Source organism: Streptomyces sp. NPDC054047 (genome assembly GCF_055585065.1).
The window spans coordinates 54,193-109,540 of the sequence record NZ_JBVJKV010000013.1; the positions used below are offsets into that span (position 1 = coordinate 54,193).

Here is a 55,348-nt window from a genome sequence, read left to right on the forward strand (position 1 = left end):
GGGTCGAGGCCGATGTGCGGGCGGGATCGAGCACGGCGCTGCGCCAGATCTGCTCGGGCGTCGCGGCGGCGAGCAGACCCTCGAAGTCGAGGGGCTCATCGCCAGGGGGGCCAGGGCTGCCCGAGCCGCCCGCCCCGCCGGCCCCATCAGCGCCGTACGCCCCGCCGGCAGCCCCCGAAGCCCCCGGACTCGCCCCCGCCCCGCCGAGATCCGCCGCCAGCGACGTGAACAGGTCCTCGCAGCAGCCGATCAACCGCGTGTGGGAGAGGCCGAGTTCGGTCAGCAGCCCGTCCACTGTCGCCCCTCCCAGTCGGTGGTAAAGGACGTCGGTGGCCGCGTTGTCGCTCATCGTCAGCATGAACAGCGCCGCGTCCCGCCATGTCATCTCCACGTCGTCGGCGCAGCCCGCCGTGCCGATCCCGCCGACCCGGAAGCGTGCGGGGATCCTCGTCCGTTCCTGTTCGTCCAGGCGGCCCGCGGCCACTTCACGGGCGTACGCGACCGCGACGGGGATCTTGAAGACCGACGCGAGGACCACCGGCTCGTCCGCGCCGACCGCCACCTCGGGGCCGTCCGCGCGGCCCACCTCGTGTGCGTGCAGGAAGCCGCGCGTGCCCGACTCCGCGAAGACCCCTTCGATCTGCTCGGCCACCTCGCTCATGGCCCCACCCTGCGGTCGGCGCGCCCCGTGTGCAGGAACTGCGCGTGGCCCTCGCCGTCGTCGCCGACGAACGCGTGCAGCCGGTGCATGCCGTTCTCGGGGGCCACGGAGATCAGCGTGTCCTCCCACGCGGACGCCACCAGCTCGATCCGCTCCTGGCCGCCGCCGATCTCGGCGAAGATCCCCTTCGGGGTCCGTTCGGCCCACACCCGGCCCTCGTCGTCCTGGCTGACCACCGTGTCGGCGGCCGACGACGCGTACGTGCCCACGTACCGCGACGCGTCGACGCGCGGCGTCTGGGGGTCCGGCACCGGCAGGGCGGGAAGTTCGATGCCGGCGAGGTCGTGCAGGACGCGGCCGACGATCTCCGCGTAAAGGGCGAGCGGGTCGCCGCCGTTGGTCAGGACCGCCACCGCGATGTCGTGGCCCGGCACGACACGCAGGAACGCGGACTGGCCGATCGTGCCCCCGTCGTGGCCGACGACCGTGCCGCCGGGGAAGTCGAAGATCTCCCAGCCGAGGCCCCAGGAGTCACCCATGAGCCCCAAGGGCGGTACGTCCGCCTGTCGTCGGCGCATGGCGTGTGCGCTGTCGGCGCCGAGCACGCGCCCGCCGTCCGGGCCCAGGCCGTCGGCCAGATGCATACGGGCGAACGTCAGCAGGTCGCGGGGCCGCATGGCCAGCATCGCGCCCGCCGCGGCGTTCGAGCGGGCGAGCGCCCACACCTGGGCCGGCCGCGGCTCGGCGTCCGGGGTGGCCCGGATGTGGCCGACCGCGGCCCGGTGCAGGATCGCCTCGTAGGGTCCTGTGGCCGCGTGGGTGAGGCCCAGCGGGGCGAAGAGGTGCTCGCGCAGACACGCGTCGTACGGCTTCTCGCGCAGCACCTCGACGATCCGGCCGAGCACGCAGTAGGCGGCGTTGTTGTACGAGAACCGCTCGCCCGGCGTGAACAGCTGAGGGGTGTCGCCGAGCGTGGCGACGAACTTCTCCAGGCAGTCGTCGCCCCGGCCGGTGTCGGTGAAGAAGTCGCCCTCGAACCCGGCGACATGGCACATCAGCTGCCGCACGGTGATGCGGGCGGCGGCCTCGTCGTCGGCGAGCTTGAAGTCCGGCAGATGGTCGCGCACGGGCGCGTCGAGGTCCAGCTTCCCCTCGTCGACGAGCTGCATCGCCAGGGTCGTCGTCCAGACCTTGGTGATCGAGCCGATCTGGAAGAGGGAGTCCGGTGTCGCCTCGACGCCGGTGTCCTTGCTGAGGACGCCGGCGGCGGCGTCGATCACCGCGTCGCCGACGCTCACGGCGACGGCCGCACCCGGCACCTGGTTCTCGGCGAGCAGATCGGCGAGGCGTCCGTTCAACCAGCCTTGGAGCGCGTCCAGTCGTCCTCGCGTCCTCGCTCCCGACGCTGTCCGCGCCTTCGACGGTGTCCTCGACATGCGTCTCCCTCGTCTCCCTCGTCCATCGGGTGGTTCGGTCGAGCTGGCAGCGAGGCTAGGCCGCGGTCCGGGGGCGGCGATTCGTCCGCGCGCACCATGCGGGAGGGCCCGTTCCATCGTCCGGCACCAAACCGGTGGGGTGAACTGCTAGGACCGTCGCGCGTGCGGCCACAGCCGCAGTTGCAGCATCGCGGCGAACCGCGCGTCGCTGTCCGTCAGGTCGAGGCCGCCCACCTCCGCGAGCCGCCGCAGCCGGTAGCGGAAGGTGTTCGGGTGCACATGGACGGCGGCGGACGCCGCTGCCACGTCGCCGAACGCGTCGAGCCACGCCCGCAGCGTCTCGACCAGACAGGTGTGGTGCGCCGCGTCGTACGCGCCGAGCCGGGCCACGGGGCCGGACGGCGGGTCGCCGCGTTCGGCGATCACGTCGGTGAGCTCCAGGAGCAGCGACTCGACGAGTACGTCGGTGATGCGGGCCACCGAGCGCTTCCCCTCGCCCGCGCGCAGCACCCGCAGCGCCCGGTCGGCGCCTGCGCGGGAGGCGGGCAGGGCGGTGCTCTCCCGCGCGAGCGGGCCGACCCCGACGAGCAACTCCTGCCGCTCGCCCACCCGTTCCAGGAACTCGTCGGCGACCCGGGCGGCCCGCTCCTCGGGGTCGGGACGCCCCGCCGGTGCCGGGACGATCCCGTAGACGACGTCACCGACGAGCGCGGCGGCCGAGCGGGGGTGGACGGCGGTCAGGTGCATCGCGAACGCGTCGGCGAGGCGCTGCCGTTCGGCCACGTACCGGGCGTGCCGCGCGACGGAGCGCTCGCCGTCCGCGCGGTCCGCGACGGCGAGGGCGAGCACCACGCCCGGCTGTTCGGCGAGCCCGAGGCGGGCGACGGCCTCGGCCGTGCCCGGCCCGCCCTCCAGGGCCGTGCCCACGAGGTCGGCGCGCAGCCGCCGTTCGACGTCGGCGCCCGCGCGCAGTCGCAGCAGATGCAGCGCGACCAGCTTGGCCGCGTCGCGCAGGGCCTGGTCGCGCTCGGCGCTGAGCGGTCCGTGGACCGCGGCCCAGATGGAGCCGAGTATCTCGTCACCGGCGCGCACGGCCAGGGCCACCCGCGGCAGGCTGAGATCGCCGCCCTCCACCTCCACGAGGGGCTCCACATAGACGGGGCGGTCGCTGCGGTACATGGCCTGGAAGACCCCGCGCTCCTCCAGGACGCGGGTGAAGCGTTCGGGCACCTGGCGGCCGAGGATGGTCTCGACGCGCGAGGGGTCGGCCTCGTCCTGCCGGCCGGAGAAGGCGAGCACCCGCCAGCTGCGGTCCTCGATGGTCACGGGTGCGTCCAGGAGCGCGCCCACCGCGTTGGCCAGCGCGAACAGATCCCCGGACGACACCCCGCCCAGCGTCTCGTGGCCCCTCTCGCCGACGTCGCCCTCGGCGATGAGCGCGCGCAGCATCGCGGCGAGCTGTGCCCACGACGCACCGCGCGTCAGGCCGAGCAGCGCGACCCCGGAGCGCCGCACCGCCTCCGTGATCTTCTCGTCGACGGCGACGGGCGCGCGGACGACGAGCCCCGCGGCACCCTGCGTGCCGAGGGCGTCGAGCAGCAGGACGATCTGCACCGGGTCGTGCACGGCGACACCGAGCACGAGCGCCTGCGGGGGCGGCACCGGTTCGTCGTGCGGGTCGTGGATGACGACGCCGCCGATGTCATCGGCGCCGTCGGGGTCGCCGCACACGAGGTCCAGGAGGGTGGGACCCAGGTCCTCGAGCACGCGCCGCAGGCTGGCTCGCGGATGGGTGGTCACCGGTATGAGCACGCTTCCTCCCGTGGGGCGAGAGACGGCTTTCTGGGCGTCACACGTCCTATACGTCGTATAGGCCGGATGGGTGGCGATCTTACGGGGAGTTCCTCGCGTACGACAGGGGTGTGCGCGGCGTCGGCATCAGGCGGGCAGCCACTCCGTGGACACCGTCACCGCGTCGAGGGCGTCCGCGAGCGGCTCCACGCCGATGCCGGGCCCGGCCGGCACGGGCAGGTGGCCGTCGTCGAGGGTGAACGGCTCGGTGATGTCGGTGCGGTAGTAGCGGTCGGAGGCGGAGGTGTCCCCGGGCACCGTGAAGCCGGGCAGCGCCGCCAGGGCGACGTTCGCGGCCCTGCCGAGCCCGGTCTCCAGCATCCCGCCGCACCACACGGGCACTCCGTGGGCCGCGCACACGTCGTGGATGCGGCGGGCCTCCAGATAGCCGCCGACCCGGCCCGGCTTGATGTTCACGATGCTCGTGGCGCCCAGGGCGATCGCGTCGGCGGCGGCGCGGGCCGAGGTGATGGACTCGTCCAGGCAGATCGGCGTACGCACCTGACGGGCCAGCTCCGCGTGGCCGATCAAGTCGTCCTCGGGCAGCGGCTGTTCGATGAGGAGCAGGTCGAACGGGTCGAGCCGGGCCAGGTGGCGCGCGTCGGCGCGGGTGTAGGCGGTGTTCGCGTCGACCTGGAGCAGCACGTCGTCGCCGAACCGCTCACGCACGGCGCGCACCGGGGCGACGTCCCAACCGGGCGCGATCTTCAGCTTGATGCGTACGTAGCCGTCGTCGAGGTACCCCGCGACGGCCTCCAGGAGCTCCGGCACCGAATCCATGATCCCGACCGAAACCCCGCAGGGCACCCGATCGCGCACGGCACCCAGCTCCCGCGACAGCGGTACGCCGCGCTCGCGCAACTCGGCGTCCAGGACCGCCATTTCGAGGGCCGCCTTCGCCATCAGATGCCCCTTGAAGGGGCTGAGCACGGGAGCGACCGTGGACGCGTCGAGCCGGGTCCTGCCGCCGGTGAGGGCGGGGACGAGGAAGCGGCGCAGCACGTCCGCGCAGGCGTCGACGTACTCGGACGAGTACAGCGGATCGCTCATCGCGACGCACTCGCCCCAGCCCTCGGCGTCGGGCGTGACGGCGCGCAGCAGCAGGGCCTCGCGGACGGTCTGCGTGCCGAACGAGGTCCTGAACGGCGCCACCAGCGGCATCCGGACGCGGCGGATCTCGACTCCGGTGAGCTTCATGCCGTGTTCCTTCATGCCGGGTTCCTTCATGACGTGTTCTTCCTTTCGACGATGTACCGGCCCGCCCGGTCGAAGCCGGTGATCCGTGCCCCGTCCGCGAGCAGTCCGCCCAGGACGTCGCGCAGGGCGGAGCGCCAGACGGCGGCCAGGGCGGGGTCGGTGGCGCGCAGCTTCTCGATGTCGCCGGGTACGGCGACCAGGACGGCCGGGCCTTCGAGGGTGCCGAGGACCGGGCGGTCCTCCGGCGAGACGCCGAGGCCGGTGACGGCGCCCGCCGTGCGCGGCGCGGGGCGCTGCCCCGCGCAGGCCAGGACGGCCTCGGGGGCGGCGAGACGCCAGGTGACCAGGAGGCGGTCGGTGTCGTCGGAGCCGTTGATGCCGTCGTTCATCGGGCCGTAGAAGTTGGGCAGGTACTCGGTGGGCGCGGCGGCCAGTTTGCCGAGGTTGAAGTAGGCGTTGCGGCGCACCAGCGGGTCGAACGTCCAGGAGATCTCGGCCACTTGGTGCCGCAGGGCCCAGGCACGCTGGTGCAGCTTCAGGGCGTAGCCGACGTTGCGGCCGCGCATCCCCGCGGCCACGCCGGCGATGTGGCTGTGCAGGGCCGCTTCGGCGGGCGGCGAGAAGAACCCGATGCAGGCGCCGACGAGTTCGCCGCCGTCGAAGGCGCCGCCCACGTAGCTGCCCGCCTTGGTGAGCGCGCGCAGCAGCTCGGTCGTCACGGGCGGGGCCTTCCCGTCCGGCCGCCAGATCCCCTCGTAGAGGCTCTCTACGGCCTCCAGGTGGGCCAGGTCGGCGAGTTGCCGTACGGAAACGCGGGCCGAGCGGGCCGCGGACTCCGCCGCGGCGACCGCCTCACCGGCCACGGCTCCCGCGCCGGCGGGGCGGCCCCTGTCGCTGGACAGATCGCTGGACAGATCAATCACTGGTGTCATCTTCTTTGCCGTGGGGGCGCTGGGCGTGATCAAGGAGTTCCCGCAGCAGTGCCGTGAGCAGGGCGGTCCGTCGGGGCAGGTGGGCCACCTCGACGTGTTCGTGGTCGGCGTGGGCGCCGCCGCCGACGGCACCGAGGCCGTCCAGGGTGGGGGTGCCGACGCCCGCGGTGAAGTTGCCGTCCGACGCGCCGCCGACGGCGACCGCGCGGAGCGGTCCGACGCCCAGGTCGTCGGCGATCCGGGCGGCGCGGGCGAACAGGTCCCGTGACGCGTCGCCGGACATGGGCGGCCGGTTGGGGCCTCCGACGACCTCCACGCGGGCGCCGTCGAGCACCGGGCGCAGCGCCCGCATCGCGGTGTCCACCCGGTCCTGCTCGGCGGTGTCGCGCACCCGCACGTCGACGGCGAACTCTCCTTGTGCGGCCACGGTGTTCGTGGTGGTGCCCGCGGTGAGCACGGTCGGCGTGACGGTGGTCCCGGCGGCGGCGTCGCCGAGCGCCGCGACGGCGAGGATCTGGTGGGCCGCCTCGACGCTCGCGTTCACGCCGAGATGGGGTTCGAGCCCCGCGTGGGCGGCGCGGCCCCGCAGCAGCACGTCGTACAGGGACACGCCCTTGCGTTCCGTCTTCAGGGCGCCGCCGTCCGCCGACGCCTCCAGGACCAGGGCCGCGTCGCAGCCGCGCGCCTCGGCCTCGATGAGCGCGCGGGACGACGGTGAGCCGAGCTCCTCGTCGCCGGTGATCAGCACGGTCACGCCGTCGGTGCTGTCCAGCGCGGCCAGGGCGTGGAACGCCATCACCACGCCGGTCTTCATGTCGAAGCAGCCGGGCCCGCGCAGCACGCCGTTCTCGACGCCGAACGGATGGGTGGCGAGCGACCCGAGGGGCCACACCGTGTCGTGGTGCCCGACGATCAGGACGCGGCGCGGCCCCTCGCCGAGCCGCCAGCGCAGATGGGTGCGCCCGTCGATGACGACGCGCTCGGCGGTGGCGTCCAGATGCGCGGCCCCCACCTCGGCCACCAGCTCGGCGCTGCGGGCCACGGCCGCCAGGTCGGCGGACGGCGACTCGCAGCGCACCAGGAGTTCGATGTCGGCGAGGATCTTGGGCAGCGCGGCCTCGAAGTCGCGTACGAGCGCAGCCGGTTGCGGTGCGGGGACGGTCATGTCAGCCCACCTTCGGGGTGGCGCGGGCGCCGTAGTGGAGGTACGGCTCGCCGGTCGGCAGCGTGTAGAAGGTCACCGGGACCCAGGTCTGCTTGCCGGGCTGCTGGAAGACGAACCGGGATGCGCCGACCGGGACGAGCGTGAACTCTTGGGTGGGCGTGGGGTCCAGCTCGGCCAGCGGCCCCGTCACGGTCTGCCGCAGTCTCAACTCACCGCCTGACGCGCGGACTTCGATGTGCGCGCCGGCCCGCTCGTAGACCCCGGTGTGCCGGGAGCCGTCCACGGTCGGCGGCCGGTCGGCCGGAGCCAGGGGGCGGGGCATGGTGAGCCCCGCCACGTCGGCGAAGATCTCCCGGAACAGCTCCTCGTACAGGTCGAGCGTGTTGCCGCCGTTCGTCAGGAGCGTCACCGCGAGCCCCTGGTCGGGCAGCACCCGCAGGAACGCGGACTGGCCGATGGTGTTGCCGTCGTGCCCGTACAGCCGCTGTCCGTCCCAGCCGAACCGGATCCAGCCCAGGCCCCAGGAGTCGCCCAGGGTGTGCCGGTCCGGCAGGTCGGTCTGGTGGGCGGCCATCTGTGCCGCGCTCTTCTCGCTCAGGACACGGGTGCCGTCCGGGCCCAGGCCCCCGGTCAGATGCAGCCGGGCGAAGGCGAGCACGTCCGCGGTGTCGGCGCTGATGAGACCGGCGGGGCCGACCGAGCGCGGCAGCCCCCACACCGGGGCGGGCGCGGGCTTCGCGTCGCCCTCGGCGACATGGCCGACCGCGGCGCGCAGGAGCAGCGCCTCCTCCGGGAGCGTCAGCGCGCGCTTCAGGCCCAGCGGCGTGAAGAGCCGCTCGCGCAGCGCGGCGTCCCAGGTGAGACCCGTCAGCTTCTCGATGACCCGACCGGCCAGGTTGAAGCCCGAGTTGCAGTACGAGAACGTCGCGCCCAGGGGGTGGCTCTGCGGCGTCTCGTCGAGCAGTTCGACGTAGCGCTCCAGGCAGTCGTCGCCGCGGCCGGTGTCGGTGAAGACGTCGCCGTCGATGCCGCTGGTGTGGGTGAGCAGATGCCGCATCGTCACCTGCTTGGTGACGGCCGGGTCGGCCAGGCGCAGGTCGGGCAGGACGTCGACGAGCGGGGCGTCCAGGTCCAGCTTGCCCTCGTCGACGAGCTGCAGGACGACGGTCGCCGTCCAGACCTTGGTGACGGACCCGATCTGGAAGACCGAGTCGTCGGTGACCTCCACGCCGGTGGCGGTGTTCAGGACGCCGTGATGGGCCTGGAGTACGTCGTCCTCCACACCGTCCGGACCGAGCCGCAGAATGCCGAGGGCCGCGCCGGGCACCTTGTGCGCCGTGGCCAGTTCGGCCAGGCGGCGCTGCCAGTGGGCCGTGTCGAGGGGCACCTTGCGCGGCCGTCCGGGCACCCCGGCGTACTGCTCCACCCAGTCCACGACGCGCCGGTTGAAGTCGGCCCGGTGGGAGGGCAGGCCGTCGAGCGGGAACAGATGCGCGCCGCCCGGGTACAGCACCAGTTCGGTGGGAACACCCCGCGCCCGCAGCGCGGTGAACCACTGCTCGGCCTGCCCGACGGGGCAGCGATCGTCGTCGCCGCCCTGCACGACGAGGGTCGGGGTGCGCACCTGGTCGACGTGGGTCAGCGGCGACTGGCGCGCGTAGTGCTCGCGGTCCGTCCACGGCGGGCCGCCGAGCTCGGCCACGCCGAGCAGATGCGCGGCGTCGGACGTCCCGGCGACGCTGGTCAGATCGCTGACCACGCCGCCCGCGACGGCCGCGGCGAACCGGTCGTCACGGCTGGTCAGATAGCAGGTCATGAACCCGCCGTAGCTGTATCCGGTGACGGCCAGGCGGCGCGGGTCGGCGATGCCCTCGGCGACGAGCTGGTCGAGGGGTTCGGTGAAGTCCCCGGCATCGCGCAGGCCCCAGCCGCCGAGCGCCGCCGTGAAGAACTCCTCGCCGTAGCCGTCGCTGCCGCGCGGGTTGACCAGCAGCACCGTCCAGCCGCGGGCGGCGAGCACCTGGTGGTAGAGGTGCCCGGAGTCGGCCGCGCCGTTCCACGCGTTGTGCGGGCCGCCGTGGATGTCCAGGAGCAGGGGAGCGGGGCCGTCGAGGGCCGGGTCGCGCACCAGCCAGCCGTGCACCACCGTGCCGTCGGAGACGGTGAACTCCCGCTCCTCGCGCACGAACAGCTCGGGTGCGCCGTCGTAGCCGCCGTGCCCGGTGCGGGTGTCCAGCGTGCCGGTGGCGAGGTCGACCGTGGCTATCTCCCCGTAGGAGGTCGCGGTGGACAGCACGACCGCGACGGTGCCGCCCGCGGTGGACACCCCGCTGACCTGGAGCGCGTCACCGCCGACCGCGCACCGCGGGATGCCGCTCCCGTCGGCGTCGGCGACGTACAGCCGCGTGCTGCCGCGATCCCGCAGGCAGACGAGTACGTGGTCTCCGTCGGCGGTGAGCCGGGGCGGCGCGCCGGGGTAGCCGGGCCCGCCGAGCATGACGTTGCGGTCCAGGGCGCCGGTGAGGTCGACGGGCGGTCCTGCTCCTTGCCCGGCGACCGGCACACGCAGCAGCCGGGCGTGGCCGACGGCGGTACCGGTCGAGCCGACGACCAGGAGTGCCTCGCCGTCCGCCGTCCACGTCACGGCCGCCGCCTGCCCGTCGGCCGAGCCCACCCGCACCGGCTCGGCGGAGCGCGGCCCCACGTCGATGACGTACGCCGCGCTGCGGAACGTCAGGTCCGCGTCCTCCTCGCGTGCGGCGGGGAACGCCAGGCGGGTTCCGTCGGGCGACCAGGCGGGGGCGCCTGCGTGCCAGTCGCCGCGGGTGAGCTGCCGGACCTCGCGGTCGGCGACGCGCACCACGTGCAGGTGGGTGCGGATGGTGCGCAGCAGTCCCGCGCCGTCGGCCTTGTAGCCCAGGCGCCGGGCGACGACGGGCGCCGTGGCGCGTGCGCTGTCACCCTCCGCGTGAGAAGCGCCCGGGTCGACCGGCGCGGTGAACGCGAGCGCACTGCCGTCCGGGCTCCACACCGGCGCGCCCGCGCCCAGCGGCAGCGTCGTGAGCTGCTCGGGCTCGCCGCCCGCCACGGGCAGCAGCCACACCTGCGCGGGGCCGTCGCCCGGGGTGCGCAGGAAGGCGAGGCGGGTCCCGTCGGGCGACCAGGCGGGCGCCACGTCCGCCGTGCCGCGCGTCAGTTGGCGGGGTGCGCCGCCGGTGGCGCCGACCTGCCACAGCGTGCGCACGTCCCGGTCGGCGGCACGGTCGGCGGTGCGCAGCACGTACACGATCTCGGCGCCGTCCGGCGAGACCGCGGGCTGCTCGGGCACCGCGAGGTCGTACAGGTCGTCGATGCGCAGGCGTGGGGTCACGGTGCGCCACCTCCTCAAAGGTCGGAAGTCGGGGGCGGTGGTGGTTCAGGAGGCGGGCTGGCCCAGACCCTCGCGGAAGAGACGCAGCACATTGCCGCCCAGGACCCGCGCGACGTCGCCGTGGTCCCAGCCGCGCCGCAGCAGTGCCTCGGTCACCAGCGGAAGCCCGGCGGGCCCTTCGAGGCCGGGCAGGAACTGGTCGGTGCGGACGCCTTCGATGACCGGGTGCGCGCAGCAGGGCGGAATGGTGTCGTCCATGACCTCCTGGACGAAGTCCGGTCCGAGGCCCACGTGGTCGAGGCCCGCGACGTCCGCCAGATGCTCGATGTGGTCGACGAGCCGGTCGAGGGTGTAGTCGCTCTCGTGCAGGAACGGGGCGAAGAAGTTCACGCACACCACGCCGCCGTTCGCGGCGGTCGCCTTCAGCTGGTCGTCGGTGAGGTTGCGGTGGTGGTCGCGCAGCGCACGCGCGGAGGAGTGCGTGGCGATGACCGGCCGGGACGCCAGCTCCAGCACGTGGTCGACCCCGGCGGCGCCGAGATGGCTGATGTCGAACATCATGCCGATGCGCTCCATCTCGGCGACCGCGGCGACGCCCGCCCGCGTCAGCCGGCTCCCGGCCGCGTCCTCGCCGCTGCCGTCGGCGAGCGGCGTACGCCCGAAGTGCGCGAGGGAGGCGATCCGTACGCCCAACCGGTAGAGCGTCTCCAGGAGTTCGACGTCCTCGGCGACGCCCGGCGCGCTCTCCAGGGCGAGCACGAGCGCGATCCTGCCGTCGGCCAGGGCGGCGTCCACCTCGGCGCCGTCGCCGCAGAGCCGGACCGCGTCGGCGTTGCCCTCGGCGAGGCGGTGCGCGGCCTCGATCATGCGCAGCGTCTGGCGCAGCGCTCCCTCGGGCCGGTACGTGTCGTCGATGAACACGGGCAGCACCTGTACGTTCACGCCGCCCGCGTGGAGTTGGGGCAGCCACCGCTGCCGGAAGAACTCCGCCCACCGGTCGACGGGCCGGGCCGTCACCGCGCACAGCAGGTCGTTGTGGGTGTCGGCGACGACGCTGCGCCGGTGCAGTTCGGCGGCCTCGCTCGATGCCGTGGTCATGTCCGGGCTCCCTTCGGTTCGGCGGGTTCCCCCGCGAAGTGACAGGCCGCCCGGTGCGGACGCCGCTCGGCGTCCTGCGCGGGGTCGGCGGTGCGGCACAGGTCGCGGCCGTCCCGGGCGAGGGGGCCGAGAGCGCACCGCGGGTGGTAGCGGCAGCCGGGCGGCGGGCGGTGCGGGTCGCTCGGCTCGGCGTCGGCGGTTCCGGCGACACCGAGGTCCTCGAACAACGGAGTGTTCCAGGACGGGGCGGCACTCAACAGGTCGCGCGTATAGGGGTGTTGAGGGTCGCGGAGCACCTGCTCGGCCGGGCCCGCCTCGACGATCCGCCCCAGGTACATGACGGCGATGATGTCGCTGAGGTAGCGCACGACGGCGAGATTGTGCGAGATGAACAGCATGGACAGGCCCAGACGCTGCCGTACGTCGCGTACGAGATTGAGCACGGCGCCCTGGACCGACACGTCGAGCGCGGAAGTGATCTCGTCGGCGATCACCACCCGCGGCTTCCCGGCCAGCGCGCGGGCCAGCGCGACGCGTTGAAGCTGGCCGCCGGAGAGCTGGGCGGGCAGCGCCTTGGCGCGGCCGGGGTCGAGATTGACCAGTTCGAGGAGCCGCGCGACCTCGGCCCGCTTCTCCTTGGCGCGGTCGCCGCGCGGCATCGCCTCACCGATCGAGGCGCCGACGCTCATGCGCGGGTCCAGCGAGGAGTGCGGGTCCTGGAAGACCATCTGCAACGGGCGGTGCCCCGACAGCCGCCGTACGTCGGTGCCGTCGAGCAGTACCCGTCCCGCGCTGATCGGCGCGAGGCCGACGGCGCTGCGGGCGAGCGTCGACTTCCCGGACCCCGACTCGCCCACCAGGCCGACCACTTGACCGGACGGCACGGTCAGGCTGACTCCGTCGACGGCGGTCAGGCGGCCGCGCCCGCTTCCGTACCGCACGCTCACCTGTTCAAAGACCAGCTCGCTCATACGCCACCTCCGGCGGCCTCGACGTCGACCTGCGCACCGCTTCCGGGACGGATCGCGGGCCCTGCGCCCTGCGGATGCCAGCAGGCCACGCGATGGACGCCGCTGATGGCGCCCACGTCCTCCGGTACCGGGTCCTCGGTCAGGCACCGCTCGTCGGCGAACGAGCAGCGCGCCGCGAAGGAGCAGCCCGCGCCCACCTGGCCGGGCTCCGGCGGCCGCCCGGGGATGAGCGCGAGCGGCGCGTCCCGGTCGGTGTCGAGCGCCGGTACGGAGGCGAGGAGGGCCCGGGTGTAGGGGTGGCGGGCGGCCGTGCGCAGGTCGGCGGTGGGCAGCTCCTCCACGATCCGCCCGGCGTACATCACCAGGACCCTGCGGCAGCTCTGCGCGACGACGGTGATGTCATGGCTGATCAGCAACAGCGCGGCCTGGCCGCCCTGTTGACCGTCCGCGCGTTCGTGCTCCCGCACCTGGGCGAGCAGTCGCAGCACCTGTCGCTGCACGGTGACGTCCAGCGCGGTTGTCGGCTCGTCGGCGATGACCAGGCGCGGTTCGCCCATCAGCCCCATGGCGATCATCGCCCGCTGCCGCATGCCGCCGGAGAACTCGTGCGGATACTGACGTGCCCGCCGTTCGGCCGCGGGCACCCGCACCTCGCGCAGCCGCTCGACGGCCCGCGTGAGCGCCTTTGCGCGCGAGAGCCCCTGATGCTGCTCGGAGACCTCGGCGAGCTGGCGTCCCATCCGCCGGGTCGGGTTGAAGGAGGTCATCGGATCCTGGAACACCAGCGCCAGCGACGTACCGAGAAGCCCGCGCACCTGGGCCTCGGGCACCCCCAGGAGCGGCTTCCCGAGGAACTCCAGGCGGGCCGCGGACACCACTCCGGGCGCCTCGATCAGCCGGGAGACACCGAGCGCGGTCAGGCTCTTCCCGGAGCCGGACTCACCGACCACGCCGACGGATTCCCCGGCGCCGACGGTGAAGCTGACACCCCGCACCGGCGTCACCGGCCCGGCGGCCCCGGGAAAGGCGACGCGCAGATCCTCCACGACCAGCACGGGCCCGCCGTCGGCGGGTTCCGTGGACGCGCGGGCAGCGGAGGCAGGCGTGGGAGCAGGTGCGGCAGCGGGCATCGCGAAGCGCACCGTGGAACGCGCCCCCACCACCCCCGCCACCGTCTCCCCGAACAGGTTGAACGCGAGCCCGGCGACCACCACGGCGACACCCGGCGCGAGGGCGGCCGTGGGATTGACGTAGATCTGGTTGAGCCCCTCGCCGAGCAGCCGCCCCCAGTCGTAGTCCGGGGCCTGCACCCCGATGCCGAGGAACGAGAGCCCGGCGAAGGCGAGCAGTGCCATGCCCGCGCCGATGGTGGCGTTGACCACCAGCGGCTCACCGATGTTGGGCAGCACATGCCGTACGAGAAGACGGAACCGCCCCACCCCCGCCACCCGCGCCGCGGCCACGAAGTCCCGCCCGGCGATCCCCGCGGCCAGCGTCTGCGTGAGCCGGGCGAAGGCGGGCGCCATGGCCAGTCCGATGGCGAGCACCGCCCCCTTGGCCCCGACCCCGAAGATCATGGCGAAGAACAGGGCGAGCAGCAGCCCGGGGAAGGCCACGGCGATGTTCACCACCGAGGTCACGAGCCGCCCCGCCCACCGGGGGAGCACGGAGGGCGCCGTCCCCAGGAGCGTGCCGGCCACCACCCCGATCGCCGTCGCCGTCACGGCGAGCAGGAGCGAGAGGCGCGTGGCGACGAGGACGCGGGCGAGGATGTCCCGCCCCAGGCTGTCGGTGCCGAGCAAGTGCGCGCCGGTCGGCCCCTGTTGGAGGGCGTCCACGTCCACCGCCGATGCCCGGTCGCCCCAGAGCAGGGGCGCGAACAGGGCAAGGGCGAGCAACAGTACGAGCAGCGCGGCCGAACAGGCCCCCACGGGCGTACGCACGACGGCCAGGATCTTCGTACGGGCGTTCCGCATGGCTCAGGCCTCCCGGATCGTCGAGCGTGGATCGAGCACCGCGAGCAACACGTCGACCAGCAGATTCACCGTCAGGACACCGATCCCGTAGACCAGGACGATGCCCTGCACCACGGGGTAGTCCTTCTGCTGGATCGACTGCACGATCGTCGAGCCGAGGCCCGGCCACGCGAAGACGTTCTCCACCAGGACGGTCCCGGCCACCAGGCCGGTCAGCACGAGGCCGCCCATGGTCAGCGTCGCGGTGAGCGCGTTGGGCAGCGCGTGCCGTGCGTAGATCCGCCGGGCGGGCAGCCGTTTGGCGCGTGCCGTGCGGATGAAGTCGTCGCCGAGCACGGCCAGCATCTCGACCCGCACGATCCGCGCCAGGACGGCGGCGGGGCCGACGGCCAGCGCGAGTACGGGCAGCACGTACGAGGCGGGGCCGCCGCGCCCGGCCACGGGGAACCACCCCAGATGGACCGAGAAGACGTAGACGAGCCCGACGGCCAGCAGGAATTCCGGTATGGCCGCCAGCAGCACGCTGGTGGACGTGAACGCCAGCTCCCCGCCCCTGCGCCGCCCGCCGCGGGTCAGCACGGCCATCACCGCACCGACCGGCACCGCCACCACCATGGCGACGGCGAACGCGGCGACGGCCAGCTGCGCGGTCGCGGGCAGGCGGTCGCCGATCTGCTGCGACACCGGCAGATCGCTCAGCACGGATGTGCCGAAGTCGCCGCCGAACACCGACCGCAGGTAGTGCCAGTACTGCGTGAGGAGGCCGTCGTCGAGGCCGAGGGCCTGCCGCCGCGCGTTCACCGTCTCCACCGGCGCCGTCATGCCGAGCGCCGACCGCACCGGGTCCCCGGGCATCAGATGGATCATCGCGAAGGCGGCGGTCACCACCACCCACAGCGACACCACGAACCGCCCGAGCCGCCGTCCGAAGAAGGACAGCCACGGACTTTCCAGCACTCGCGCCCGCGCACCCGGTGGTGCGGGCCTGGCAACCACAGTGGACACCGGCAACGACCTCCGTCGGACTCCGTGTCGGAACCCTGTGAGTGTCGCGTCGGTCGGGCGGCCCGCGATTCGTCCCCGCGCACAAGAAGAACGGGTCGGCTCGTGCCACAGGACAAGGCGGTCACGCGCGTCCGCGGGCCTCGTCCATGCCGCGGTGCGGCTCGATCAGGCGGCCGTGGGGCCCGTCGTCGTCCAGCCGGGGGCCTGCGGGTGCGCGGTGAGGTCGTCGTGGCGCACCTGGTCGCCGCAGGCCGCGCAGGTCACGAGCGGGACCATCTCGTGGCCGCAGACGTGCTCGATGACCATCGGGCGGTCGGCGTCCTTGCGGAGGTGGCGGTCGCCCCAGGCCATCAGGGTCATCAGGACCGGTTCCAGTTCGAGGCCGGCCTGGGTGGGCCGGTACTGGAAGCGCTGCGGGCGCTCGCTGTAGGCGATCTTCTCCAGGACGCCGGCGTCCACCAGGCGGCGCAGGCGCGTCGCGAGGATGTCGCGCGGGGCGCCGATGTTGCGCACCAGCTGGTCGAAGCGTCCGTTGCCGAGGCAGACCTCGCGCAGGACGAGCAGGGAGTACTTCTCGCCGACAAGGGCGAGGGCGTCGGCGATCGAGCAGGGGCGCGCATCCTTCATGCGGGCAGTGTAGAGGAGGGTTTGTTTTTCCAACTCACCGGGCTATGGTGAGTCCAGATTTCCTACTCACTGGTAATCGCCAGGGGGAGCGGGGGAGAGCGACCTCGTGCTGCCCGCCTGGCGCCCTAGGAGGACCGCACCATGCGTGACGCCGTCATCGTCGAAGCCGTACGCACCCCGGTCGGCAAGGGCAAGCCGAACGGCTCCCTCGCCCATGTCCACCCCGTCGAGCTGCTCGCCCACACCCTGCGCACCCTCGTGGAGCGCACGGGCATCGATCCCGCCCAGGTCGACGACGTGATCGGCGGCTGCGTCGACCAGGTCGCCGAGCAGGCCATGAACACGACCCGTTACGCCGTCCTGTCCGCGGGCTTCCCCGAGTCGGTGCCCGCGACCACCGTGGACCGCCAGTGCGGTTCGTCCCAGCAGGCCGTGCACTTCGCCGCGCAGGGCGTCATCTCCGGGGCGTACGACATGGCCGTCGCCTGCGGTGTGGAGTCGATGAGCCGCGTCCCGATGTGGTCGAACGTCCCGGCGGGCGCCGACCCCTTCGGACCGGGCGTCGCCGAGCGCTTCCCCGAAGGGCTCGTCCCGCAGGGCATCAGCGCCGAACTGATAGCCGCCAAGTGGTCCGTCGGCCGCGAGCGGATGGACGTCTTCGCCACGACCTCCCACCAGCGGGCGGCGCGAGCCTGGGACCAGGGCCTGTTCGACGCGGAGGTCGCCCCGATCGACGGCGTCACCCGCGACGAGTCCGTACGCCCCGCCACCACCCCGGAGATCCTCGCGGGCCTGAAGCCCGCCTACGAGGACCCCGCCTTCGGCGAGCGCTTCCCGCAGATCGACTGGTCCGTCACCGCGGGCAACGCGAGCCCCACCAACGACGGGGCGTCCGCGGTCCTCATCACCACCAGCGAGCACGCCGCACGCCTCGGCCTGCGTCCGCTCGCCCGGCTGCACAGCTTCGCCGTCACCGGGTCCGACCCGCTCCTGATGCTCACCGGCATCCTGCCTGCCACCGAAAAGGTGCTGCGCAAGGCTTCGTTGAGCCTCGACGACATCGACCTCTTCGAGGTCAACGAAGCCTTCGCGAGCGTCGTGCTCGCCTGGCTCCAGGAGACCGGCGCGGACCCCGAGAAGGTCAACGTGCACGGCGGGGCGATTGCGTTGGGGCATCCCCTGGGCGCGAGCGGCACGCGTCTGATGACGACACTCGTCCACGCGATGCGGGCGCGGGGCGCGCGCTATGGGTTGCAGACCATGTGCGAGGCGGGGGGCCTGGCCAACGCGACGATCCTGGAGTCCCTGTAGAAGATCCTGGAAGCCCCGGAGCAGGCGAGAGCGTTCAGCGGTCGCGCAAGTGGTGGCGCTTGCACCACGCCACCACCGCGCCCGCCAGGCCCGTCACCGCGATGAAGCCCATCGCGACGAGGAAGGCGGGGGACGTCGGCGTCGAGGCGCGGGCGCCCGCGATGACGTACGCGGCGGTGTTCGGGATCGACCCCAGGCCGGTGGCGAGCAGAAACGGCAGCCATCCCATGCGGGACACCGCCGCGCAGTAGTTGGCGGCCGCGAACGGCACCCCGGGAAACAGCCGCGCCGCCAGCATCGACCGGAAGCCGTGCCTGCTCAGCTGCCCGTCGGCCGCCTGGAGCCAGCGCCCGCGCAGCAGCGGGCGCAGCGCGTCCTGCCCCAGCATCCGGCCGAGCCCGAAGGCGATCCCGGAGCCGAGGACCGTGCCCGCGAGCGCGGCGGTGAGCCCCGCCTGCGAACCGAAGAGGGCGCCTGCCGCCAGATTGAGGATCGGACGCGGTACGAACGCCGTGGTGCACAGGCCGTACGCGAGGGCGAACACCAGCACGGCGGCGGCACCGCCGAGCTGCCGGAGCCCTCCGTCGGAGAGGACCCGCTGCGGCTCGAAGAGCAGCACGCACGTCCCGGCGGCCGCGAGCAGCACCACCAGCAGAGACAGCCGCGACCAGGGCGAGAGCAGGACCCTGGTGCAGCGCACGGCGAGGCCCTGCGGGCGGGCGGCGGCGGTGTCGAGCATCCGGGGAGACTAACCGACAAATGTGTGTGATCGCCGTATGGTGCGTCTCATGAGCGTCACAGTCCCGCGCAGTGACCTGGCGGACACCGTCATGGAGCGGCTCACCACGACGTACCCCAAGGCGGCCGATCCGAAGCGGGCCGTGCGGGCACAGGCGTACATGAAGGACATCGCCCCGTTCCTGGGCCTGCCCTCGCCCCTGCGCCGCGAACTGTCCCGCACGGTCCTCGCCGGGCTGCCGCGCCCCGACGAGGCCGACTGCACGGCGATCGCCCTGCGCTGCTGGGAGCTGCCCGAGCGCGAGTACGCGTACTTCGCCGTCGACCATCTGCGCCGCCACGTGAAGCGCCTCTCCTCGGGGTTCCTGCCGGTCGCCCGCCACCTCGTCACCACGGTCTCCTGGTGGGACACGGTCGACGCGCTCGCCGCGCACGTCGTCGGCGGCCTCGTCACCGCCGATCCGGGGCTCAAGACCGCCATGGACGCCTGGATCGATGACGAGGACCTGTGGGTGGCCCGCACCGCCCTGCTCCACCAGCTCCGCCACAAGGACGCCACCGACACCGGACGCCTCTTCGCCTACTGCCTGCGCCAGTCGGGACACCCCGACTTCTTCATCCGCAAGGCCATCGGCTGGTGCCTGCGCGAGTACGCCAAGACCGATCCGGACGCGGTGCGCGACTTCGTCGAGCGGGAGCGCGGGCGTCTGTCGCCCCTCTCGGCGCGCGAGGCCCTGAAGAACCTCTGAGCACACCGGACTTCACGGACCACGCCGGTCGTCACCCGGCGAAAACCATTCGACGTACCCCCGCCCGTCGGCAATGATCTGCCACATGTTCCGGTACGCCTTCCTCGCAGCTCCGACCGCCCTCGCGGTCGCTGCGAAGGCTGCCGTCTTCCTCTTCGCAGCATTTCCTGTCGACGGCGCCCGACGCTGACCCTCCCCGGACACTCCGGCGGACCCCATAGGGGGAGGGTCGGTCAGGCCCCGGGGGTCCCCGTCCCGAGCGCGCACGCGATGACGTGAGCCCAGGACTTCAGCTTCGAGTTCCGGAGAAGGAACCGCCATGTCCAAGACGGCATACATCCGCACCAAGCCGCACCTCAACATCGGCACGATGGGCCACGTCGACCACGGCAAGACCACCCTGACCGCCGCCATCACCAAGGTCCTCAGCGAGCGCGGCACCGGCACGTTCGTGCCCTTCGACCGCATCGACCGCGCCCCCGAGGAGGCCCAGCGCGGCATCACCATCAACATCTCGCACGTCGAGTACGAGACCGACACCCGGCACTACGCGCACGTGGACATGCCCGGTCACGCCGACTACATCAAGAACATGGTCACCGGCGCCGCGCAGCTGGACGGGGCGATCCTCGTCGTCTCCGCGCTCGACGGGATCATGCCGCAGACCGCCGAGCACGTCCTGCTCGCCCGGCAGGTGGGGGTCGACCACATCGTGGTCGCGCTCAACAAGGCCGACGCGGGCGACGAGGAGCTCACGGACCTCGTCGAGCTGGAGGTGCGCGAGCTGCTCTCCGCGCACGGGTACGGGGGCGACTCCGTCCCCGTCGTACGCGTCTCGGGGCTGAAGGCCCTTGAGGGCGACCCGCGCTGGTCCGCCGCCATCGAGGCGCTGCTCGACGCGGTGGACACCTATGTGCCCATGCCCGAGCGGTACGTCGACGCGCCCTTTCTGCTCTCGGTGGAGAACGTGCTCACCATCACCGGGCGCGGGACCGTCGTCACCGGGGCCGTCGAGCGCGGCCAGGTGCGGATCGGCGACCGGGTGGAGGTGCTCGGCGCGGAGACGGAGACCGTCGTCACCGGTCTGGAGACCTTCGGCAAGCCCATGGAGTCCGCGCAGGCCGGCGACAACGTGGCGCTGCTCCTGCGCGGGGTGCCACGCGACGCCGTACGCCGCGGGCACGTCGTCGCGGAGCCGGGCAGCGTCAGTCCGAGGAGCCGCTTCACCGCCCAGGTGTACGTCCTGTCCACCAAGGAGGGCGGACGGTCGACGCCGATCACGACCGGCTACCGGCCGCAGTTCTACCTCCGCACCGCGGACGTGGTCGGCGACGTCGACCTCGGCGACGCCGCCGTGGCCCGCCCCGGCGACACCGTCACCATGACGGTCGAGCTAGGCCGCGACATGCCCCTGGAGACGGGCCTCGGCTTCGCGATCCGCGAGGGCGGCCGCACCGTCGGCGCGGGCACGGTGACCGAGGTCGGCTGACGGCCGATGCCCGCCTGCCTCGGGGGATCCACCCCCGAGGCAGGCGGGCACAATGGAGCGGTGACCGAGGACGAACACACGGACGAGGCCAGGGCCGTCATCAAGGACGTGGACCACGGCACCGCCAAGCTGATGCCGGACGTGGACCGTCCCCGCGCCTGGCTGCTCACGGTCGACGGGGCGCCTCAGTCGTACGTCGACCTGGACGCGCCCACCCATCTGGAGTTCGAGTACGCGCAGCGGCTCGCCCATGTCCTGGACACCGCCGACGATCCCGACCGCCCGCTGGACGTGATCCACCTCGGCGGCGGCGCGCTCACCCTGCCCCGCTATGTCGCCGCCACGCGGCCCGGCTCGCGCCAGGACGTCGTCGAGGCGGACCGGGGGCTGCTCGAACTGGTCACCGAGAAGCTGCCGTTGCCCGCGGACTCCGGGATCACCGTGCACGGCGCGGACGCCCGGCAGTGGCTGGAGGAGGCGGCGCCCGACAGCACCGACGTCCTGGTCGCCGACGTCTTCGGCGGCTCGCGGGTGCCCGCCCGTTTCACGTCGATCGCCTACGCGCGCGCCGCGGAACGGGTCCTGCGCGCGGGCGGCCTCTATGCGGCGAACCTCGCCGACGGGGCGCCGTTCGGCTTCCTGCGCTCCCAGCTCGCCACCTTCGCCGAGGTCTTCGGGCAGGTCGCGCTGATCGCCGAGCCGACCGTGCTGCGCGGCCGCCGCTTCGGCAACGCGGTGCTCGTCGCCTCACACGAGGCGATCGAGATCGAGGCCCTGGCCCGGCGCACGGCGGGCGACGTCTTCCCGGCCCGCGTCGAGCACGGGGCGGCGCTTCGCCGGTTCATCGGTGACGCGAAGCCGGTGCGGGACGAGGACGCGGTCGCGTCACCCGAGCCGCCCGACGGGGCCTTCAGCATCGGCTGAGGGGTCGACGGGGAGCTCGGCCGGGAGCTCGACCGGCGGTTCGATCAAGGGCTTGACCGGGGGAGCGCCGACGGGAGCGGCCGCCTTGGCGATCTCCTTCGACGCCGTGCGCCGCGTCAGATTGCGTACGTCGGGGACGAAGAGCACCAGCGCCGTCACCACGACCACCAGCGCCGCGCACCCCCACAGCGAGGCCGAGCGCCCGAAGGCCAGCTCCGCCGGACCCGCGAGCGCCGTGGCGAGCGGGACCATCGCGACCGAGCCGAACCAGTCGTACGCCGCGACGCGCGACAGCTTCTCCTCGGGGATCTCCTGATGCATCGCCGTCATCCAGGAGACGCCGAACACCTCGATCGCCACGCCGCTGACGAACATCACCGCCGCCAGACCCCACACCGGCAGCGGCACCGCGAGCGCCGCCGACGGCGCGGCGAGCGGGAAGACGCAGAGGGTGCCCGCGAGCAGCAGGCGCCGCGGCTTCCACCGCATCATCAGGAACGCGCCGCCGACCGTGCCCGCGCCGAACGCGCCGAGCGCAAGGCCCCAGGGCCCGGCGCCGCCCAGTTCGTCCCGGGCGACCAGGGGCCCGAAGACCGCCTCGGCCGCGCCGACCACCGCCACCACCACGGAGAACTGCGCGACGATCGCCCACAGCCAGGGCCGGCCGATGAACTCCTGCCAGCCCTCGCGCAGATCGGAGAGGAGTCCGCCGCCCGGTGCGCGCACCGGGATGTGGCTCACGTCGAGGAACGACCGCAAGGATCCGGCCACCGCGAACGCCACCGCGTCCACCGCGAGCACCCAGCCGGGCCCGATCGCGGCCACCAGCAGACCGCCCAGCGCGGCGCCGCCCAGGCCCGCTCCCTGCATCGCCATGCGGTACAGGGCGAAGGCGCGGCCCGCCTGTTCGCCGCTGACGGTCGACATCAGCATGCCTTCGGCGGCCGGTCCGAAGAACGCCTGTCCGGTGCCGCCGAGCGCGGTGAGCAGCATCATCGACCACAGCGGGGGCGTGCCGGAGATGACGAGCACCGCGAAGACCGCCTGCGAAAGGCAGTTGAGCGCGTTGGCCGCGACCATCACGTGGTGGCGCGGCAGCCGGTCGGCGACGGCGCCGCCGATGAGCAGGAACAGCACGAGCGGCAGCGTGCGGGCCGCCGCCACCAGACCGACGTCCCCGCCGTCGCCGCCGGAGTCGAGCACGGCGAACGCCGCCGCGATCAGGGCTCCGTGGCTGCCCAGATTGGTCACGATCGCGGCGGCGGTCAGCAGGCTGTAGTTGCGCCCGGCCCAGGCGGGGCGGCGCTCGGCGGCGGGTGTGGTCACCAGGGGACTATCGCCGCCGGGACACCGACTTGCCAAACCGATTCTGTACGGGGCAGGACCCCGTCAGCGGCTCAGGACTCCTCGCCCGCGCCGTTCAGCCGCACGGTGGCCAGGATCTTCTTCACCGTCGCGTCGGGAACCTCGTCCTTCACGCCCTTGGCCCCGTACAGCGACCAGGCGACGTACTCGCCCTCGCTGTTCTTGAAGGCGAACGTGGTGGCCTTGCCCTCGGAGTCGCACTTGGCGGACGTGGCGGCGCCGGACGTCGTCGACGTCGCGAGGCTGCCCTTGATGCCGGACTTGGTGGTGTAGGGCTCCACCTTGCTGATCTTGATCTTCTTCTTGTCCGCCTTGGTCTGCTCCGTGTAGCCGCCGTAGACCCACCAGGCGGAGTCGTTGCGCGCGACGTCCTCGGTGTTCTTGGCGCCGTTCTGCCCCTTCGTGCCGACCGCGGCGAGGGAGGTGTCGTCCGACTGACCGTCCTTGTCGTCGTCGGACGTGCACCACTTCTCTTTGAGGACCGCGGGCGCGGACATGATGATGATGGACTTCGCGCCCTCGTCCTTGCGGTCGTCGAAGCCGATCAAGGTGTCCGGGCTCGACACCTCCCAGTCGGCGGGGACGTCAAAGGCGGTGCCCCACTTGGGGTTCACCACGACCTTCCAGCCGGGGATCGTCGGCTTGGCGCCGCCGCCCGTGCCGCGCTCGGTGCCGCCCTCTTCGGTCGGGGTCGGCTTCGGGGACGCGGACTTGACGGGCTTCTTCCCCGGCTTGTCGTTGGCCTCGTCGTCCTTGTCACCACCGAGGACGAGGAAGCCCGTGACGCCCGCGGCCACCACGACGGCGAGCGCCGCGACGATCGCGGTGATCTTCGTCTTGTTTCCGTCACCGCCCTGACCGCCGCCCGGCTGGGGCGGCATGGGCGGTGGCGTGGGCGCCGCCCACTGCGGCTGCTCCGGCTGCGAGTAGGCACCCGAGTGAGGCTGCTGCTGAAAGCCCGGCTGCTGGTACGGGTTCGGCTGCTGGTACCCCGGCTGCTGGTACGGGTTGGGATTCTGGTCCTGCGGGTTCTGCTCGCCCCCGGGCGGCTGCTGTCCTGGCCACATGGGCAGTAACCATAGAGGGGCTTGTGGCCTGATGTCATCGCTGGCCCCGCCGGGAGCTCGGCACATCGGGTCACAAGCCCCGCGGGTGCACGAAACGACTCAGGATTCCGTCGGGTCGCCGTGCAGCCGCACCGTATTGAGGATCTTCATGACCGTCGTCTCCGGGATCTCCTCCTCGACGCCCTTGGCGCCGTAGAGATTCCAGGCGACGTACTCGCCCTCGGAGTTCTTGAAGCCGAAGGTGATCGCCTTGCCGTCCGAGGCGCACTTGCCCGTCTGCGGCGTGTTCGTCGAATGGGCCCGCGCGAGGCTCCCCTTGATGCCGGTCTTCGTGGTGAACGGCTTCGCCTTCTTGTCGAAGGAGAGGCTCTTCTTGTCCGGCTGCGTGTACCCGCCGAAGACCCACCAGGGCACCTGGTTCACCGCGACCTCATCGGTGTTCTTCGCGCCGTTCGCGCCCTTGGTGCCGACGGCCCCGAGGGCGGTGTCCTCCTTCGTGCCGTCCTTGTCCTCGTCGGACGAGCACCATTTGGACTTGTAGTACGCGGGCGCCGACATGGTGATGAGCGGCTTGCTCCCGGCGTCCTCGCTCGCGTCGTCGAAGGCGATGGCCGAGTCCGGGGACTGCACCTCCCAGTCGGCGGGGACGTCGAAGGCCGTGCCCCACTTGGGGTTCACCACGACCTGCCAGCCCTTGACCACGGGCTTCGGGCCGTTGTCCGTGCCTCGCTCGTCCTCACCGCCGCCGGTGGCCGGATCGGAGCCCGGCTTCTTGGACGCGGACCCGGCGGGCTTCTTCGCCGCCTTGCCGTCGGCCTCGTCGTCCTTGTCGCCGCCGAGCACCAGGAAGCCGGTGACCCCGGCGGCCACCACGACCGCCGTCGCGGCGACGATCGCGACCAGCTTGGTCCTGCCGCCGTTGCCGCCGTTGCCGCCGCCCCCGCCGGGCTGCTGCGTCCATCCCCCCGGCGCCGTCGGCACGCTCCACTGACCCTGGGGCTGCCCCGGCTGTCCCGTTCCCTGCTGATAGGGATTGGGCTGCTGGTATCCCGGCTGCTGATAGGGGTTCGGCTGCTGGTACCCCGGCTGCTGGTACGGGTTGGGATTCTGGTCCTGCGGGTTCTGCTCGCCCCCGGGCGGCTGCTGTCCTGGCCACATGGCGGGAAACGATACGGGGTGTTGCAGCGGACACGTCACGACCGCCCCCGAGGGGCCGTTCGGGCCGTGGAGGGCTACTTGATCTCGCGCACCGTGCCGAGGATCTTCTTGACCGTCGCGTCCGGGACCTCGTCACTCACGCCCGCGGCGCCGTGGAAGGACCACGAGGCGAACGCGCCATCGGAGTCCTTGAACGCGAACACCGTGGCCTTGCCGTCCGTGTCGCACTTGCCCTCCTTCTTCGCGCCGGAGGACGAGGCGGTCACCACACTGCCCTTGAGGCCCGATGCGGTGGTGTAGGGCTCGGCGGCCCCGGTCCTGATGTTCTTCTTGTCGGGCTGGGTGAAGGCGCCGTAGATCCACAGGCGGGCGTCCTTGCTCGCCGCCTCGTCGGTGGTCCTGGCGCCCTTGTTGCCCTTGCTGCCCGCGGCGGCGAGAGGGGTGTAGTCCTTGGTGCCGTCCCGGTCCTCGTCGGCCCCGCACCACTTCTCCTTGAGGTACGCCGGTGCGGAGATGGCGACGATGGGCTTCTCGTCGAGGTCGTCGGCCTCCGAGACCCAGCTCACCCAGTCCGTGGACTTCAGGACCCACCCCGCGGGCACGTCGAAGGCGATCCCGCGTGCGGGGTTCACGACGGTCTGCCAGCCCGCGATCGTCGGCTTCGGATTGCCGCCGTTGCCACGGGCGTCGGCGTCGGCGTCGTCGGAGCCCGTCGGACTCGGGGCGGCGGACGAGGACTTCGCGGGGTCCGGGTTCGCGTCGTCGTCCTTGTCGCCGCCCAGGACCAGGAAGCCGGTGACCCCGGCGGCCACCACGACCGCGGCCGCGGCAACGACGGCGATGACCTTGGTCCTGCTGCCGCCGCCCCCGCCGTTGCCCCCCTGGCCGCCCTGCGGAACCTGGGGTGCGCCGCCCGGAACGGTGGGCGCGTTCCACGGCGCCGGCTGTTGGTACCCCGGCTGCTGGTACGGATTCGGCTGCTGGTTCGGCCCGCCCCCGGGCTGCTGCTCTCCTGGCCACATGCGCAGCAACGATAGGCGACGGCGATCTACGCCTTGCGGACTCCTGGCCAAAGAACGCTACTCGTGGGTAACATCACGGTCATGAGCGCTGACCAGATGTCGATAGGCGAGATGCTCGCCGCCACCGTGCCGATGGCCCGGACGCTGAACCTCGAGTTCCGCGAGACCACGCCCGAGAAGGCCGTGGTCGCCCTGCCCGACCAGGCCGACTACCACAACCACGTCGGCGGGCCGCACGCCGGAGCCATGTTCACGCTGGGCGAGTCGGCGAGCGGCGCGATCGTGCTCGCCGCGTTCGGGGACCAGCTCTCGCGGGCCGTGCCGCTGGCCGTCCGCGCCGACATCGCGTACAAGAAGCTGGCCATGGGGCCGGTGACCGCCACCGCGACCCTGGGCCGCCCGGTCGCCGAGGTCGTCGCCGAGCTGGACGCGGGGCAGCGGCCCGAGTTCCCGGTGGCGATCGCGATCCAGCGCGAGGACGGCGCCGTGACCGGCGAGATGACCGTCGTGTGGACGCTGCGTCCCAATAACTGAGTCGCGTGCGGGCGTTCGCTTCCGTACGTTCGTTGAACACAGCGGCGTCGCGTCGGCCGGGCCACGGGGGTCCCGACCGGTGCGGCGCCGTTTTTCCGTGACCTCGCCCGACCTCGTCCCGCCGTTTCGGGCGGTGTTCTGTTCAACTCATTGACACGAGTCAACAACGGTCATAGTTTTCCGCCGCCAGTGGGTCGACGTCATCCAGGGGAGCCGCCGCATGAGCCGCAGTTGCCGTATGAGTCGTATGAGCCGTCTAAGAGGTGCGGGGCGCACCACCTCCGCCCTCGTCGTCATGGCCGCCGCCGCGGCCCTGCTCGCCCCGCACTCCGCGCAGGCCGCCCCGGAGGATGCGCCCAGGGCGGGCGGCAAGGGCACGCTCGTCCGCACGGACGCGGGCTGGCTGCGCGGAGAATCCACCGCCGAGGGGCGCCAGTTCCTCGGCATCCCCTACGCGCGGCAGCCCGTCGGCGACCTGCGCTGGAAGGAGCCGCGGCCCGTCAAGTCCTGGCAGGGCGTGCGCGGTGCGACCGCCTTCGGCAACCGCTGCGTACAGACCGCCAGTTGGGACCCCGGATACGAGAACCCCAGCCACACCGAGGACTGCCTCGACCTCAACGTCTACGCGCCCGAGGGGCGACAGAGCAAGCAGCGGCCCGTCCTGGTCTGGTTCCACGGCGGCGGGCTCACCGCGGGCGCGGGGGAGGACGTCGTGCCCGACGTCTTCGCCCGGCGCACCGGCAGCGTGGTCGTGACCGTCAACTACCGCCTCGGCGCGATGGGTTTCCTCGCCGGGAAGGGCCTCGACGCCGAGGCGTCCGACCGGGTCTCGGGCAACTACGGCATGCTCGACCAACAGGCCGCCCTGCGCTGGGTGCGCGCCAACATCGGCTCGTTCGGCGGCGACCGGCAGCGCGTCACCATCGCGGGTGAGTCCGCGGGCGGCCGCTCCGTCTGCACCCAGCTCGCCTCGCCCACCGCCAAGGGCCTCTACCGCGCGGGCATCGTGCAGAGCGGCGCCTACGGGGACTGCGCCGCCCGCGAGCGCGAGGAGGCGCTCACGCAGGGCGCCGCGTTCGCGAAGAAGGCGGGCTGCCCCGAACCGGCGACCGCCCTCGCCTGTCTGCGCGAGAAGTCCGCAAAGGAGATCCTCGCGGCACAGGCCGGGTTCGACTGGGGCCCGGTGGCCGGCGGCGACTTCCTGCCGGTCCAGCCCGAGGAGGCGTACGAGAACGGCAGCGCCTCACGCGTGCCGGTCCTGAACGGCGCGAACAGCGACGAAGGGCGCCTCTTCGCCTACGGCCAGTTCGACGGACAGGGCAAGCCGCTCACCGAGGCGCAGTACCCGGGCGCGCTCACCCGGACGTACGGCGCCGAGCTGGGGGCCGAGCTCCTCGAGCGCTATCCGGTGTCCGAGCACGCCTCGCCCACCCACGCGTACGCGGCCACCCAGGGCGACAAGATGTTCGCCTGCACGGCGCTGCGCATGGACAGGACACTCGCGGGCCGCGGCCCCGTCTACGCCTATGAGTTCGCCGACCGTACCTCGCCGCCCTTCGCCTCGATCCGCGAGGCGGGCAGGACGTTCGACTTCGGGGCGACCCACGTCAACGAAGTGCAGTACCTCTTCAAGCACTTCGGGCTCCCGACGCCGCTCGACGCGGAACAGCGGGCACTGGCCCGGCAGATGGTCCAGTACTGGGGCTCCTTCATCCACGGCGGCGCGCCGCGCGCCGAGGGCCAGCCCACCGCCCCCGACCAGCGGACCCGGCCCGGTCAGGTGCTCTCGCTGCGCACCGCGTCCGCAGGGGGGAACGAGCTGAGCGCCACTGTGGCCCGGGAGCACCTCTGTGACCTCTGGGACCGCGCGGACTCCGCCCCGGCCGACGCCGGGTGAGCGGGTAGGCTGCCCGGCGTGCGCGATCTTGGGGGGAACGCGCACGCCGGGTACAAGCACACCAGCACAGGAGGAACCGGCCTTGCACGTCCAGGAATGGCTGGAGACCGTACCGGCCGTCAGTATCTACGCGCTGGTGGGCGTGGTCATCGGTCTGGAGAGCCTGGGCATCCCGCTGCCGGGCGAGATCGTCCTCGTCTCCGCCGCGCTGCTCTCCTCGCAGCACGGCGAGCTCGACCCCGTCGTCCTGGGGATCTGCGCCACCGCGGGCGCCATCATCGGCGACTCGATCGGGTACGCGATCGGACGCAAGGGCGGCCGGCCACTCCTGGCCTGGCTGGAACGGAAGTTCCCCAAGCACTTCAGCGCCGCGAACGTCGGCAGCGCCGAGCGGTCGTTCCAGAAGTGGGGCATGTGGGCGGTCTTCTTCGGCCGCTTCGTCGCCCTGCTGCGGATCTTCGCGGGACCCCTGGCCGGCGTGCTGCGCATGCCGTACTGGAAGTTCCTCGTCGCCAACGTCCTGGGCGGCATCGTCTGGGCGGGCGGCACGACCGCCGTCATCTACTACATCGGTGTCGTCGCCGAGGACTGGCTCAAGCGGTTCTCGTACTTCGGCCTGGCCATCGCCGTGCTGATCGGCGTCGGCTCCATGCTGTTCGTCAAGCGCCGCGCCAAGAAGTCGGCGGCTGCGCACTCCGAGGCGGAGGCCGACAGCGGTGCGCGGACGGCGGCCGAGCCGGTTCCCGTCCCGGCCGCCGACTGACGTCACTTGGCGTGGGCGTCCCGGTGGGCCTTGGCCAGCTCGACGTACATCGTGCCGTTGAGCGTGATGCCCGCGCGCTCCTCGTCGGTGAGGGGCCTGCGCACCTTGGCCGGGACGCCCGCGACGAGCGACCCGGGCGGCACGACCATCCCCTGCGGCACCAGCGCCTGCGCCGCGACCAGTGAACCGGCGCCGATCACCGCGCCGTTGAGGACCGTCGCTCCCATGCCGATCAGGCAGTCGTCCTCGACGGTGCAGCCGTGCAGGACGGCGTTGTGGCCGACCGAGACCCGCTCGCCGATGGACATCGGGAAGCCCAGGTCGACGTGGAGGCTGCAGTTGTCCTGGATGTTGCTGTCGGCGCCCACGACGATCGGCCCGCCGTCCGCGCGCAGCACCGCCCCGTACCAGGCGCTCGCGCCGGCGTGCAGCGTCACCTCGCCGATGATCACCGAGGTGGGCGCGGTGAAGGCGTCCTGATCGATCTTCGGGTCCTTGCCGCCGATCCCGGTGATGAGTGCCTCGTGGCTCATCGGATTCTCCATTCGTACGTGTCTCGCGCCTGGCGGAACCGTACGGGACGGCGGCGGGTGCGCCGCCCTGTGGGGTGAAGATCACAGGGGTCCGGGCTCACCGGGGCGCGCGGGGCTGAGTAACGTGAGCGCGTGCCGAAGAACAGGAACACGTTCTCATCCGCGGTCGCCGACTGGCGGCGCCGCGCGACCCAGCGCGCCGTCCACGCGGGCTGGGCGTGGGTGCAGCGGACGGGGGCCGTCACCGCACAGCGCCCCGGGCGGCTGCGGTTCGGCGCGCTCGGCGACAACACGAAGCTGGCTTTCCCGCAGGGGACCGTCTTCGGTGAGCCGTGGATCCGCATCGGCGATCACTGCATCATCGGCGAACAGGTCACCCTCACCGCCGGGATGATGCCCGACCTGGACCTGGGCCCCGACCCGATCCTGCGCATCGGCAACGGGGTCGTGCTCGGCCGCGGCAGCCACGTCATCGCCGACACGACGGTGACGATCGGCGACGACTGCTACTTCGGGCCCACGGTGTACGTGACGTCCACGAACCACTCGTACGACGATCCCCACACGCCCATCGGCAAGCAGTGGCCACGGATGGAGCCGGTCGAGATCGGGCCCGGCTGCTGGATCGGTACGAACGCGGTGATCCTGCCCGGCGCGAAGATCGGCCGCAATGTGGTGGTCGCGGCGGGCGCCGTCGTGCGGGGCTCCGTGCCCGACCACGCCGTGGTGGCCGGGGCGCCCGCCCGTGTCGTGCGTACCTGGGACCCCGATGCGGGGTGGCAGCCGCCGTTGCGGACGCCCGCGCCCGTGCCTATTCCTGACGGGGTCACGCCGGAACAGTTGCTTGCCCTGGGGGAGTTGGAAGGATAGTCGCGGGTCTTTTCGTCTGCGGGTGCGTGGGGGCTTGTCGCGCAGTTCCCCGCGCCCCTAAAGGGGCGTCCGTCTAGCTGGCCAGCAGGACCGTGCCCACCAAGGCCAGGCCCGCTCCCGCCGCCTGCACCCCTCGCAGCCGTTCCTTCAATACCGCCCGTGCCGCGAGTGCCGTGATCACCGGGTACGTCGAGGAGAGCACCGCGGCCAGCGTCACCGGGCCGTTCTGGGCCGCCATCGAGTACGTGCCGTTGGCCGCCACGTCCGCCAGGCCGACGAAGGCCAGTGCCGGGAGCGCCGCCCAGATCAGGCCCATGCCCGTGCCCTCGGGGAGTGCGACGCCGCCCCGCTTCACGGAGACGAACAGCGCGGCTCCGCCCGCTGCCACGTTCGTCACGCGCTGCACGAACAGGGCGAGGAACAGGCCGGTGAGGTTGCTCGACGCCTCGGAGATGAGGGCGAGCACCGCGCCGAAACCGAAGGCCGCGAGCAGGGTGAGCAGCACCGCCTGGCGCTGCACGGGGGCGCCGCGCAGCTCGGGGCCGCCCGCGAGCACGATGCCCACGATGGCGACGGTGAGCCCGGCGAACTGCGGGATTCCGGGCCGCTCGCCCAGGAAGAGGCCCACGCCCACCGGAACGACGACGCCCACGGAGGCCAGCGGCGAGACGACGCTCATCGGGCCGATGGCCAGGGCCTTGTAGAAGGCGAGCATCGCCACCGGGCCGAGGAGACCCGCGGCCACCGCGAACCACAGTTGGGGTCCCCACTCCGTCCAACCACCCGTCGCGACCACGATCGCGCCGAGGACGATGACGGCGATGGTCTGCGAGGCGACGACGACGGTGAGTGCGGGGATGCGTCGGGTCAGCAGCCCGCCGCCGAAGTCGGCCAGCCCGTACATCAGGCTGGTGGCCAAGGCGAACAGTGCTGTCATCGGAGATCCTCGCAGTACAGTGTGGTGAACCTTTAGGTGCACCACACCGTAGTTCATTATCCTTAACTATGTCATCCAAAATATTGGACGGAATGTGTCGGACCTCGACCAGCTGACTCAGTCGCTCGCGCGCAATCTCAAGCGCTGGCGCTCCGAGCGGGGCTTCACGCTCGACGCGCTCGCGGCCCGCGCGGGCGTGAGCCGCGGCATGATCATCCAGATCGAGCAGGCCAGGACCAACCCCAGCGTCGGCATCACGGTGAAGCTCGCCGACGCCCTGGGCGTCAGCATCACCACGCTCCTCGACTACGAGCAGGGCTCGCACGTCCGGCTTGTGCCGCCGGAGCAGGCGGTGCGGATGTGGTCCACGGAGGCGGGCAGCAGCACGACGCTGCTGGTCGGAACCGAGGCGCGGGGGCCCTTCGAGCTGTGGGCGTGGAAGCTGATGCCCGGCGACGGCAGCGACTCCGACGCGCACCCGCCGGGGACCATGGAGCTGCTGCATGTCGCGGCGGGCGAACTGACGCTCCTGGTCGACGGCGTGGAGCACCTCGTGCCCGCCGGGTCGGCCGCGTCGTTCGAGGCGAACGTGCCGCACGGCTATCACAACAAGGGCGACGAGCCGGTCGAGATGACCATGTCGGTGTCCGTGCCGCCGGCGCACGCCTCCTCGTACTGAGCGCTGGCGCGCCTGTTAGCGTGCGGCCATGCGTGCACCCATGGGAGATTTCGACGACGCCCGCCCCGCGCCCGAGGCCCTGGACCTCCTGGTCGCACCCGTCGCCGACGCCGTGCGCGGCTGGAGCGGGACCGTCCCCGCCGATGAGGTTCTCCACGTCGACACCGACCCCCGGTGGGCCGACACCGCCACCTTCGTGGAGCACTACGGCCAGGACATCCTGGAGCAGTCCGCGAACTGCGTCGTCGTCGCGGGCAAGCGCGGGGGCGAGGCATCGCTCGCCGCGTGCCTGGTCCTGTCCACGACCCGCGTCGACGTGAACGGCGTCGTGCGCCGCCAACTCGGCGCCCGCAAGGCCTCGTTCGCGCCGATGGACACGGCGACCGGCGAGACCGGCATGGAGTACGGCGGCATCACCCCGATCGGCCTGCCCGCCCACTGGCCGCTGCTCGTGGACGCCGCCGTCGTCGACCTGCCGTACGTCCTGATCGGCAGCGGCCGCCGCCGGGGCAAGCTCATCGTGCCGGGCAAGGCGTTCGCCGAACTGCCGAACGCGGTGGTGCTCGAAGGGCTCGGCGTCGCCTGACGCGGGGGCCTTGACCAGGCATCACACGCCGCTCACCGGCAGACGCCCTCCGCCCGCAGCCGGGCGATGTCGTCCGGGCCGCGCCCCAGCTCCCCGAGGATCCGCTCGGTGTGCTCCCCCGCGGCCGGCACCGGATCCATGCGCGGGTCCACGCCGCTCAGGTTCGCGGGCGGCACCAGCGCCTGCACCGGAGTCGAGCCGCCCGGGATCGCGACCTCCCGCCAGCGGTCGCGCTCGGTGAGCGCGGGGTGGTCCAGGAACTCGGCGACCGAATTGACGCCCGCGTTGGCGATGTTGGCGCGGTCGAGCAGCTCCATGGCCTCCTCGCTGCCGAGTTCGGCGAAGCGCGCGGAGATGATCGCGTCCAGCTCGTCGCGGTGCGCGACGCGGTCGGAACCGGTGGCGAACCGCGGGTCGGCGGTCAACTCGGGCCGCCCGATGACCTGTTCGCACAGGGCGGCCCACTCGGGCTCGTTCTGCACGGACAGCAGGACGTCCTTGCCGTCGGACGCGGTGAACGGGCCGTAGGGCGCGACCGTCGCGTGCCGGGCGCCGACGCGCGGCGGCTGTGTGCCGCCGTAGCGCGTGTAGTAGGCGGGCTGGCTCATCCACTCGGCGAGCGCGTCGAACAGGGAGACCTCGACGGCCGGTGCGCGCCCGGTGGTCGCCCGGGTGAAGAGCGAGGTGAGGATGCCGCTGTAGGCGTACATCCCGCCCGCGATGTCCGCGACGGAGATGCCGGCCCGCACCGCCTCGTCGGGCGTGCCGGTCAGCGAGAGCAGCCCGGTCTGGCACTGCACGAGCAGGTCGTACGCCTTGCGGTCCGCCCAGGAGCCGCTGGTGCCGTACCCGCTGACGGTGCAGGGGATCAACGACGGGTAGCGGGCCTGGAGTTCGTCCGCGCCGAGACCGAGGCGGTCGGCCGCGCCGGGGGCGAGGTTCTGCACGAACACGTCGGCGCCCGCGAGGAGTTCGTGCAGGATCTCCCTGCCCTCCTCGGACTTGAGGTCCAGGGTGAGGGACTCCTTGGAGCGGTTGAGCCAGACGAAGTAGCTGGCCTGGCCGTGCACCGTGGTGTCGTAGCGCCGGGCGAAGTCGCCGCCGGGGCGCTCGACCTTGATCACACGGGCGCCGAGGTCGGCCAGCTGGCGGGTGGCGAAGGGAGCGGCGACCGCCTGCTCCAGGCTGACGACGGTGATGCCCGCCAGAGGGAGCTGACCGGCCGGTTCGTGGTGCGTCGTCGCCATGACTGCCTCTCGTTCGCGGGTGCTGCTGCCTGAGTCTGTACGGTCACACGGGGCGTGGGGCGGGCGGGTCGCGGGGGGTTGCGGGCGGTTGCGGGCCGTTGCGGGTGGGGCGAGCTGGGCTGCGGCCGGAGCCCGCTCAATCGCCCTCACCCTCTCCCTCTCCCTCCCCTTCGTTCTTGTCCCCGCCCTCTCCCACCACCGACTTGGACACGAGCCGTCCGTCGGCGAAGCAGAGGCGGTAGCCGTCGGACGACATCAGCCCCGTGCTGTAGTACGCGCAGTCCTGGCCGCGCGGTGTCGCGGGCGCGCCGTCCGGCGGGCCGTCCCTGGTGAACCGCGGCAGCCGGGATTCGACCGCGCCGCGCGGCTCCCCGGCCGTCAGGCCCGCGTACACCTCCCGGTCGAGCACCGACAGGGAGGAGCTGACGAGGCTGACGGGGATCATGAGAAGGAGGATTCCGGCCAGGACCGCGAGCGGGGCCACGACCGCCTGGAGGAGCCGCCGCCTGATCCGGCGCCTGGCCAGTTCCAACTCGCGGGCGGAGGTGGTCGGCCGGGGCGGTCCGGCGGTGCGCGGGGCGGCGCCCGCCGCGGGCAGCTCGGCGGTGACCGCGAAGCCGCCGTCGTCCGTGGGCTCCGCGCGCAGCGTGCCGCCCGCGAGGCGTACCCGCTCGTCGAGGCCGACCAGGCCGCTGCCGCCCGACGCCACCCCGGGCAGGCGCCCCGCGGGGGCCGGGTCGTTCTCCACCGTCAGGCGCAGCGCGTCGCCGTCCCGCGCGATGCGCACCCGCACCGCCGCGCCGGGCGCGTGCTTGGCGGCGTTCGTCAGGGACTCCTGGAGTACGCGGTGGACGGCGAGGCCGACCATCGGCGGCGGGTCCTCCGTGGCCTCCGAGCGTTCGAGCGTGACGTCGACCCCGGAGGCCCGCGCACGCTCGACCACGGCCTCCGCGCTCTCCTCCGAGGGCGCCCGCGGCGGGACTTCGTCGTCGGCCCGCAGCACGCCGATGATCTCCCGCAGCCGCTCGGTCGCCGCCCCCGCCGCCTCGCGCAGCTCGCCGACGGCCGCCTGTTGGCGGGCGTCCAGGGTGGGATCGACCTCCAGGGCGCCCGCCTGGACCGCGATGAGCGTCAGGTCGTGGCCCAGCGAGTCGTGCATGTCGCCCGCGATCCTGGCCCGTTCGCGGATGCGGGTGCGGTCCGCGACGGCCTGCTGCTCGTGCTCCATGCGCTCGGCGAGCCGCCAGCCGGTGGCCATCAGGTCGGCGTACTGGCGGCGGTAGCGGCCGAGCAGCCAGGGCAGCACCACGGCGATCAGCAGCGTCAGAAGCATCGAGGGCCAGCCCCACAGGTCGCTCGACACGACCGCGCACAGCACCAGCCCGGCCGCGGCGACCGCCCCGCAGAACCACAGCGCGGGACGCACCGCGACCGTACGGCTGCCCGCGAGATACCCGAAGAGGGCCAGCGCCGCCCAGTACACGGGCGTCAGCATCTCCGGGTCCGTCGTCAGACTCAGCGCGACCGGCACGGCGAGCGCGGCGAGCGGCCGACGCCTGCTGAACGCCACGGCGCCCCCGAGCAGCGGGACGGCCAGGGCCGCCACGACCGCGTCACGTCCGTCGAGACGCAGGGCGGCCGAGACCGGTGGCGCGCACACCACGAGCCACAGACCGATGTCGAAGAGCCGGGGAAGCCAGCCGTTTGCGCCGCGCATCCGCCAAGCATCGCCGATCACCCCCGGCCGGCGCGCCCCCCGACGAAGGCAGGGGATCGCCACGCGGCAGCAACTGCCGGTCGCCCGCCGCTCACTCCCCGCCGACGAGCCCCGCCTCGTACGCCAGGATCGCGGCCTGCACCCGGTTCTTGAAGCCCAGGCGGGCCAGGACCTGGCTGACGTACGCCTTCACCGTGCCCTCGACGACGTGCAGCCGCCCGGCGATCTCCGCGTTCGACAGCCCGGCACCGACCAGCGCCAGCACCTCGCGCTCGCGCGCCGTCAGCTCTTCGATCCGGGCCCGCGCGGCGGCCTGCTTGCCGAACTGCCCGGCGCCGAGGTGGGAGATGACCCGCCGCGCGATCGACGGCGAGAGATACGCGCCGCCATCGGCGATGGCCCGGACACCGCTGATCAGCTCGCGCGGGTTGCCGGACTTGAGGACGAAACCGGCCGCGCCCGAGTCGAGCGCGGCGGCGATGTACTCGTCCTCGGAGAACGTGGTGAGCATCGCCACCGCCGTCCCGGGCGCGGCCTTGTGCAGCTCGGCCGCCGCCCGGAGGCCGTCGAGCCGGGGCATCCGGATGTCGAGGAGGCAGACGTCCGGGCGGTGCCTGAGCGCGAGGTCGACCGCCTCGCGCCCGTCGGCCGCCTCGGCGACGACCTCGATGTCCTCGGCGCTGCCGAGGATCGCCCGCACCCCGGCCCGGATCAACGTCTCGTCGTCGGCGAGCAGCACTCGGATCATGCGAGCACGCTACCGGGCCGCTCGGGACCTGGTGTCTGCCGTCGCAGTTCACCTGATGCTCATGAGTGTCCTGACCGTCGGCCTCGCGGCCATCGTGCGCAGTTCAGCCGGGACCATCACCGTGCTGTTCGTGCCGCTGCTCATCGTGCCGCCGATCCTCCCCTCGACTCCCCTCGACTTCCTCACGAACCTGGCGCGGTTCCCGCCCCGGGCGGCGGGCACGCAGTCCCTCACCGGCGACGCGGATCTCTACGGTCCCGCCACCGGGCTGCTGCTCCGCGTGGCCGGACAGCCGCCTCCCCGACCCTGGCCACGGTGATCCTCGGGCGCCGCGACGCCTGAGCCTTCTCCGCCGACGACCTGCCCTCCCCGAACGGAGCCCGGATCTGTCATGCCCTCGACATCCGCTGCATCGGCATCCGCCGCCTCGAAGCCCACCGCTCGCACCGCCCCCACCACGCCCGCCGCCCCCGCCGTCCCCAGCGCGTACGTCACCTCCATCGCCGACTCCGAGGAGCAGATCCGGGCCGCGCAGCGCCTGCGGTACCGCGTCTTCGGCGAGGAGATGGGCGCCACGCTCCACACCCCCCTGCCCGGCCACGACGTGGACGACTACGACGACCTCGTGGACCACCTGATCGTCACCGACACCACCACCGGCGATGTCGTGGGCACCTACCGCCTGCTGCCTCCCGGGCGGGCCGAGCGGTCCTACTCCGACAGCGAGTTCGACCTGCGCGCCCTGGAGGAGCTGCGCTCCTCCACGATCGAGGCGGGCCGCTCCTGCGTGCACCCCGACCACCGCTCCGGCGCGGTGATCAACCTGATGTGGTCGGCGCTCGCCCGCTACGTCCTGCTCTCCGGCCACCGCTACCTGGCCGGCTGCGCCTCCGTGCCGCTGTCCGACGGCGGCAAGGCCGCGTCCAGCGCCTGGCTGCTCGGCACGTCCAAGCACGCGTCGCCGCCCGAGCTGCGGGTGCAGCCCCGGCGCCCCTGGGTGCCCACCGCGCCGACCGTGGAGCGGCCGGCCTACGCCGACCTGCCGCCGCTCCTGCGGGGCTACCTGCGGCTCGGCGCGTGGATGTGCGGGGCGCCCGCGCACGACCCCGAGTTCGACGTCGCCGACTTCTTCGTCCTGCTCGACATGGACCGGCTCGGCGACCGCTACCGCCGCTACTTCCTGGGGGAGACGCCATGAGCCCCGCGGCAGCCACGGCCGCGCTCTGCACCCCGGCCTGCGTCACCCGCTCGGCGTCGCGCGTCCCGCCGCCCGAACTGGCCCGCCGGTACGCCGCGTTGTCGTACGAGATCGGCCTGGGCGTGGCCCAGGGCGCGCGGCTCGCCGAGCCCCACGCGCTGCGGGCGCGGGCCCGGGGAATCCTGGGCGCGCTGGGCGTGCGCCTCGACGCGGGGCCGGAGAGGCTGACGGTGGACGGTGCCGGTCGTTCTCCCGGGACCCTGATCGTCGCCAACCACATCTCCTGGCTCGACGTCGTCAGCCTGCTCGCCGTCGAGCCGGTGACGGTCCTCGCCAAGCGGGAGGTGGGCCAGTGGCCGGTGATCGGCGCGCTCGCCCGGCGGGCGGGGTCCCGGTTCATCGACCGTGACGGCCTGCGCCAACTGCCCCATGTGGTGGCCGACCTGGCGTCGACCCTGCGCTCGGGCCGCTCCGTCCTCGTCTTCCCGCAGGCGACGACCTGGTGTTCCGTGTCCGGCGGCCGGTTCCGCCGGGCCACCTTCCAGGCGGCGGCCGACGCGGGGGCTCCCGTGCGGCCGGTGACCATCCGCTACTACCAGCACGGCGCCCGCAGCACCACGGCCGCCTTCCTGGGCGACGAGACCTTCGGGGCCTCGCTGCACCGCGTCGCCGGTGCCCGGGGACTGGCCGTGCGGGTCACCGCGCACGCCCCGCTGCACGGCTCGGACCGCCGGGAGCTGGCCGCCGAGGCCCAGGCGGCCGTCGGCGCCGATGAGATGCCCGCCCACGGTGGGGTGTCGTAGGCCTCAGGAGCCCCCGAGCGTCCTCACCGGCGTCACCTCACGCACATGCACCATGGCGTCGAACCAGTCCGCGAGGGAGCCGCCGGACAGATGGTGGTCCGCGTCCTCGTTATGTGCGGCACGGGAACTGGAGCCCCTCCGCGGCCGACTCCTGAACAGGCGCGGACGTGACGGTTCCGCGCTGTCTCGTTCACGAGTGTCAGGAGAGCGGCGATGAGCGATCGCCCCCAACTGCCCCTGCTCTGCGGTTTCCTCGCGCTGCTCGCGGTGATCTTCGCGGTGTCGTACGCCGTGGGCACGGCCGTCGGACCGGTCGCACCCGGGATGCAGCGGACCGAGACCGAGACCGGGACGGACACGGAGAGGGGGCAGGGCGATGGCGGCGGCGGGTCGCACGGAAGCGGCGGTCACTGACGTCGTCACCGATCTGACCGTGGGCGGGATGACCTGCGGCGCCTGTGTGGGGCGCGTCGAGAAGCGGCTCGGCAGGCTGGACGGGGTGAGCGCGGTGGTGAACCTGGCCACCGGGCGGGCCCGCGTGACCCATCCGGCCGCCGTCGCCCTCGGTGAACTCGTCGCGGCGGTCGAACGGGCGGGCTGTACGGCGGAACCCGTCCGGCAGCCGGAGCCGCTCCCCGAGCGGGACAGCGGGCCGCCGTCGGACCCCGAGCCCGTGCCGGAGTCCACGAACCCCGAGTCCACGAACCCCGAGTCCGCGAACCCGGAGCCCGCGCGCGATGACCGCGTACGAGGCGACCGTGACCGCGACCGCCTCCTGATCGTCGCCCTGCTCGCGGTCCCCGTGCTCGTCCTCTCGATGGTGCCCGCCCTGCAGTTCCGCAACTGGCAGTGGCTGTGCTTCATGCTGGCCGCGCCGGTCGCCGCCTGGGGCGCCTGGCCGTTCCACGCCCGCGCGCTGCGCGGACTGCGGTACTCCGCCGCGACCATGGACACGCTCGTCTCGCTCGGCGTGGCCGCCTCGTTCGCCTGGTCCTCGTACGCCCTCTTCCTCGGCGGTGCGGGCGACCCCGGCATGCGGATGCCGTTCAGCCTGCTGCCGTCCACGGCGGACGGGGCCGCGCACATCTATCTGGAAGCGGTGGTCGGCGTACCGTTGTTCGTCCTGACGGGGCGGTACCTGGAGGCGCGGGCCCGGCACGGGACGGGGGCGGCGCTGCGTTCGCCGGCATCCCTGACCGTCAAGGACGTCGAGGTCAGGGACGGTGACACGGAACGGCGCATCCCGCTCGCGCACCTCCGCGCGGGCCAGAGCTTCGTCGTGCGGCCGGGGGAGCGCGTCGCCACCGACGGCGTGGTGCGGGAGGGCGGTTCGGCCCTGGACCTCTCGCTGATCACGGGGGAGAGCGAGCCCGTCGAGGTCGGCCCCGACGACGCGGTGACCGGTGGCGCCGTCAACGTCGGCGGGCTGCTCCTGGTGCGGGCCACGGCAGTCGGCGCCGACACCCGGCTCGCCCGCATCACCCGACTGGTCACCGAGGCCCAGGCCGGCAAGGCGCGCGCCCAGCGGCTCGCGGACACGGTGGCGGGCGGATTCGTGCCGGTGGTGCTCGCGCTGGCCGTCACGGTGCTCGGCTTCTGGCTCGGCGCGGGAGCCGCCCCGCAGTCCGCCGTGACGGCGTGCGTGGCGATCCTGGTCGTGGCCTGCCCCTGCGCGCTCGGCCTCGCGACCCCCACCGCCCTGCTCGCCGCCACGGGCCGGGGCGCCCGGCTAGGCGTCCTGGTCGGCGGACCGCGGGCTCTGGAGACCCTGCGGCACATCGACGCCGTCGTGCTCGACAAGACCGGCACGCTCACCTCGGGGCGGATGAGCGTCGTCCGGGTCACCGTGACGGCGGGCGGCATCGCACGGGAGGAGGTGCTGCGGCTCGCCGGTGCGGTGGAGCGGGGCGCGGAACATCCGCTGGGCCGGGCGGTCGTCGCCTACGCGGAACGCCCGCTGCCGCAGGTGACCGAGTTCCGTGCCACGCCGGGCAGCGGGGTGAGCGGCCGCATCGAGGGTCGTTCCGTCGAAGTCGGCGCCCCCGAGGGCGAGTTGCCCGACGCCCTGGCCTCTGCGCTGGCCGCCGCCGAAGCCGCCGCGCACACCCCGGTCGTGGTCCGCGTGGACGGGGTGGCCCAGGCCCTGATCGCGATCGGCGACGTCGTACGCCCCGGAAGCTACCGAGCCGTCGACCGGCTGCGCCGCCTCGGCGTGCGCCCGGTGCTCGCCACGGGAGACCGCGAGCCGACGGCCCGCGCGGTCGCCGCGGAGCTGGGCATCACCGAGGTCCACGCGCGCTGTACGCCCGAGGGAAAGGCGGGCCTGGTGAGGGAGTTGAGGGGCCAGGGCCACCGTGTCGCGGTCATCGGGGACGGCGTGAACGACGCGGCGGCCCTCGCGGGCGCGGACCTCGGCATCGCCATGGGCGACGGAACCGACGCGGCCATCGGGGCCGCCGACGTCACGCTCGTACGCGGCGACATCGAGACCGTCGCGGATGCGGTCCTGCTGGCCCGCCGTACCCTGCGCACGATCCGGACGAACCTCGTCTGGGCCTTCGGCTACAACGCGGTCACCGTGCCCCTGGCGGCCGTCGGCCTGCTCAACCCCATGGTGGCGGCCGCCGCGATGTCGGTCAGCTCGCTCCTGGTGGTGGGCAACAGCCTGCGGCTGCGCACCTGGCGGCCGGGTCCGGTGCGCGGCAGGACGGCCGGTGTGCGATGAGCAAGGACTTCCGGTCGGCGGCACGCGGCCTCCGCGGCCCGCTGCTCGCCGCGCTCGCGCCCGTCACGGCGTGTGCCGTCGCGCTCGGCGGCCTGACCGCGTGGGTGGGCGCGGGCGGTGCGGGCAGGCCCGCGCGGATCGAGGTGGCGGCGGGGCGGGTCTTCCTGCCGTACGGGGACACGCAGGACACCTCGGCCTACTTCCGCATCACCAATAGGGGCGGCTCGGCGGACCGGTTGACCGGCGTCACCTCGGACTCCCCGGCCGCCGACCAGGCCATGCTGGGCCGCCACCGGACCACGGGCGGCCGGGCGGCGTACATGAGCGGCACGGGATCGGCCGAGGTCCCGGCGCACGGCACCCTGGCGATGTCGCCGCTCGGCGTGGACGTGATGCTGCGGGCCCGCGGCCGGTGGCAGGTGGGCGACACGGTGCCGTTCACGCTGCACTTCCGGGACGGCGGCAGCGTCCGGGCCGAGGCGGTCGTGGTCCGGCCGGGCACGGAATCCGTCCGGGGCGGGAACCGGACGGGCCCGCCGTCCGACTCCTGAGACGTGTCGCTGTCATGACCAACAGACTTGCTGCGAAAGGGAGTTGAGAAGAGATGGGCGCTGATGGACTCGGGGTGGGCGCGGGCCGTCGTCAGGTGCTGCGGGGCGCGGTGGCCGGGACGCTGGGCGCGGCCGGACTCGCCGCCGCGTCGGGCCTTCCGGCGCACGCGGCAGAGCGTCGGGCACCCGGCGAAGAGGCCGCGAAGTCGCTGGACGTCGCCGTGCTGCTGTACGACGGATTCACCGCCCTGGACGCCGTCGGCCCGTACGAAGTGCTGTGCCGGGTACCCGGCGTGCGCGTGACGACGGTGGCCAGGAAGGCGGGCCCGGTCCGCACCGACACCGGTGAACTGACGCTGGTGGCCGAGCGGGCCATGAGCGACGTCGGCAGGGCCGACGTACTGCTGGTGCCCGGCGGCGGCGATCGCGGGACGGTCGCCATGATGGAGGACGCCGACGCCCACCGGTGGATCCGCCGCATCCACCGCCACTCCACGTGGACCACATCGGTCTGCACGGGCTCCCTCATCCTCGGCTCGGCGGGCCTGCTGCGCGGACTCCCGGCCACCACCTACTGGGCGTCGCGCCCGTACTTGAAGGAGGTCGGCGCCGTCTACACCCCCGGCCGCTTCGTCGAGACCGGGAAGATCATTACGGCGGCGGGCGTCTCCGCGGGCATCGACATGGGTCTGCACCTCGCGTCCCGGCTCTCCGACGAGAAGGTCGGCCGGGCGATGCAGCTGGCCGTCGAGTACGACCCGGACCCGCCGTACGACACGGGCAGCCCCGAGAAGGCCGACGCGGAGACCGAGGCACTGGCCCTGAAGCTGCTCGCGGACTCCGCGCGTTGAGTCGCCCCCTCAGGGGTCGGAGCGCAGGTCCGCCCAGTTCCCGCGGTCGTGTGTGCCGTGGCTCACACCTGCGGGGCGGGTGAGTGGACCGGGTTCATTTCGCGTACCCGCCCGTGAAAGGAGTGGCGCGAATGCAAAGATGTCCCCGCCATGACTGCTGGGTGGTGTTCTCGCGCGGTACGGGCTGCGGTGTTCGCGGCCGCCTGTGTGCTGCTCGCTGCCCTGGGGCACGTGATGATGTCGGGGGCCCCGGTGCCCTGGTGGACGCTGGGTGCCGGAGCCGTCGGAGTCGGCGCCACGGCATGGGCGTTGGCCGGGCGCGAGCGGGGGCTGCCGGTGGTCGTCTCCGTGACGGTGGCCGCGCAGGCCGCGCTGCACTCGGGGTTCTCCCTGGCGCAGGCCGTGGCGCAGCCCTCCGGCGGAGTCCCGCTCGTACGGCGGTGGGCGCAGCACGTGCTGTGCGCGGCGCCGATGGGCGCCGACTCCATGGGCAGGGGACAGGGCTCGGCCATGTCCGCCCCGGTGCCCGCCTCGGGGTCGATGTCGGGCGGCATGCCCGCCGCGCCCCCCGTGCCCGCTGTGCCCTCTGTGCCCGCTGTGCCCTCGATGTCCTCCTCCATGGAACACATGGATCACATGGGCGGCGGCCACGACATGAGCGGCATGTCGCCGCTCGGCATGCTCGCCGCCCACCTGCTCGCCGCGCTCCTGTGCGGCCTCTGGCTCGCGCACGGCGAGCGTGCGGCCTTCCGGATCGCGCGTGCCTTCGCCGGGTGGCTCGTCGCCCCGCTGCGGGTGCCTCTCGAGCTCCCGGCGCCCGCCCACCGGCCCCGCATCCGGCCCCGTCGCCGCCCTGCGGCGGGCCGGCCGCGGCAGTTGCTCCTCGTCCACGCCATCACTTCTCGGGGTCCGCCCACGGGGACCGCTGTCGCCTGACAGCCGGCTCCCCGACGCCGTTCCCGCGCGCCACGTCGCGCGGCCGGGCGGCTCGGGCATCGGTCGTACGCACTCGCGCGCGGCCGTACCCCCCTCACCGGACCCGCCGGACGCACGTATCCACCGCGTACCCGGGTCCCGGATTCCCGAGAAGGACACCAGGTGATCATTCCTGCCCTGCCCAGCTCACCCGACGAGTCGATAACGGCCTGGGCGCTCGCCGCCCGCGCCGGTGACCCCGAGGCGGTCGAGCACTTCGTACGCGCCCTGCACCGCGACGTCCGCCGGTACGTGACGTACCTCGGTGGCGATCCGCAGGCCGCCGACGACCTGACGCAGGACACGTTCCTGCGGGCCCTCGGCAGCCTGCACCGTTTCGAAGGGCGCTCGTCCGCCCGTACCTGGCTGCTGTCCATCGCCCGGCGCGCGGTGATCGACAGCCTGCGGCACGCCGCCGCCCGGCCCCGCCTCTCCGACACGGACGACTGGCAGTCCGCCGCGGAGCGGGCCCAGCCCAGGGGCCTGCCGGGCTTCGACGACGGCGTGGTCCTCGCCGACCTGCTCGCGACGCTGCCCGACGAGCGGCGTGAGGCCTTCGTCCTCACCCAGCTCCTGGGGCTGCCCTACGCGGAGGCCGCGCTGCTCACCGGCTGCCCGGTGGGCACGGTCCGCTCGCGGGTGGCGCGGGCCCGCATCTCGCTGATGGAGCGGCTGCGGGACGCCGAGCGCCCCGCGCTGGTGGGCGCCGCGGCCTGACGCGCCGTGCGGCCGCCCGGTGGAGACGCCGGGCGGCCGCACGCGCCCCCGTCAGAGTGCCGTCAACGTCCTCGTCACCGGCGCCAGAGCCGCGTCAAGGGCCGCCTCTTCCGCGTCCCGAGGCGGTTCGGTGGAAGCCGGTGATTCCGGACGAGGGAACAGCGGTGATTCTGGACGAAGGCACAGGGGTCGAGCGCGAGCGCGTGAGCGGCGTACGGCCCGGCACGACCTACTGCCGCAGCGACGACAGCGACCGTGGCCAGGACCCGGAAGGCCGCACGTCGGTGACCCGGGTGCTGGTGGTGGAGGACGATTCCCGGCTCGCGCGGGCTCTCGTGATCAACTTGCGGGCGCGCGCGTACGCAGTGGACGCGGCGCCGGACGGCGCGACGGCGCTCCGGATCGCGGCGGCGCGTCGACCCGACGTCGTCGTCCTGGACCTGGGGCTTTTGGACATGGACGGCGTGGACGTACTGAGGGCCCTGCGCGGCTGGACCAGGGTGCCGGTCCTGGTGCTCACCGCGCGCCGGGCCTCCGCCGAGAAGGTCGCGGCGCTCGACGCGGGCGCCGACGACTACATCACCAAACCGTTCAGCATGGACGAGCTCCTGGCCAGGCTGCGCGCGGCCGTCCGCCGCACGCGGGCCGCGCCGGACGACCCTGCCGCCGAGGTCGTGACGACGGACGAGTTCAGCGTCGACCTGGTGGCCAAGAGGGTGCGGCGGGGCGGACGCGACGTACGCCTGACCCCGACCGAGTGGCAGCTGCTCGAAATACTGATCCGCAATCCCGGGCGGCTCGTCAGCCAGCGGCAGCTGCTGCGGGACGTGTGGGGCCCCTCCCGCGGCAGCAAGACCAACTATCTGCGGGTCTACATGGCCCAGTTGAGACGCAAGCTCGAAGCGGACCCGTCCCATCCGCGCCACCTCGTCACGGAGCCGGGCATGGGGTACCGCTTCGAGAGCTGACGGCCTTGAGCTGCGCGGGAGAGAGACGGTCCTGTCCGGCGCGGCGCAGGGCGGCGGACACCCGGTCCGCGGGCCAGCCGAGGGCTGCGGCCAGGGCGCACTCCGGGAGGGGAGCGCCCGCGTGCCGCAGCGCGGCAAGCACGGTCAGGGCGTCGTCGACGGCTCCGGTGCCGCCGCTCATGTCCTCGCTGAGGGTCGCGAAGAACTGGCTCATGTGGGCAAGGCGGGCCCCCGCGGGCGTCGCCGGGTCGAGCACCTCGACGCCGCGCTGCGCGGTCCGCGCCCACGTCGCGTGCTGCTGGGCGCTCGTCAGCCACGCCTGGAGCCAGACGTCGTCGTCGATGACGTACCGCTGGCGGCGCTGTCCCGGCTCCCGTACGCGGCGGATCACCTCAAGCCCCTCCAGATAGCCGACGGCCAGGGACACCGACGCCGGGCTGACCCGCAGCCGCTGGACGAGGTCCGCGGCGGTGAGGCTGCCGGAGTCGTCGGCGATCAGGCACGTGAGCACTCGCGCGGCCATGCGGGGCACCCCCGTGCTGACCATCAGGGCCGCGAGCCGCTCGGCGAAGTCGCGTACGGCCTCGGGGTCGCGTCCGTAGGGGTCGGCGGGCGCGGCGGGCTCGCGGCGCGGGATCTTCCTGCGGCGGCGGGCGCGCCGTTCGGTGGCGAGGTGGGCGTGGTCGACGCGGTAGGCCTCGGGGCCGCCGTTGCGGGTCACCTCGCGGCTGACGGTCGACGTCGGCCTGCCGATGCGCCGGGCGATCTCGGCGTACCCGAGCCCCTCGGCGAGGCCCGCGCCGATGCGGCGGCGGTCTTCGTGGGTGAGCCTGCCTCCGGGCATGCGCGTCGGCCTCCTTGCGTTCATCGGCAAGTCCATTGCAATGAATCCGTGAATTCCCCTACTGGAGCGGCTGTCTCGTCCAGTTATTCATTGATGGCTGGTTGAACGCAACGTAGCTTCGCCGACATCTGAACGGATTCGGATTCGGATGCGGCTATGGCTATGGACAGGGCGAGGAGTTGACGTGACGACGACGAGCGAGGACGTCGTGCTCGATGTCGAGGGGCTGCGCATGCGCTACGGCACCGCCGACGTGCTGCGCGACGTGACCTTCCAGGTGCGGCACGGCGAGGTGCTCGCGCTGCTCGGACCGAACGGTGCGGGCAAGACCACCACCATCGAGATCATGGAGGGGTTCCGCATGCGCTCGGCGGGCCGCGTCCACGTGCTCGGCGCGGACCCGGCGTTCGGCACCGAGGCCTGGCGGGCGCGGATCGGGGTCGTCCTGCAGTCCTGGCGCGACCACGGCAAGTGGCGGGTGCGTGAGCTGCTCGCGCACCTGGGGACGTACTACGCCCCCTACTCCACCGGCACGATCCGGCGGCCGTGGGACACCGATGAACTCATGGCGGCGGTCGGCCTGAGCGCCCACGCGGACAAGAAGATCAAGACGCTGTCCGGCGGACAGCGGCGCAGGCTGGACGTGGCGATCGGCATCGTGGGCCGCCCGGAACTGCTGTTCCTTGACGAGCCCACGGCGGGCTTCGACCCGGAAGCCCGGCAGGAGTTCCACGAACTGGTCCACCGCCTCGCCGACGACCACGCGACCACGATCCTGCTCACCACGCACGACCTGGCCGAGGCGGGCAAGCTCGCCGACCGCATCCTGATCCTGTCCGGGGGACGGATCATCGCGGACGGCTCGCCGGACGACCTGGCGCGGCGCATCGCGGGGCGGGACGAGGTGCGCTGGACGTACGGCGGGCGGCACTTCGTGAAGGCGACGGCCGAATCGACGGCGTTCGTCAGGGAGTTGTTCCGCGAGCACGGCGATGCCGTAGGTGAACTGGAGGTCCACCGGGCCTCGTTGGAGGACACCTACCTGGCGCTGGTACGACAACAGGGCGAGGCCGAGGAGACGCGCGAGACCGGGGCGACCCGCGAGACCGAGGAGACCCGCGGGACCGGGAAGGCGGTGGCCCGGTGAACGCGACGAGCGCGGCGGTCCGGGCGGGCTGGAGCCGTGGACTGATCGAACTGCGGCAGTCGTTCACCAACGGCGGCGACGTGCTGTCGCATCTGCTGTGGCCGGTGCTGATGCTGACGGTCATGTTCTTCATGCGGGACACGGCGTTCGGCACGAGCGGACTGCTGCTCGGCACCCTCGCCCTGCCGAGCATCCTGGGCATGAACGCGGCGATGGGCATGGTCAGCATGAGCCAGGCGCTCACCGCCGAACGCGAGGACGGCACCTTGCTGCGCGCCAAGGCGACGCCGAACGGGATGCCCGGCTACCTCATCGGCAAGGTCGTCTCCGTCTCCGGCGGCCTGCTCGCCGACCTGGCGATCCTGCTGATCCCCGGGATCTTCGTCGTCGGGGGCCTGGCGATCGGCGGCCCCGGCTCGTGGCTGACGCTGACCTGGGTCCTTCTCCTCGGCATGGTCGCCACGCTGCCCATCGGCGCGATCCTGGGCTCGGTGTTCACCAGCGCGCGCAGCCAGGGCCTGATCCAGCTGCCGATCCTGGGCATGATCGCCATCTCCGGCATCTTCTACCCGATCACCGCGCTGCCGGACTGGCTGCAGTGGACGGCCCAGGCGTTCCCCATCTACTGGCTGGGCCTCGGCATGCGCTCGGCCCTGCTGCCGGACGGCGCGGCCGCCATCGAGATCGCCGGCTCCTGGCGCCCCTGGGAGACGGCCGGGGTGCTGGGGGCCTGGGCCGTGCTGGGCCTGCTCGTGGCCCCGGTCGTGCTGCGCCGCATGGCACGCAGGGAGTCGGGCTCCAGCGTGGCGGCGCGCCGGGAGAGGGCGCTGCGGCGGGTCGGCTAGCCGGCCTGGCCACAGCGCCCGCTCCCCGAACGCCTAGCGCAGCATGGGCAGTTCGATGGCCGGGCAGCGGTCCATCACCATCTCCAGGCCCGCTTCCCGCGTCCGTTCGTACGCCGCCTCGTCGATGACGCCCAGCTGGAACCAGACCGCCTGCGCGCCGATCGCGACGGCTTCGTCGGCGGCCTGGCCCGCTAGGGCGCTGTTGAGGAAGACGTCGACGACGTCGATCTTGAAGGGCACGGCGGAGAGGGACGGGTAGCCCTTCTCGCCGTGCACCGTCTCGGCCTTCGGGTGGATGGGGACGATGCGCTTTCCGTAGCGCTGAAGGACCCCCGCGACCCCGTACGCCGCTCGCTCCTCGTTCGTGGAGAGCCCCACGACCGCCCAGGTGTCTCCGAGCTCCGTCAGGATCTTGCGCACTGTTGCCGGATCGCCGTACACGTCCCGCTCCCTCTGCCGCCGTTGGTCGGATGACTGCGCGGCGACCGGTGTCGCCGTGGCACCTCGGACGTGCGCGTCCGACGCGTACGTCGATCGGACGCGTACGTCAGACGTGCACTCCTCAGACGTGCACTCCTCAGACATTCACGCCGAAGTCCGACGCGATGCCGCGCAGCCCACTGGCATAACCCTGGCCGACCGCGCGGAATTTCCACTCCGTGCCGTGGCGGTAGAGCTCGCCGAAGACCATGGCGGTCTCGGTCGACGCGTCCTCGGTCAGGTCGTAGCGGGCGATCTCCGCGTTGTCCGCCTGGTTGACCACGCGGATGAAGGCTCCCCGGACCTGGCCGAAGCTCTGGCCGCGGTTCTCGGCGTCGTGGATGGAGACCGGGAAAACGATCTTCGTGATGGTGGCGGGGACCGCCGCGAGGTTCACCTTCACGGCCTCGTCGTCGCCCTCGCCCTCACCGGTGAGGTTGTCGCCGGTGTGCTCGACCGAACCGTCGGGGCTCTTGAGGTTGTTGTAGAAGATGAAGTGCTCGTCGGAGACGACCTTCCCCGAGTCGTCGCAGAGCAGTGCGCTGGCGTCCAGGTCGTAGTCCGTGCCGGTGGTCGTGCGGACGTCCCAGCCCAGGCCGACCAGGACGGCGGTGAGGCCGGGGGCCTCCTTGCTGAGCGAGACGTTGCCGCCCTTGGCCAGGGAAACTCCCACGATGTCCTCCTGAAGTCCTGAGGTGAGGTGCGTACCGGCCGTGGTCAGGGCCGGAGAGAAAAATCTACAGCACTGTAGAAGTAACCGGGGTGCCGCGTCCCGATACCGCGTCCCGTTACGATGTGGCGCCCCTCGACGGGCCGTCAAGAGAGCCGTCAAGACAGCCCCGGGAACGGGCGTCGGGAACAGGCGTCCAGGTAAACACGGGCATGGAGCGGCATGAACGCGAGGCGCGGCAGCCCCGCCTCCGGCGGCGCGCGCAGGGCGAGTTGGAGGCGCAGGTGCTCGCGGTGCTGCACGGCGCGGCGGGGCCGGTGAACGCGGCGTGGGTGCAGGAACGTATCGGCGGAGACCTCGCCTACACCACCGTGATGACGATCCTGACCCGGCTGCTCGCCAAGGGCACCGTCACGCGCGAGCGCGTGGGCCGGTCGTTCGTCTGGCGCTCGGCGGCGGACGAGGCGGGTCTCGCCGCGCTGCGGATGCGCAAGGTGCTCGACGGCGAACGCGACCGCGGCGCCGTGCTGGCCAGCTTCGTCACCACGCTCTCGCCCGCCGACGAGCGGATGCTGCGGGGGCTCCTGGGGGCGGGCGGCGCCGGCGGGTGACCCCGTCCGCCCCATGCGCGGCCTGACGGTCGCGGCCGTGTCGGAAATCGAGAACAGGGGCCGAAACCAGAGGCCGGAATCAGGGGCCGAATCCAGAGGCCGGGATCAGAGGTCGAACTCGTGCGGCGGCAGGTCGAGCGCGAAGCACGCCTCCCGCACGACGGCCCGCTCCGCCGGGTCGAAGTCGCCGTCCGCGCCGCCGATGACGATGCCGATCTGGATCACGGCACGCGCCTCGGCGGGCTTCTTCTTCGCCTTGGCGACCTCCTGCAACACGCTGACCTTGCCGAACGCGAAGTCGGCGGTCAGCTTGTCGACGTACTCGTCGAAGCGGCGCCGCAACTCGTCGGCGGGGAAGTTCTGCAGCACTTCGTTGGTGGCGATGAGCTGGGCCACGCGCTGGCGTTCGGACGGATCGATGGTGCCGTCCGCGGCCGCGACGAGGGCGCACATCGCCATACTGGAGTCGCGGAAGGCGCCGCTCTTGAGGTCGTTCTTCTTCGCCATGAGCTGGGTCTGCATCGTCGATGCGGATTCCTTGACGCGGTCCCACAGGGCCATGAGAGCTCCGTACGTTGGTTACTTGTTTCTACAGCACTGTAGAAACTAGCAGGAGTGCTGAGAAGTTCCGCCGAGGGCAGGGAGGACGGACGATGACACGGACCGCAGAGGAACTGCTCGACGCCGTGGCGGTGCAGCTGGCCCCGGATCCGGCGGCCAACCCGCTCGTCCCGCGGGTCGCGGACGGCACCGCGAACCGTTCCGCGATCACCGCTCTCGCTCTGGAGCAGCGCTCCGTGATCCCCGCCGACCGCCGCTCCTTCCTGCACCTGGCCGAACGCTCGGCCGCCTCCGGAGAAGCAGAGTGCGCCGCCTTCTTCCGCACCCTCGCCGAGGGCGAGACCCTCGCCCTCGACCGGCTCGACGCCCTGGTCGCGGCGTGCGGCGTGGACAAGGCCGACGCCGACGCGTACGAGCCGCGCGCGGGCTGCCAGGCCTACCCCGCGTACGTGGCCTGGCTCGCCCTGAACGGCGCCCCCGTCGACGTGGTCCTCGCCCTGACCGCCAACTTCGCGGCCTGGGGCGCCTATTGCGCGACGCTGGCCCGCGCGCTTCCCGCCCACTACGGCTTCAGCGAGGAGGCCTGCGGGTTCTTCGCCTTCTTCGCCGAGCCCGCGCCCGACCTCGAACGGCAGGCGCTCGCCGCGGTGCGCGCGGGCATGGACCGGGGCCTCGACGCGACCGGGTCCGCCCTGCGCCACGGCAAACTCCTCCAGCGCTACGAGGCGATGTTCTGGGAGACGCTCGCCGACCCGGCGCGCGGCCTCTGACCTCCGCCGCCGGTAAGCCGGGTGCGCCTACTCCCCGCGGAACTCCGCGAGTTGAGCCACGAGCCCGCGGATCAGCGCGTCGAGCCCCGACGCGAACGCCTCGTCGGCCCGCGCCGCCTTGCCGCCGCCCACGGCACTCTCCAGGGCGGCGGCAAGGACCGGCACCCGTGGCGCGTGCCCGGCCGGGTCGATCATCAGCGGCGGCGCCACGAGGTCGAGCGCCGAGCCGAGCAGGAACGACTCGACGCTGGTCAGGGTGGTGACCAGCCGTTCCTGCGGCCAGCCGCCGCGGGCCAGCGCCGCGACCACCGCCTCGTACATGCTGAGCGTGGCCGGTGAGCTGATGGTCGTGGTGGCCAGCAGGTCGATCGCCTGCGGGTGCCGGGCGAAGGCGTCGCGGTACGAACGGGCCCACGCGGCAAGGGCCTCGGGCCACGGCAGCGCCTCGAAGGCGGAGACGTCCATCTCCTCGACGATCAGCCGCCGCACGCCCTCGATGACCTCGGCGCGGCCGTCCAGGTGGTTGTAGAGCGATGCGGTCCGCACCCCGAGCCGCGCGGCCAGGCGGGGCAGGCTGAACGCGTCGGCCCCCTCGGCGTCGATCAGCGCGAGGGCCTCCCGCGCTATCAGGTCCGCGCTCAGCACCGGTATACGCGGTCTTCCTCTGCCCATCGCCTGGCAACTCCCCTCTTCGGACGGGGTCTTCACAGCCGCCCAGGTGCAGAGTACGGTCCTGCCCAGCTCTGACTAAAGGCTTTAGTTTTCGGACCCGCCTGGCCGACCCCTTGGAGTGCCCGCGTGACCGCACCCACCTCCCGACCCGCCAAGGGCCTGAGCGGCGGCGCCGTCGGCACCGGCGACCTCGTCTTCTTCGTCGTGGCCGCCGCCGCGCCGCTGACCGTGATGGCCGGGGTGGCCCCGCTGGCCATCGGCATGGCGGGCCGTGCCGCGCCGCTGGGCTACCTGCTGTCGGGGCTGCTGCTCATCGTCTTCGCGGCCGGATTCACCGCGATGAGCCGCTTCGTCCGCAACGCGGGAGCCTTCTACGCCTACATCGGCCGCGGTCTTGGCCGCCCGGCGGGAGCGGGCTCCGCGTACGTCGCGCTCTTCTCGTACAACGCCATCGAGGTCGGACTGCTCGTCGCCTTCGGATGGTTCACCGAGTCCGGGTTCGAGGACCTGACCGGGGTCCGCGTGGCCTGGTGGATCTGGGCGCTCGCCGGACTCCTCGCCATCGGCGTGCTCGGCTATCTGAAGGTCACCTTCAGCGCCAAGGTCCTCGGTGTCGCGCTGGTCCTCGAAGTCCTCGTCCTGCTGGTCTTCGAGGCCGGTCTTCTCGCCCACGGCGGCGGGCCGCAGGGCCTCGACCCGGGCGCGCTCTCGCCGCACCACCTCGGCGCATCGGGGGTGGGCGGCATGTTCGTGCTGGCCGTCGGCGCCTTCGTCGGGTTCGAGGCGACGGCCATCTACGCGGAGGAGGCGCGGGAGCCGGAGCGGTCGGTGCCGCGCGCCACCTACATCGCCGTGGCGTTCCTCGCGCTCTTCTACACCTTCACCGTGTGGGTGATCATCAACGCGTACGGCTCCGGCCGCGCCCAGGCCGTCGCCAATGGCGAGGGCGGCGCCGACATGGTCTTCACCGCCACCGAGCGGTTCGCCGGGGCCTGGGCCGCCGACTCCATGCACGTACTGATCATCACCAGCGCCTTCGCCGCGACCCTCGCCTTCCACAACGGCGCCGCCCGCTACTTCTACGCCCTGGGCCGCGAAGGGCTGTTGCCGCGCCGCCTGGGCACCGTGTCGCCGAAGACGCGGGCGCCGGCCGCGGCGGTCGTGACGCAGTCGGCGCTCGCGCTTGCCGTGGTCGCCGTGACCGTCGTCGGCGGCGCCGATCCGTACACCGTCACCTTCCTGTGGAGCAACGGCTCCGGCATCCTCGGCGTGATGCTGATGCAGGCGCTCGCCGCGCTCGCGGTGTACGGCTTCTTCCGGCGCGACCGCAGGGGCATGCCTGCCTGGCGGGTGGTCGCGGCGCCGCTGACCGCCTGCGCGGGCCTCGCGGTCCTCATCGGCCTGGTGTGCGCCAACCTCGATCTCCTGACGGGAGCTTCGGGCGGCGTCAACGCGGCACTGATCGCGCCGCTGCCCGTGCTGTTCGTGACGGGAGCGGCACTGGCCCTGCGAATCCGACGGCGTGATCCGCAGGCGTACGAACGGCTGACGACGGTGGACGCGGAGCGCGTGTGACGGAGAGAGTGCGTGTGACGGAGGGGCGGGACAGCATGGCGGACGAGACGGCGGTGACGCGGGTCTTCCTCGGGGCGGTGCGCACCGGAAGCGACGCCCACGGGGACACCACGGCACTCGCCGTACGCGGCGGACGCGTCGTCGCGCTGGGCGACGCGGCCCGCGCGCTCGCCGAAGTGGCGGACGACGTCGTCGAGTTGGGCGACGGACTGCTCCACCCCGCCTTCGGTGACGGGCACGCCCACCCCCTCTTCGGGGGTCTGGAGAGCTTCGGCCCGCAGATCAAGGACCTCACATCGGTCGACGCGATCGTCGCGGAGGTCGGACGCTGGGCCGCTGCGCACCCGGACGCGGAGTGGATCGTCGGCGCCTCCTACGACCCCGCGCTCGCGCCCGACGGCGAGTTCGACGCCCGGTGGCTGGACGCGGCGGTGGCCGAACGGCCCGTCGTGCTGCGGGCCTACGACTACCACACGGTGTGGTGCAACACGGAGGCGCTGCGCCGGGCAGGGGTGCGGGACTCGACGCCGGACCCGCGCCTGGGCTGGATCGTCCGGCGCCCCGACGGCTCGCCGCTGGGCACCCTGCGCGAGTGGCACGCCTGCGACCTCGTGCTCGACCAGGTGCCCGCACGCGAGGAGGCCGAACTGGTCGAAGCCGTGCGCCGCGCGGGGGAGGCGTACGCGCGAGCGGGCATCACCTGGGTGCAGGACGCCTGGGTCGAACCGGAGATGGTGGAGGCCTATCTCGCGGCGGCCCGGCACGACGCGCTCAGCGTCCGCGTCGACCTGGCCCAGCGTGCCGATCCCGACCGCTGGCGCGAGCAGCGGGGGCAGTTCGACGCGGCGCGCGGGCGGGTGGCCGCCGAGGGCGGCCCGCTGCTGTCCGCGCGCACGGTGAAGTACTTCAGCGACGGCGTCATCGAGGGCGGTACGGCCGCCCTGCTCGACCCCTATCTGGACGCTCCGCACAGCTGCGGCATGCCCGTGTGGGAGCCGCGTGCGCTGGCCGAAGCGGTGCGCGCGTTCGACGCCGACGGCTTCCAGACGCACATCCACGCCATCGGCGACGCGGGCGTGCGGGCGGCGCTCGACGCGGTGGAGGCCGCGGTCACCGCCAACCCGGCCTGGGACCGGCGGCCCGTGATCACCCACGTCCAGCTCGTCGACCCTGCCGACCTGCCGCGCTTCGCCGCCCTCGGCGTCATCGCCAACTTCGAGCCGCTGTGGGCGCAGCCCGATCCGCTGCAGACCGATCTGTCGATGCCGCGGATCGGTGCCGAACGCTCCGACCGGCAGTACCCGATGGGGGAGTTGGCGCGCGACGGGGTGCGGCTCTCCTTCGGCAGCGACTGGCCCGTCAGTTCGTACGAGCCCCTCGAGGGCATCCAAGTCGCCGTCACCCGGCGGACGTTCGACGGTGTCCCGGAGGGCGGCTGGACCCCGCACCAGCGGCTCACCGTGGAGCAGGCGCTCGCCGCGGCCACCAGCGGCGTCGCCCACCAGGCGGGCGCCGACGACCGGCTCGCGCTCGTTCCCGGGGCGCCCGCGGATCTGGTCCGGCTCTCCGCCGACCCGCGCACGGTCGATCCGATGGCCGTCCGGCACGTGCGGGTGCTCGGCACCTGGCTGGGCGGCGTGGCTACGTACCGGGCGCCGGAGGAGTGAGGGGCAGGACGATCGCGGTGACGGCGATGCCGTCACGTATCAGCCAGGTGCCCCGGAAACCCTTCAGCTCACGCCCCGCCACCGTCGGTCCTGGC

54 protein-coding genes (2 of these 54 running past the window's edge) are annotated in these 55,348 nt (G+C 72.9%); 26 read left to right on the top strand and 28 right to left on the bottom strand.

The genetic code is table 11. From position 1 onward, the window contains the following. The 12 genes from ACZ6ZP_RS35860 to ACZ6ZP_RS35915 form a co-directional block, all read right to left on the bottom strand. Positions 1–661 carry the 5' portion of a serine hydrolase gene (locus ACZ6ZP_RS35860; protein WP_469409992.1) on the bottom strand. 341 nt of this gene lie to the left of the window's left edge, so only the first 661 of its 1,002 coding nucleotides appear in the window; it begins with the start codon at positions 659–661; its stop codon lies beyond the left edge, outside the window. Continuing rightward, on the bottom strand, positions 658–2,019 hold the full coding sequence (locus tag ACZ6ZP_RS35865) for a serine hydrolase domain-containing protein (RefSeq protein ID WP_469409994.1): 1,362 nt from the start codon (positions 2,017–2,019) through the stop codon (positions 658–660). The genes ACZ6ZP_RS35860 and ACZ6ZP_RS35865 overlap by 4 nt, the downstream gene beginning before the upstream one ends. Positions 2,020–2,244: 225 nt before the next feature. Further along, the gene (locus ACZ6ZP_RS35870; RefSeq protein WP_361469314.1) at positions 2,245–3,864 is read right to left on the bottom strand and encodes a PucR family transcriptional regulator; all 1,620 of its coding nucleotides are present in this window, start codon (positions 3,862–3,864) and stop codon (positions 2,245–2,247) included. Positions 3,865–4,035: 171 nt separating this feature from the next. Then, the gene (gene menC, locus ACZ6ZP_RS35875; protein ID WP_399982295.1) at positions 4,036–5,145 is read right to left on the bottom strand and encodes an o-succinylbenzoate synthase; all 1,110 of its coding nucleotides are present in this window, start codon (positions 5,143–5,145) and stop codon (positions 4,036–4,038) included. Positions 5,146–5,171: 26 nt separating this feature from the next. Further along, complete coding sequence (locus tag ACZ6ZP_RS35880; RefSeq protein ID WP_399982143.1) at positions 5,172–6,068, bottom strand: GNAT family N-acetyltransferase; 897 nt, start codon at positions 6,066–6,068, stop codon at positions 5,172–5,174. Continuing rightward, positions 6,061–7,242, bottom strand: coding sequence for a M20 family metallopeptidase (locus ACZ6ZP_RS35885; RefSeq protein ID WP_399982146.1), 1,182 nt, complete (start codon positions 7,240–7,242; stop codon positions 6,061–6,063). Before ACZ6ZP_RS35885 ends, ACZ6ZP_RS35880 begins: the two co-directional genes overlap by 8 nt. A 1-nt stretch (position 7,243) precedes the next feature. Next, the gene (locus tag ACZ6ZP_RS35890; RefSeq protein ID WP_469409997.1) at positions 7,244–10,612 is read right to left on the bottom strand and encodes a serine hydrolase; all 3,369 of its coding nucleotides are present in this window, start codon (positions 10,610–10,612) and stop codon (positions 7,244–7,246) included. A gap of 45 nt (positions 10,613–10,657) precedes the next feature. Then, positions 10,658–11,710 carry a dipeptidase gene (locus ACZ6ZP_RS35895; RefSeq protein WP_351169923.1) on the bottom strand — a complete coding sequence of 351 codons (1,053 nt, stop codon included), beginning with the start codon at positions 11,708–11,710 and terminating at the stop codon, positions 10,658–10,660. Next, positions 11,707–12,681 (bottom strand): ABC transporter ATP-binding protein, encoded by a 975-nt coding sequence (locus tag ACZ6ZP_RS35900; protein ID WP_399982155.1) that lies wholly within the window; start codon positions 12,679–12,681, stop codon positions 11,707–11,709. The genes ACZ6ZP_RS35895 and ACZ6ZP_RS35900 overlap by 4 nt, the downstream gene beginning before the upstream one ends. Beyond that, positions 12,678–14,657, bottom strand: coding sequence for a dipeptide/oligopeptide/nickel ABC transporter permease/ATP-binding protein (locus tag ACZ6ZP_RS35905; protein WP_469409999.1), 1,980 nt, complete (start codon positions 14,655–14,657; stop codon positions 12,678–12,680). Before ACZ6ZP_RS35905 ends, ACZ6ZP_RS35900 begins: the two co-directional genes overlap by 4 nt. 3 nt (positions 14,658–14,660) lie before the next feature. Further along, positions 14,661–15,662, bottom strand: a complete 1,002-nt coding sequence (locus ACZ6ZP_RS35910; RefSeq protein ID WP_351169914.1) for an ABC transporter permease — start codon at positions 15,660–15,662, stop codon at positions 14,661–14,663. A gap of 165 nt (positions 15,663–15,827) precedes the next feature. Then, a complete protein-coding gene (locus ACZ6ZP_RS35915; RefSeq protein ID WP_351169911.1) occupies positions 15,828–16,289 on the bottom strand; it encodes a winged helix-turn-helix transcriptional regulator in 462 nt (153 codons plus the stop codon). A 141-nt stretch (positions 16,290–16,430) separates the two neighbouring features. On the opposite strand from ACZ6ZP_RS35915, the gene ACZ6ZP_RS35920 reads away from it, so the two are divergent. Continuing rightward, positions 16,431–17,600: a thiolase family protein gene (locus ACZ6ZP_RS35920; RefSeq protein WP_366463153.1), complete on the top strand. Its 1,170-nt coding sequence runs from the start codon at positions 16,431–16,433 to the stop codon at positions 17,598–17,600. Between the two features lie 34 nt (positions 17,601–17,634). Here the strand turns inward: ACZ6ZP_RS35920 and ACZ6ZP_RS35925 are convergent, their stop codons facing one another. Beyond that, positions 17,635–18,339, bottom strand: coding sequence for a TVP38/TMEM64 family protein (locus ACZ6ZP_RS35925; RefSeq protein ID WP_351169905.1), 705 nt, complete (start codon positions 18,337–18,339; stop codon positions 17,635–17,637). A 49-nt stretch (positions 18,340–18,388) separates the two neighbouring features. Here ACZ6ZP_RS35925 and ACZ6ZP_RS35930 point away from each other — a divergent pair, with 49 nt between their 5' ends. The 3 genes from ACZ6ZP_RS35930 (at position 18,389) to ACZ6ZP_RS35940 (ending at position 21,500) form a co-directional block, all read left to right on the top strand. Beyond that, on the top strand, positions 18,389–19,087 hold the full coding sequence (locus tag ACZ6ZP_RS35930; RefSeq protein WP_469410003.1) for a DNA alkylation repair protein: 699 nt from the start codon (positions 18,389–18,391) through the stop codon (positions 19,085–19,087). Between the two features lie 319 nt (positions 19,088–19,406). After that, a complete protein-coding gene (gene tuf / locus ACZ6ZP_RS35935; RefSeq protein ID WP_351169899.1) occupies positions 19,407–20,576 on the top strand; it encodes an elongation factor Tu in 1,170 nt (389 codons plus the stop codon). 132 nt (positions 20,577–20,708) lie between these two features. Next, on the top strand, positions 20,709–21,500 hold the full coding sequence (locus ACZ6ZP_RS35940) for a spermidine synthase (RefSeq protein ID WP_351170087.1): 792 nt from the start codon (positions 20,709–20,711) through the stop codon (positions 21,498–21,500). On the opposite strand, the gene ACZ6ZP_RS35945 is transcribed toward ACZ6ZP_RS35940, so the two are convergent. From ACZ6ZP_RS35945 to ACZ6ZP_RS35960, 4 genes are all read right to left on the bottom strand, one after another. Further along, positions 21,462–22,826 carry an MFS transporter gene (locus tag ACZ6ZP_RS35945; protein WP_366464788.1) on the bottom strand — a complete coding sequence of 455 codons (1,365 nt, stop codon included), beginning with the start codon at positions 22,824–22,826 and terminating at the stop codon, positions 21,462–21,464. The genes ACZ6ZP_RS35940 and ACZ6ZP_RS35945 overlap by 39 nt on opposite strands. Before the next feature lie 71 nt (positions 22,827–22,897). Then, positions 22,898–23,932, bottom strand: coding sequence for a DUF8017 domain-containing protein (locus ACZ6ZP_RS35950; RefSeq protein WP_469410006.1), 1,035 nt, complete (start codon positions 23,930–23,932; stop codon positions 22,898–22,900). Between the two features lie 99 nt (positions 23,933–24,031). Then, complete coding sequence (locus tag ACZ6ZP_RS35955) at positions 24,032–25,090, bottom strand: DUF8017 domain-containing protein (RefSeq protein ID WP_469410008.1); 1,059 nt, start codon at positions 25,088–25,090, stop codon at positions 24,032–24,034. 74 nt (positions 25,091–25,164) lie between these two features. Continuing rightward, on the bottom strand, positions 25,165–26,112 hold the full coding sequence (locus ACZ6ZP_RS35960) for a DUF8017 domain-containing protein (RefSeq protein ID WP_469410010.1): 948 nt from the start codon (positions 26,110–26,112) through the stop codon (positions 25,165–25,167). Positions 26,113–26,193: 81 nt separating this feature from the next. Between ACZ6ZP_RS35960 and ACZ6ZP_RS35965 the strand changes: the two genes are divergently transcribed. From ACZ6ZP_RS35965 to ACZ6ZP_RS35975, 3 genes are all read left to right on the top strand, one after another. Next, entirely contained in the window at positions 26,194–26,646 is a 453-nt protein-coding gene (locus ACZ6ZP_RS35965) for a DUF4442 domain-containing protein (RefSeq protein ID WP_351169884.1), read from the top strand. Positions 26,647–26,893: 247 nt separating this feature from the next. Next, positions 26,894–28,543, top strand: a complete 1,650-nt coding sequence (locus ACZ6ZP_RS35970) for a carboxylesterase/lipase family protein (protein WP_469410012.1) — start codon at positions 26,894–26,896, stop codon at positions 28,541–28,543. Positions 28,544–28,625: 82 nt separating this feature from the next. Continuing rightward, on the top strand, positions 28,626–29,306 hold the full coding sequence (locus tag ACZ6ZP_RS35975) for a DedA family protein (protein WP_366464792.1): 681 nt from the start codon (positions 28,626–28,628) through the stop codon (positions 29,304–29,306). A gap of 2 nt (positions 29,307–29,308) precedes the next feature. Here ACZ6ZP_RS35975 and ACZ6ZP_RS35980 read toward each other — a convergent pair whose 3' ends face one another. Further along, positions 29,309–29,839 carry a gamma carbonic anhydrase family protein gene (locus tag ACZ6ZP_RS35980; RefSeq protein WP_351169875.1) on the bottom strand — a complete coding sequence of 177 codons (531 nt, stop codon included), beginning with the start codon at positions 29,837–29,839 and terminating at the stop codon, positions 29,309–29,311. Between the two features lie 132 nt (positions 29,840–29,971). On the opposite strand from ACZ6ZP_RS35980, the gene ACZ6ZP_RS35985 reads away from it, so the two are divergent. Beyond that, a complete protein-coding gene (locus ACZ6ZP_RS35985; RefSeq protein ID WP_351169872.1) occupies positions 29,972–30,709 on the top strand; it encodes an acyltransferase in 738 nt (245 codons plus the stop codon). A gap of 73 nt (positions 30,710–30,782) precedes the next feature. Here ACZ6ZP_RS35985 and ACZ6ZP_RS35990 read toward each other — a convergent pair whose 3' ends face one another. Continuing rightward, on the bottom strand, positions 30,783–31,646 hold the full coding sequence (locus tag ACZ6ZP_RS35990) for a DMT family transporter (RefSeq protein WP_351169869.1): 864 nt from the start codon (positions 31,644–31,646) through the stop codon (positions 30,783–30,785). Between the two features lie 94 nt (positions 31,647–31,740). Between ACZ6ZP_RS35990 and ACZ6ZP_RS35995 the strand changes: the two genes are divergently transcribed. Both ACZ6ZP_RS35995 and ACZ6ZP_RS36000 read left to right on the top strand, forming a co-directional pair. Continuing rightward, positions 31,741–32,325: an XRE family transcriptional regulator gene (locus tag ACZ6ZP_RS35995; RefSeq protein WP_351169866.1), complete on the top strand. Its 585-nt coding sequence runs from the start codon at positions 31,741–31,743 to the stop codon at positions 32,323–32,325. 28 nt (positions 32,326–32,353) lie between these two features. Next, the gene (locus ACZ6ZP_RS36000) at positions 32,354–32,911 is read left to right on the top strand and encodes a YbaK/EbsC family protein (protein WP_361469271.1); all 558 of its coding nucleotides are present in this window, start codon (positions 32,354–32,356) and stop codon (positions 32,909–32,911) included. A gap of 32 nt (positions 32,912–32,943) precedes the next feature. Here the strand turns inward: ACZ6ZP_RS36000 and ACZ6ZP_RS36005 are convergent, their stop codons facing one another. The 3 genes from ACZ6ZP_RS36005 to ACZ6ZP_RS36015 all read right to left on the bottom strand — a co-directional run bounded on the left by ACZ6ZP_RS36005 (position 32,944) and on the right by ACZ6ZP_RS36015 (position 36,623). Further along, a complete protein-coding gene (locus ACZ6ZP_RS36005) occupies positions 32,944–34,158 on the bottom strand; it encodes a CaiB/BaiF CoA transferase family protein (RefSeq protein WP_469410016.1) in 1,215 nt (404 codons plus the stop codon). Positions 34,159–34,294: 136 nt separating this feature from the next. Next, positions 34,295–35,875: a sensor histidine kinase gene (locus ACZ6ZP_RS36010; RefSeq protein ID WP_469410018.1), complete on the bottom strand. Its 1,581-nt coding sequence runs from the start codon at positions 35,873–35,875 to the stop codon at positions 34,295–34,297. Between the two features lie 91 nt (positions 35,876–35,966). Further along, complete coding sequence (locus tag ACZ6ZP_RS36015; protein ID WP_469410021.1) at positions 35,967–36,623, bottom strand: response regulator; 657 nt, start codon at positions 36,621–36,623, stop codon at positions 35,967–35,969. A 61-nt stretch (positions 36,624–36,684) separates the two neighbouring features. Between ACZ6ZP_RS36015 and ACZ6ZP_RS36020 the strand changes: the two genes are divergently transcribed. From ACZ6ZP_RS36020 to ACZ6ZP_RS36065, 10 genes are all read left to right on the top strand, one after another. After that, on the top strand, positions 36,685–36,942 hold the full coding sequence (locus ACZ6ZP_RS36020; protein WP_351169851.1) for a hypothetical protein: 258 nt from the start codon (positions 36,685–36,687) through the stop codon (positions 36,940–36,942). Positions 36,943–37,014: 72 nt separating this feature from the next. Continuing rightward, complete coding sequence (locus ACZ6ZP_RS36025; RefSeq protein ID WP_351169848.1) at positions 37,015–37,821, top strand: GNAT family N-acetyltransferase; 807 nt, start codon at positions 37,015–37,017, stop codon at positions 37,819–37,821. Further along, positions 37,818–38,624 (top strand): lysophospholipid acyltransferase family protein, encoded by an 807-nt coding sequence (locus tag ACZ6ZP_RS36030; RefSeq protein WP_351169845.1) that lies wholly within the window; start codon positions 37,818–37,820, stop codon positions 38,622–38,624. Before ACZ6ZP_RS36025 ends, ACZ6ZP_RS36030 begins: the two co-directional genes overlap by 4 nt. Before the next feature lie 213 nt (positions 38,625–38,837). Further along, entirely contained in the window at positions 38,838–39,038 is a 201-nt protein-coding gene (locus ACZ6ZP_RS36035) for a hypothetical protein (protein ID WP_469410024.1), read from the top strand. Further along, the gene (locus tag ACZ6ZP_RS36040; protein ID WP_469410026.1) at positions 39,001–41,349 is read left to right on the top strand and encodes a heavy metal translocating P-type ATPase; all 2,349 of its coding nucleotides are present in this window, start codon (positions 39,001–39,003) and stop codon (positions 41,347–41,349) included. The genes ACZ6ZP_RS36035 and ACZ6ZP_RS36040 overlap by 38 nt, the downstream gene beginning before the upstream one ends. After that, positions 41,346–41,900 (top strand): copper chaperone PCu(A)C, encoded by a 555-nt coding sequence (locus ACZ6ZP_RS36045; protein ID WP_366464797.1) that lies wholly within the window; start codon positions 41,346–41,348, stop codon positions 41,898–41,900. Before ACZ6ZP_RS36040 ends, ACZ6ZP_RS36045 begins: the two co-directional genes overlap by 4 nt. A 53-nt stretch (positions 41,901–41,953) precedes the next feature. Next, positions 41,954–42,751, top strand: a complete 798-nt coding sequence (locus ACZ6ZP_RS36050) for a DJ-1/PfpI family protein (protein WP_351169833.1) — start codon at positions 41,954–41,956, stop codon at positions 42,749–42,751. Between the two features lie 150 nt (positions 42,752–42,901). Beyond that, positions 42,902–43,687, top strand: a complete 786-nt coding sequence (locus tag ACZ6ZP_RS36055; protein ID WP_469410029.1) for a hypothetical protein — start codon at positions 42,902–42,904, stop codon at positions 43,685–43,687. A 162-nt stretch (positions 43,688–43,849) separates the two neighbouring features. Then, a complete protein-coding gene (locus ACZ6ZP_RS36060) occupies positions 43,850–44,443 on the top strand; it encodes a sigma-70 family RNA polymerase sigma factor (RefSeq protein WP_351169827.1) in 594 nt (197 codons plus the stop codon). Between the two features lie 284 nt (positions 44,444–44,727). Beyond that, positions 44,728–45,411 carry a response regulator transcription factor gene (locus tag ACZ6ZP_RS36065; RefSeq protein ID WP_351170084.1) on the top strand — a complete coding sequence of 228 codons (684 nt, stop codon included), beginning with the start codon at positions 44,728–44,730 and terminating at the stop codon, positions 45,409–45,411. Here the strand turns inward: ACZ6ZP_RS36065 and ACZ6ZP_RS36070 are convergent. After that, the gene (locus ACZ6ZP_RS36070) at positions 45,374–46,255 is read right to left on the bottom strand and encodes a GbsR/MarR family transcriptional regulator (RefSeq protein ID WP_469410033.1); all 882 of its coding nucleotides are present in this window, start codon (positions 46,253–46,255) and stop codon (positions 45,374–45,376) included. The two genes, ACZ6ZP_RS36065 and ACZ6ZP_RS36070, sit on opposite strands and share 38 nt — an antisense overlap. A 232-nt stretch (positions 46,256–46,487) precedes the next feature. Between ACZ6ZP_RS36070 and ACZ6ZP_RS36075 the strand changes: the two genes are divergently transcribed. Both ACZ6ZP_RS36075 and ACZ6ZP_RS36080 read left to right on the top strand, forming a co-directional pair. Further along, the gene (locus ACZ6ZP_RS36075; RefSeq protein ID WP_351170081.1) at positions 46,488–47,402 is read left to right on the top strand and encodes an ABC transporter ATP-binding protein; all 915 of its coding nucleotides are present in this window, start codon (positions 46,488–46,490) and stop codon (positions 47,400–47,402) included. Continuing rightward, entirely contained in the window at positions 47,399–48,247 is an 849-nt protein-coding gene (locus tag ACZ6ZP_RS36080) for an ABC transporter permease (RefSeq protein WP_351169821.1), read from the top strand. Before ACZ6ZP_RS36075 ends, ACZ6ZP_RS36080 begins: the two co-directional genes overlap by 4 nt. Positions 48,248–48,280: 33 nt before the next feature. Here the strand turns inward: ACZ6ZP_RS36080 and ACZ6ZP_RS36085 are convergent, their stop codons facing one another. Then, positions 48,281–48,688, bottom strand: coding sequence for a CoA-binding protein (locus ACZ6ZP_RS36085; RefSeq protein WP_361469242.1), 408 nt, complete (start codon positions 48,686–48,688; stop codon positions 48,281–48,283). Between the two features lie 136 nt (positions 48,689–48,824). Beyond that, a complete protein-coding gene (locus ACZ6ZP_RS36090; protein WP_351169816.1) occupies positions 48,825–49,400 on the bottom strand; it encodes a TerD family protein in 576 nt (191 codons plus the stop codon). A gap of 209 nt (positions 49,401–49,609) precedes the next feature. On the opposite strand from ACZ6ZP_RS36090, the gene ACZ6ZP_RS36095 reads away from it, so the two are divergent. Continuing rightward, positions 49,610–50,008 (top strand): BlaI/MecI/CopY family transcriptional regulator, encoded by a 399-nt coding sequence (locus tag ACZ6ZP_RS36095; RefSeq protein ID WP_468617622.1) that lies wholly within the window; start codon positions 49,610–49,612, stop codon positions 50,006–50,008. Positions 50,009–50,113: 105 nt separating this feature from the next. Here ACZ6ZP_RS36095 and ACZ6ZP_RS36100 read toward each other — a convergent pair whose 3' ends face one another. Next, positions 50,114–50,569: a tellurite resistance TerB family protein gene (locus tag ACZ6ZP_RS36100; RefSeq protein ID WP_361469236.1), complete on the bottom strand. Its 456-nt coding sequence runs from the start codon at positions 50,567–50,569 to the stop codon at positions 50,114–50,116. 92 nt (positions 50,570–50,661) lie between these two features. On the opposite strand from ACZ6ZP_RS36100, the gene ACZ6ZP_RS36105 reads away from it, so the two are divergent. Beyond that, positions 50,662–51,339: a transcriptional regulator gene (locus ACZ6ZP_RS36105; RefSeq protein WP_361469234.1), complete on the top strand. Its 678-nt coding sequence runs from the start codon at positions 50,662–50,664 to the stop codon at positions 51,337–51,339. A 27-nt stretch (positions 51,340–51,366) separates the two neighbouring features. Here the strand turns inward: ACZ6ZP_RS36105 and ACZ6ZP_RS36110 are convergent, their stop codons facing one another. Further along, positions 51,367–52,011 carry a TetR/AcrR family transcriptional regulator gene (locus ACZ6ZP_RS36110; RefSeq protein ID WP_383825732.1) on the bottom strand — a complete coding sequence of 215 codons (645 nt, stop codon included), beginning with the start codon at positions 52,009–52,011 and terminating at the stop codon, positions 51,367–51,369. 126 nt (positions 52,012–52,137) lie between these two features. Between ACZ6ZP_RS36110 and ACZ6ZP_RS36115 the strand changes: the two genes are divergently transcribed. Both ACZ6ZP_RS36115 and ACZ6ZP_RS36120 read left to right on the top strand, forming a co-directional pair. After that, positions 52,138–53,586, top strand: coding sequence for an APC family permease (locus ACZ6ZP_RS36115; RefSeq protein ID WP_469410038.1), 1,449 nt, complete (start codon positions 52,138–52,140; stop codon positions 53,584–53,586). A 35-nt stretch (positions 53,587–53,621) separates the two neighbouring features. Further along, the gene (locus tag ACZ6ZP_RS36120; RefSeq protein WP_351169798.1) at positions 53,622–55,253 is read left to right on the top strand and encodes an amidohydrolase; all 1,632 of its coding nucleotides are present in this window, start codon (positions 53,622–53,624) and stop codon (positions 55,251–55,253) included. Here ACZ6ZP_RS36120 and ACZ6ZP_RS36125 read toward each other — a convergent pair. Further along, positions 55,228–55,348 carry the final stretch of a 4'-phosphopantetheinyl transferase family protein gene (locus ACZ6ZP_RS36125; RefSeq protein ID WP_468617710.1) on the bottom strand. The gene runs 560 nt beyond the window's last position, so the window shows 121 of its 681 coding nt (coding positions 561–681); its start codon lies beyond the right edge, outside the window — the gene reads right to left on this strand; it ends in the stop codon at positions 55,228–55,230. The two genes, ACZ6ZP_RS36120 and ACZ6ZP_RS36125, sit on opposite strands and share 26 nt — an antisense overlap.

Coding starts and splice junctions, on each gene's coding strand:
- tuf (WP_351169899.1), top strand. CDS start 19,407: ATGTCCAAGACGGCATACATCCGCACCAAGCCGCACCTCAACATCGGC.
- ACZ6ZP_RS35990 (WP_351169869.1), bottom strand. CDS start 31,646: ATGACAGCACTGTTCGCCTTGGCCACCAGCCTGATGTACGGGCTGGCC.
- ACZ6ZP_RS35905 (WP_469409999.1), bottom strand. CDS start 14,657: ATGCGGAACGCCCGTACGAAGATCCTGGCCGTCGTGCGTACGCCCGTG.
- ACZ6ZP_RS36010 (WP_469410018.1), bottom strand. CDS start 35,875: ATGCGCGGCGCAAACGGCTGGCTTCCCCGGCTCTTCGACATCGGTCTG.
- ACZ6ZP_RS35920 (WP_366463153.1), top strand. CDS start 16,431: ATGCGTGACGCCGTCATCGTCGAAGCCGTACGCACCCCGGTCGGCAAG.
- ACZ6ZP_RS35930 (WP_469410003.1), top strand. CDS start 18,389: ATGAGCGTCACAGTCCCGCGCAGTGACCTGGCGGACACCGTCATGGAG.
- ACZ6ZP_RS36025 (WP_351169848.1), top strand. CDS start 37,015: ATGCCCTCGACATCCGCTGCATCGGCATCCGCCGCCTCGAAGCCCACC.
- ACZ6ZP_RS36055 (WP_469410029.1), top strand. CDS start 42,902: ATGACTGCTGGGTGGTGTTCTCGCGCGGTACGGGCTGCGGTGTTCGCG.
- ACZ6ZP_RS36095 (WP_468617622.1), top strand. CDS start 49,610: ATGGAGCGGCATGAACGCGAGGCGCGGCAGCCCCGCCTCCGGCGGCGC.
- ACZ6ZP_RS36030 (WP_351169845.1), top strand. CDS start 37,818: ATGAGCCCCGCGGCAGCCACGGCCGCGCTCTGCACCCCGGCCTGCGTC.
- ACZ6ZP_RS36100 (WP_361469236.1), bottom strand. CDS start 50,569: ATGGCCCTGTGGGACCGCGTCAAGGAATCCGCATCGACGATGCAGACC.
- ACZ6ZP_RS36050 (WP_351169833.1), top strand. CDS start 41,954: ATGGGCGCTGATGGACTCGGGGTGGGCGCGGGCCGTCGTCAGGTGCTG.
- ACZ6ZP_RS36110 (WP_383825732.1), bottom strand. CDS start 52,011: ATGGGCAGAGGAAGACCGCGTATACCGGTGCTGAGCGCGGACCTGATA.
- ACZ6ZP_RS36000 (WP_361469271.1), top strand. CDS start 32,354: ATGCGTGCACCCATGGGAGATTTCGACGACGCCCGCCCCGCGCCCGAG.
- ACZ6ZP_RS35900 (WP_399982155.1), bottom strand. CDS start 12,681: ATGAGCGAGCTGGTCTTTGAACAGGTGAGCGTGCGGTACGGAAGCGGG.
- ACZ6ZP_RS35895 (WP_351169923.1), bottom strand. CDS start 11,710: ATGACCACGGCATCGAGCGAGGCCGCCGAACTGCACCGGCGCAGCGTC.
- ACZ6ZP_RS36035 (WP_469410024.1), top strand. CDS start 38,838: ATGAGCGATCGCCCCCAACTGCCCCTGCTCTGCGGTTTCCTCGCGCTG.
- ACZ6ZP_RS36015 (WP_469410021.1), bottom strand. CDS start 36,623: ATGATCCGAGTGCTGCTCGCCGACGACGAGACGTTGATCCGGGCCGGG.
- ACZ6ZP_RS35980 (WP_351169875.1), bottom strand. CDS start 29,839: ATGAGCCACGAGGCACTCATCACCGGGATCGGCGGCAAGGACCCGAAG.
- ACZ6ZP_RS35940 (WP_351170087.1), top strand. CDS start 20,709: ATGCCGGACGTGGACCGTCCCCGCGCCTGGCTGCTCACGGTCGACGGG.
- ACZ6ZP_RS36020 (WP_351169851.1), top strand. CDS start 36,685: ATGAGTGTCCTGACCGTCGGCCTCGCGGCCATCGTGCGCAGTTCAGCC.
- ACZ6ZP_RS36005 (WP_469410016.1), bottom strand. CDS start 34,158: ATGGCGACGACGCACCACGAACCGGCCGGTCAGCTCCCTCTGGCGGGC.
- ACZ6ZP_RS36120 (WP_351169798.1), top strand. CDS start 53,622: ATGGCGGACGAGACGGCGGTGACGCGGGTCTTCCTCGGGGCGGTGCGC.
- ACZ6ZP_RS35925 (WP_351169905.1), bottom strand. CDS start 18,339: ATGCTCGACACCGCCGCCGCCCGCCCGCAGGGCCTCGCCGTGCGCTGC.
- ACZ6ZP_RS36045 (WP_366464797.1), top strand. CDS start 41,346: ATGAGCAAGGACTTCCGGTCGGCGGCACGCGGCCTCCGCGGCCCGCTG.
- ACZ6ZP_RS35970 (WP_469410012.1), top strand. CDS start 26,894: ATGAGCCGTCTAAGAGGTGCGGGGCGCACCACCTCCGCCCTCGTCGTC.
- ACZ6ZP_RS35885 (WP_399982146.1), bottom strand. CDS start 7,242: ATGACCGTCCCCGCACCGCAACCGGCTGCGCTCGTACGCGACTTCGAG.
- ACZ6ZP_RS35960 (WP_469410010.1), bottom strand. CDS start 26,112: ATGTGGCCAGGAGAGCAGCAGCCCGGGGGCGGGCCGAACCAGCAGCCG.
- ACZ6ZP_RS35950 (WP_469410006.1), bottom strand. CDS start 23,932: ATGTGGCCAGGACAGCAGCCGCCCGGGGGCGAGCAGAACCCGCAGGAC.
- ACZ6ZP_RS35915 (WP_351169911.1), bottom strand. CDS start 16,289: ATGAAGGATGCGCGCCCCTGCTCGATCGCCGACGCCCTCGCCCTTGTC.
- ACZ6ZP_RS36105 (WP_361469234.1), top strand. CDS start 50,662: ATGACACGGACCGCAGAGGAACTGCTCGACGCCGTGGCGGTGCAGCTG.
- ACZ6ZP_RS36075 (WP_351170081.1), top strand. CDS start 46,488: ATGCGCTACGGCACCGCCGACGTGCTGCGCGACGTGACCTTCCAGGTG.
- ACZ6ZP_RS35965 (WP_351169884.1), top strand. CDS start 26,194: ATGAGCGCTGACCAGATGTCGATAGGCGAGATGCTCGCCGCCACCGTG.
- ACZ6ZP_RS35955 (WP_469410008.1), bottom strand. CDS start 25,090: ATGTGGCCAGGACAGCAGCCGCCCGGGGGCGAGCAGAACCCGCAGGAC.
- ACZ6ZP_RS36070 (WP_469410033.1), bottom strand. CDS start 46,255: ATGCCCGGAGGCAGGCTCACCCACGAAGACCGCCGCCGCATCGGCGCG.
- ACZ6ZP_RS36040 (WP_469410026.1), top strand. CDS start 39,001: ATGGCGGCGGCGGGTCGCACGGAAGCGGCGGTCACTGACGTCGTCACC.
- menC (WP_399982295.1), bottom strand. CDS start 5,145: ATGAAGCTCACCGGAGTCGAGATCCGCCGCGTCCGGATGCCGCTGGTG.